General features: G+C 45.9%; 39 protein-coding genes and 1 riboswitch (1 of these 40 cut by a window edge). Of the genes, 31 read left to right on the top strand and 8 right to left on the bottom strand.

Annotation, left to right across the window (positions count from 1 at the left end; translation table 11 throughout):
• Positions 1 to 210: 210 nt before the first annotated feature.
• Positions 211 to 636: an Hsp20/alpha crystallin family protein gene (locus LCM11_RS06775; RefSeq protein WP_224893481.1), complete on the bottom strand. Its 426-nt coding sequence runs from the start codon at positions 634 to 636 to the stop codon at positions 211 to 213.
• Positions 637 to 778: 142 nt separating this feature from the next.
• On the opposite strand from LCM11_RS06775, the gene LCM11_RS06770 reads away from it, so the two are divergent.
• From LCM11_RS06770 to purD, 14 genes are all read left to right on the top strand, one after another.
• Entirely contained in the window at positions 779 to 1,351 is a 573-nt protein-coding gene (locus LCM11_RS06770) for a DUF2179 domain-containing protein (protein WP_224893480.1), read from the top strand.
• Complete coding sequence (locus tag LCM11_RS06765) at positions 1,320 to 1,520, top strand: NETI motif-containing protein (protein ID WP_014641863.1); 201 nt, start codon at positions 1,320 to 1,322, stop codon at positions 1,518 to 1,520. Before LCM11_RS06770 ends, LCM11_RS06765 begins: the two co-directional genes overlap by 32 nt.
• A gap of 84 nt (positions 1,521 to 1,604) precedes the next feature.
• Positions 1,605 to 1,705: riboswitch (purine riboswitch) on the top strand.
• Between the two features lie 94 nt (positions 1,706 to 1,799).
• Complete coding sequence (purE, locus tag LCM11_RS06760) at positions 1,800 to 2,291, top strand: 5-(carboxyamino)imidazole ribonucleotide mutase (RefSeq protein ID WP_224893479.1); 492 nt, start codon at positions 1,800 to 1,802, stop codon at positions 2,289 to 2,291.
• A complete protein-coding gene (gene purK, locus LCM11_RS06755; protein ID WP_224893478.1) occupies positions 2,281 to 3,408 on the top strand; it encodes a 5-(carboxyamino)imidazole ribonucleotide synthase in 1,128 nt (375 codons plus the stop codon). The genes purE and purK overlap by 11 nt, the downstream gene beginning before the upstream one ends.
• Before the next feature lie 18 nt (positions 3,409 to 3,426).
• Positions 3,427 to 4,719: an adenylosuccinate lyase gene (purB, locus tag LCM11_RS06750; protein ID WP_224893477.1), complete on the top strand. Its 1,293-nt coding sequence runs from the start codon at positions 3,427 to 3,429 to the stop codon at positions 4,717 to 4,719.
• 127 nt (positions 4,720 to 4,846) lie between these two features.
• Positions 4,847 to 5,569 carry a phosphoribosylaminoimidazolesuccinocarboxamide synthase gene (gene purC / locus LCM11_RS06745; protein ID WP_318246142.1) on the top strand — a complete coding sequence of 241 codons (723 nt, stop codon included), beginning with the start codon at positions 4,847 to 4,849 and terminating at the stop codon, positions 5,567 to 5,569.
• Positions 5,557 to 5,802: a phosphoribosylformylglycinamidine synthase subunit PurS gene (gene purS / locus LCM11_RS06740; RefSeq protein WP_089754368.1), complete on the top strand. Its 246-nt coding sequence runs from the start codon at positions 5,557 to 5,559 to the stop codon at positions 5,800 to 5,802. The genes purC and purS overlap by 13 nt, the downstream gene beginning before the upstream one ends.
• Positions 5,803 to 6,486 (top strand): phosphoribosylformylglycinamidine synthase subunit PurQ, encoded by a 684-nt coding sequence (gene purQ / locus LCM11_RS06735; protein WP_224893475.1) that lies wholly within the window; start codon positions 5,803 to 5,805, stop codon positions 6,484 to 6,486.
• Entirely contained in the window at positions 6,470 to 8,698 is a 2,229-nt protein-coding gene (purL, locus tag LCM11_RS06730) for a phosphoribosylformylglycinamidine synthase subunit PurL (RefSeq protein ID WP_224893474.1), read from the top strand. The genes purQ and purL overlap by 17 nt, the downstream gene beginning before the upstream one ends.
• Positions 8,674 to 10,086 carry an amidophosphoribosyltransferase gene (purF, locus tag LCM11_RS06725; RefSeq protein ID WP_224893473.1) on the top strand — a complete coding sequence of 471 codons (1,413 nt, stop codon included), beginning with the start codon at positions 8,674 to 8,676 and terminating at the stop codon, positions 10,084 to 10,086. Before purL ends, purF begins: the two co-directional genes overlap by 25 nt.
• Positions 10,087 to 10,104: 18 nt before the next feature.
• Entirely contained in the window at positions 10,105 to 11,127 is a 1,023-nt protein-coding gene (gene purM, locus LCM11_RS06720; protein WP_224893472.1) for a phosphoribosylformylglycinamidine cyclo-ligase, read from the top strand.
• Complete coding sequence (purN, locus tag LCM11_RS06715; RefSeq protein WP_224893471.1) at positions 11,124 to 11,702, top strand: phosphoribosylglycinamide formyltransferase; 579 nt, start codon at positions 11,124 to 11,126, stop codon at positions 11,700 to 11,702. Before purM ends, purN begins: the two co-directional genes overlap by 4 nt.
• On the top strand, positions 11,699 to 13,228 hold the full coding sequence (gene purH / locus LCM11_RS06710; RefSeq protein WP_224893470.1) for a bifunctional phosphoribosylaminoimidazolecarboxamide formyltransferase/IMP cyclohydrolase: 1,530 nt from the start codon (positions 11,699 to 11,701) through the stop codon (positions 13,226 to 13,228). The genes purN and purH overlap by 4 nt, the downstream gene beginning before the upstream one ends.
• 18 nt (positions 13,229 to 13,246) lie before the next feature.
• Positions 13,247 to 14,512 carry a phosphoribosylamine--glycine ligase gene (gene purD / locus LCM11_RS06705; RefSeq protein WP_224893469.1) on the top strand — a complete coding sequence of 422 codons (1,266 nt, stop codon included), beginning with the start codon at positions 13,247 to 13,249 and terminating at the stop codon, positions 14,510 to 14,512.
• On the opposite strand, the gene LCM11_RS20550 is transcribed toward purD, so the two are convergent.
• Positions 14,486 to 14,581, bottom strand: coding sequence for an EYxxD motif small membrane protein (locus LCM11_RS20550; RefSeq protein WP_412098135.1), 96 nt, complete (start codon positions 14,579 to 14,581; stop codon positions 14,486 to 14,488). The genes purD and LCM11_RS20550 overlap by 27 nt on opposite strands.
• A gap of 85 nt (positions 14,582 to 14,666) precedes the next feature.
• The gene (locus LCM11_RS06700) at positions 14,667 to 14,918 is read right to left on the bottom strand and encodes a DUF2892 domain-containing protein (RefSeq protein ID WP_014641876.1); all 252 of its coding nucleotides are present in this window, start codon (positions 14,916 to 14,918) and stop codon (positions 14,667 to 14,669) included.
• A 75-nt stretch (positions 14,919 to 14,993) separates the two neighbouring features.
• Between LCM11_RS06700 and LCM11_RS06695 the strand changes: the two genes are divergently transcribed.
• The 17 genes from LCM11_RS06695 to rlmD all read left to right on the top strand — a co-directional run bounded on the left by LCM11_RS06695 (position 14,994) and on the right by rlmD (position 37,328).
• Positions 14,994 to 16,739, top strand: a complete 1,746-nt coding sequence (locus LCM11_RS06695; RefSeq protein WP_224893468.1) for an adenine deaminase C-terminal domain-containing protein — start codon at positions 14,994 to 14,996, stop codon at positions 16,737 to 16,739.
• A 39-nt stretch (positions 16,740 to 16,778) separates the two neighbouring features.
• On the top strand, positions 16,779 to 17,825 hold the full coding sequence (locus tag LCM11_RS06690) for a DUF3048 domain-containing protein (RefSeq protein ID WP_224893467.1): 1,047 nt from the start codon (positions 16,779 to 16,781) through the stop codon (positions 17,823 to 17,825).
• 20 nt (positions 17,826 to 17,845) lie between these two features.
• Positions 17,846 to 18,148: a YerC/YecD family TrpR-related protein gene (locus tag LCM11_RS06685; RefSeq protein ID WP_014641879.1), complete on the top strand. Its 303-nt coding sequence runs from the start codon at positions 17,846 to 17,848 to the stop codon at positions 18,146 to 18,148.
• An 809-nt stretch (positions 18,149 to 18,957) separates the two neighbouring features.
• Entirely contained in the window at positions 18,958 to 20,064 is a 1,107-nt protein-coding gene (gene thrC / locus LCM11_RS06680) for a threonine synthase (RefSeq protein WP_412098134.1), read from the top strand.
• A gap of 60 nt (positions 20,065 to 20,124) precedes the next feature.
• Positions 20,125 to 20,730, top strand: coding sequence for a YitT family protein (locus tag LCM11_RS06675; protein ID WP_014641881.1), 606 nt, complete (start codon positions 20,125 to 20,127; stop codon positions 20,728 to 20,730).
• Positions 20,731 to 20,894: 164 nt separating this feature from the next.
• The gene (locus tag LCM11_RS06670) at positions 20,895 to 21,590 is read left to right on the top strand and encodes a heptaprenylglyceryl phosphate synthase (RefSeq protein WP_224893465.1); all 696 of its coding nucleotides are present in this window, start codon (positions 20,895 to 20,897) and stop codon (positions 21,588 to 21,590) included.
• Positions 21,591 to 21,602: 12 nt separating this feature from the next.
• Entirely contained in the window at positions 21,603 to 23,837 is a 2,235-nt protein-coding gene (gene pcrA, locus LCM11_RS06665; RefSeq protein ID WP_224893464.1) for a DNA helicase PcrA, read from the top strand.
• Between the two features lie 14 nt (positions 23,838 to 23,851).
• The gene (gene ligA / locus LCM11_RS06660) at positions 23,852 to 25,861 is read left to right on the top strand and encodes an NAD-dependent DNA ligase LigA (protein ID WP_224893463.1); all 2,010 of its coding nucleotides are present in this window, start codon (positions 23,852 to 23,854) and stop codon (positions 25,859 to 25,861) included.
• A gap of 110 nt (positions 25,862 to 25,971) precedes the next feature.
• Positions 25,972 to 27,120 carry a CamS family sex pheromone protein gene (locus LCM11_RS06655; protein WP_224893462.1) on the top strand — a complete coding sequence of 383 codons (1,149 nt, stop codon included), beginning with the start codon at positions 25,972 to 25,974 and terminating at the stop codon, positions 27,118 to 27,120.
• A 286-nt stretch (positions 27,121 to 27,406) separates the two neighbouring features.
• Entirely contained in the window at positions 27,407 to 28,957 is a 1,551-nt protein-coding gene (gene pruA, locus LCM11_RS06650) for an L-glutamate gamma-semialdehyde dehydrogenase (RefSeq protein WP_224893461.1), read from the top strand.
• A 362-nt stretch (positions 28,958 to 29,319) separates the two neighbouring features.
• Positions 29,320 to 29,448 carry a hypothetical protein gene (locus LCM11_RS20380; RefSeq protein WP_014641887.1) on the top strand — a complete coding sequence of 43 codons (129 nt, stop codon included), beginning with the start codon at positions 29,320 to 29,322 and terminating at the stop codon, positions 29,446 to 29,448.
• A 6-nt stretch (positions 29,449 to 29,454) separates the two neighbouring features.
• Complete coding sequence (gene putP / locus LCM11_RS06645) at positions 29,455 to 30,966, top strand: sodium/proline symporter PutP (protein WP_224893460.1); 1,512 nt, start codon at positions 29,455 to 29,457, stop codon at positions 30,964 to 30,966.
• 597 nt (positions 30,967 to 31,563) lie between these two features.
• Positions 31,564 to 31,854, top strand: a complete 291-nt coding sequence (gene gatC, locus LCM11_RS06640) for an Asp-tRNA(Asn)/Glu-tRNA(Gln) amidotransferase subunit GatC (protein ID WP_089751599.1) — start codon at positions 31,564 to 31,566, stop codon at positions 31,852 to 31,854.
• 11 nt (positions 31,855 to 31,865) lie between these two features.
• The gene (gene gatA / locus LCM11_RS06635) at positions 31,866 to 33,338 is read left to right on the top strand and encodes an Asp-tRNA(Asn)/Glu-tRNA(Gln) amidotransferase subunit GatA (RefSeq protein ID WP_224893459.1); all 1,473 of its coding nucleotides are present in this window, start codon (positions 31,866 to 31,868) and stop codon (positions 33,336 to 33,338) included.
• A complete protein-coding gene (gene gatB / locus LCM11_RS06630; RefSeq protein WP_224893458.1) occupies positions 33,335 to 34,765 on the top strand; it encodes an Asp-tRNA(Asn)/Glu-tRNA(Gln) amidotransferase subunit GatB in 1,431 nt (476 codons plus the stop codon). The genes gatA and gatB overlap by 4 nt, the downstream gene beginning before the upstream one ends.
• A 155-nt stretch (positions 34,766 to 34,920) precedes the next feature.
• The gene (locus LCM11_RS06625; protein WP_224893457.1) at positions 34,921 to 35,826 is read left to right on the top strand and encodes a diacylglycerol kinase; all 906 of its coding nucleotides are present in this window, start codon (positions 34,921 to 34,923) and stop codon (positions 35,824 to 35,826) included.
• Positions 35,827 to 35,942: 116 nt separating this feature from the next.
• Positions 35,943 to 37,328 carry a 23S rRNA (uracil(1939)-C(5))-methyltransferase RlmD gene (gene rlmD / locus LCM11_RS06620; protein WP_224893456.1) on the top strand — a complete coding sequence of 462 codons (1,386 nt, stop codon included), beginning with the start codon at positions 35,943 to 35,945 and terminating at the stop codon, positions 37,326 to 37,328.
• 19 nt (positions 37,329 to 37,347) lie between these two features.
• Here the strand turns inward: rlmD and LCM11_RS06615 are convergent, their stop codons facing one another.
• The 5 genes from LCM11_RS06615 to LCM11_RS06595 form a co-directional block, all read right to left on the bottom strand.
• Positions 37,348 to 38,187, bottom strand: coding sequence for a recombinase family protein (locus tag LCM11_RS06615; RefSeq protein ID WP_224893455.1), 840 nt, complete (start codon positions 38,185 to 38,187; stop codon positions 37,348 to 37,350).
• Positions 38,072 to 38,650 (bottom strand): recombinase family protein, encoded by a 579-nt coding sequence (locus LCM11_RS06610; protein WP_224893454.1) that lies wholly within the window; start codon positions 38,648 to 38,650, stop codon positions 38,072 to 38,074. The genes LCM11_RS06615 and LCM11_RS06610 overlap by 116 nt, the downstream gene beginning before the upstream one ends.
• Positions 38,647 to 38,808: a hypothetical protein gene (locus tag LCM11_RS06605; RefSeq protein ID WP_224893453.1), complete on the bottom strand. Its 162-nt coding sequence runs from the start codon at positions 38,806 to 38,808 to the stop codon at positions 38,647 to 38,649. Before LCM11_RS06605 ends, LCM11_RS06610 begins: the two co-directional genes overlap by 4 nt.
• A gap of 220 nt (positions 38,809 to 39,028) precedes the next feature.
• On the bottom strand, positions 39,029 to 40,513 hold the full coding sequence (locus LCM11_RS06600; protein ID WP_224893452.1) for a recombinase family protein: 1,485 nt from the start codon (positions 40,511 to 40,513) through the stop codon (positions 39,029 to 39,031).
• Positions 40,504 to 41,294: the 3' portion of a recombinase family protein gene (locus LCM11_RS06595; RefSeq protein ID WP_224893451.1), read on the bottom strand. The gene runs 634 nt beyond the window's last position; only the last 791 of its 1,425 coding nucleotides appear in the window; the start codon falls outside the window, past its right edge; it ends in the stop codon at positions 40,504 to 40,506. Before LCM11_RS06595 ends, LCM11_RS06600 begins: the two co-directional genes overlap by 10 nt.

Raw genomic sequence — 41,294 nt, 5'->3', positions numbered from 1 at the left:
GGAGAAGGAGCTAGGCGAGACCCCACAGGGAGTGAAGCGACCGAGGAGGCTTGCCAGTTCCCCCGTAGGAAAGCGAGTTGTTTCCGCAGCCGCCCTCATCGATTTTAGGCAACGGACCCGAGATATCTCGAAATCGAGTGTTACACAATCCGGTCCGTTAGCTTAATAAGTCTTTTATAAAAAACACGGCAGTCGTGGTGACTGTCGTGTTTATTCATCTTCAAGATGGCGAATGCTTAGTGGTTTCTGCAGCGTTTTGTCTGTAACGTGTCGATAAAGCTGGATAACAAGCAGTCCATGCTTATAGGTGGCTTCCATTTTGTCGCTCCGGACAGGGAAAGGCAGATCAATGCTCCGTTCGAAAGTTCCGTCGGCGATTTCAGACATTAGCTGGTGACCACCGCGATGGTTGATCTCAATTTTTCCTTTTATCGTGAGGGTGGTGTGATCGACGAGTACTTCTACATTTTTCGGATGGCTCATTCCAGGAATATTCACATAGCATAAAAGCTCGTTATCATACTGATACATATTGATATGAGGGATAGAAGGCTTCATCATTCCCTCAAAGTCGCCCCAGAACTCATTGCCGAAAAACCGGTCTAAATTGGATTTCCAGTCTTTAAATTGATTCATGTCATCACCCTCCATAATTTGTCAGTATTTGCGATGAAAAATGATTGTGTCCCAGACTTCTCATAGTTTATAGTGTATGCAAGAAAGAGCCCATGGGTGAATATCCTGAATAGTAAGAGGGGCAGAGGCAGGAGGGTGCTGGATGTTTGAAAATCCGTTATTGCTGATTGGAATTATCTTGGCTGTTAATATTGTTTATGTATCGTTTTTAACGATGCGCATGATTTTTACCTTAAAAGGCCGCCGTTACACGGCAGCTTTCCTCAGCATGTTTGAAATTGTTACCTATATATATGGTTTAGGGATTGTGCTTGAGCGTTTGGATCAGATCGAAAATGTTATTGCTTACGCCATCGGTTACGGTCTTGGTGTCATCGTAGGTATGAAGATTGAAGAGAAGCTTGCTTTAGGGTATATTACGGTTAACGTTATTTCTTCAGACCCGGATATTGATTTTACCCGCAGACTTCGTGAGAAAGGATACGGAGTTACGAGCTGGTATGCTTATGGGATGGAAGGCGATCGGTTGGCTATGCAGATTTTAACACCGAGAAAGTATGAACTTTCTTTGTATGAAACCATCCGCACCATTGATCCTAAAGCATTTATTATAGCTTATGAACCTAAGCAGATTCATGGCGGATTCTGGGTTAAATCCGTTAGGAAAGGAAAGATCCGCGAAGATGCCGAAAAACAACAACAAGAAGCGCTTTGAAGTGCAAGAGCATGAAACCATTGGTCAATGCCTGGATCGTATGAAGAAGGAAGGCTATCTTCCTGTGCGCCGGGCGGAGGAGCCGATATTTCGTGAAGAGACGAAAAATGGTGAAAAAGTCATGGAACCCGTGAGTAAACGGATTGTATTTCATGCGGTGAAGGAATAAACACGAACGATACTAAGTTTATATTTTTTTAATGTTCGTCATTTACGTTGACATTTGTTTACGGCTATTGATATGATGGAAGCAGAAATTGCATAAAAGGAACCTCATATAGGACGGGAATACGGCCCGTTCGTCTCTACCTGGGAACCATGAATTCCCGGACTATGAGGGGAGTCCAAGCATTCTATATCAATCAACAGTCGACACGTATGCCTGTTCAACTCCTCTCATGATTTGAGGGAGCTTGAGCAGGTTTTTTTAATGAAAGAAGGGATAAACATGGCTGAAGTAGGTGTTATCATGGGTAGTATCTCCGATTGGGAGACGATGAAGAATGCCTGTGATGTATTAGATGAGTTACAAATCTCGTATGAAAAAGAAATCATTTCTGCCCATCGCACCCCGGAGGATATGTTTACCTATGCGGAACAGGCGAGGGAAAAAGGATTGAAAGTCATTATTGCAGGAGCTGGTGGAGCGGCTCACTTGCCAGGGATGGTGGCGGCAAAAACCACCCTGCCTGTCATTGGAGTTCCAGTAGAATCGAAATCACTTCAGGGACTCGATTCGCTGTTGTCTATTGTGCAAATGCCAGGCGGCGTGCCTGTTGCGACAGTGGCTATTGGAAAGGCCGGAGCGAAAAATGCAGGGATTCTGGCGGCGGAAATGATCGGAGCTTTTGATACGGAGACAGCGGAGCGTCTGGATGCGTATCGCGAGCAGATGAAAAATAAGGTCGAAGATATGAGGAGCGATTTAAATGGATCCTAATGTAATTAGACCAGGTCAAACGATCGGTATTTTAGGTGGAGGTCAGCTCGGAAGAATGATGGCCGTAGCTGCCAAACATATGGGGTATCGGATTGCGGTTCTTGACCCTGCCGAAGACTGCCCCTGCGCCCAGGTGGCTGATGAACACATCGTCGGTGCTTATGATGATGTGGAAGCGGCTGAACAGCTGAGCGAGCGCAGCGATGTCATTACGTATGAATTTGAAAATGTAGACCTTGAAGTGGCCCGTTTGTTTGAAAGTAACGGAAAATTACCTCAAGGTGCTTACTCTTTGGAAGTAACCCAAAACCGCGCCAAGGAAAAGCAGGAAGCCGTCGCAGCTGGTCTTTCAGTTCCTTTTTACGACATTGTCAATAGTTACGAGCAGTTCCTGGAGGCTCTTGATAAGACTGGCTATCCCGCGGTCATTAAAACGACCAGCGGTGGATATGACGGAAAAGGTCAGTTGAAGGTCGAACATGAAGATGAAGCAGCAAAGGCGCGGCAATTTATTAAAGAAGGACGCACGTATATCGTGGAGCAGTGGGTCGAATTCGATATGGAAATCTCACAAGTGTTTACGCGTGCTGCTAACGGTGAGATTACGTATTTCCCTATCCCTGAAAATATTCACAAGAATCATATTTTACATGAATCGAGAGTGCCTGCGGATTTAGGTGAAACCCTGGTGGAAAAGGTGCAGGAAGCGGTAAAACGCCTATCGGAACAGATGGGAATTGTAGGTACGTTTGCCGTCGAAATGTTCGTGAGCGGAGACGACATTTTTATTAATGAAATGGCCCCGCGGCCGCATAACTCTGGTCATTTTACCATTGAAGCCTGTAATGTCTCGCAGTTTGAACAGCATGTACGGGCGATTTGCGGACTTCCGCTGCTGCCGGTTCATTCTTTTCCATCAGCCGTTATGGTGAATGTTCTGGGTAAACATCGGCAAATTCTGATTGATAAGCTGGAATACTACCGTAATGTCCATTTTCATGATTATGGAAAGAAGGACGCACGCACGAACCGCAAGATGGGTCATCTCACGTTCATAGGGACAAGCCTGGAAGAGATTGACGAGAGAATTCAAGAAAATCAAATACATTTATGGTAGAGACCGAGGAGGAAGACGATGATAGAACGATATACAAGGCCTGAAATGGGGGCTATCTGGACAGAAGAAAACCGTTATGCAGCCTGGCTTGAGGTAGAACTGCTGGCTTGTGAAGCGTGGAGTGAACTTGGAAATATTCCAAAGGATGACGTGAAGAAATTGAGAGAGAAAGCTTCTTTTGACGTGGAGCGAATTCATGAAATTGAAGCAGAAACTCGTCATGATGTGGTTGCTTTTACCCGCGCTGTTTCTGAAACAGTCGGTGAAGAAAGGAAATGGGTCCATTATGGCCTGACATCAACGGATGTCGTAGATACGGCCCTTTCTTATCAGTTAAAGCAGGCAAACGCCATTATCCGCAAAGATCTCGTAAACTTTATTGAGATTTTAGGGGAGAAGGCACGCGAACATAAACATACAGTGATGATGGGGCGTACGCATGGTGTACATGCAGAACCTACCACGTTTGGATTGAAGCTGGCTCTTTATTACGAAGAGATGAAGCGTAATCTGGAACGCCTGGATCTTGCGATTAAGCACATTGAAGTTGGGAAGCTTTCTGGAGCCGTTGGAACATATGCAAACATTGATCCTTTTATTGAAGAGTATGTGTGCGAAAAGCTGGGCATTGCACCGGCACCGGTATCCACGCAGACGCTGCAGCGTGACCGTCATGCTCATTACGTATCTACATTGGCCTTGATTGCGACATCTATCGAGAAAATTGCCGTAGAAATCCGCGGCCTGCAGAAGACAGAAACGCGGGAGGTAGAAGAATTCTTCGCGAAAGGCCAAAAAGGATCGTCTGCAATGCCGCATAAACGAAACCCGATTGGATCGGAGAATATGACGGGCATGGCTCGCGTACTGCGCGGAGAAATGGTAACTGCTTTTGAAAATGTGCCTCTTTGGCATGAGCGGGACATCTCTCATTCGTCTGCCGAGCGCGTGATTCTGCCAGATGCGACGATTGCTATTAACTACATGCTCAATCGTTTCGCTTCAATCGTTAAGAATTTGACGGTCTTCCCGGAACGGATGCAGGAGAATATGGAGAAAACGTACGGATTGATTTTCTCTCAAAGAGTGCTGCTGACGCTGATTGATGAAGGCATGGTCCGTGAAGAAGCTTATGATCTGGTACAGCCCAAAGCCATGGAAGCGTGGGAACGTGGTGTTCCATTCCGTGAACTGGTAGAAGCGGATGAGCAGATCAAGGCGACGCTGTCAGAAGAACAGCTGGATGCCTGCTTTGATTACAAGCATCACCTGAAAAACGTCGATCGCATCTTCAGCCGCATCGGCCTGTAAATTACCAATAACTGTATGACCTGGTCCTCCAAGTATTTACAGACCAGGTCATACATAAATTACCAAACTATCAATTTATTAAACTGCCAGATCTTTTTATTTCTATATTTGAGTGAGGTGTCTATTGATGAAGGGTTCGCTGTTATATGAAGGAAAAGCCAAGAAAGTTTATCACGTGACGGATCAGCCGGAACATTTAATTTTATCTTATAAGAACGACGCCACCGCCTTTAACGGCAAGAAAAAAGATCAATTTGAAGGCAAAGGCCGGCTGAACAATTTGATTACCTCGCGAGTATTTGATTATTTAAAGCTGCAACATATTCCATCCCACTTTATTGAAGCGTTGAACGATACGGAACAATTAGTTGAGAAAACGACCATCATTCCTCTCGAAGTGGTTGTTCGTAATGTCGCTGCCGGCAGCATAACACGCAGGCTTGGTATCGAAGAAAAAACAACCTTCACCCCGCCCATTGTCGAATTATTTTATAAAAAAGATGAACTGGATGATCCGATCATTAACGACGTTCATGCCTATCACCTGACAGATGTCAGCGAACAGGAATTAACCCGCATTAAAGAAATGGCCCTTACGATCAATGAACATTTAATCGAACTATTTAAGCAGGCTGGACTGCAGCTAGTGGATTTCAAGCTGGAATTCGGACGCTTAAAAGACGGAACGATTGTCCTGGCTGACGAAGTTTCCCCGGATACCTGCCGTCTTTGGGATTTAGAGAGCGGACAGAAATTGGATAAGGATGTCTTCCGCGAGGGCATTGGGAACCTGATCGAAACATACGAACTCATATTACAACGACTGGAGGAAAACGCATGCGCAAAGTAAAGATCTACATCACATTAAAAGAAGGGGTTCTTGATCCCCAGGGGAAAGCCGTACAGAACTCCCTTCATTCCCTGGAGTATAAAAACGTCAGCGAGGTACGTGTTGGCAAGTATATGGAAGTTATGATGGAAGACACGAACGATATTGAAGAGCAGGTAGATAAGATGTGCGATCAATTGCTTGCGAACCCAGTCATTGAAAATTACACCTACACGATCGAGGAGGTTGTCTAAGTGAAATTTGCTGTCGTCGTATTTCCAGGCTCCAACTGTGATCGTGATATGTACTTCGCTGTCAAAGACGCCCTCGGAGAAGAAGCCGATCTTGTCTGGTATCAGGAAGCGGAGTTGAGCTCGTATGATGCCGTTCTTCTACCGGGCGGATTCTCTTATGGAGATTATTTGCGCTCAGGAGCCATCGCTTCTACTTCGGATGTGATTGGTCAGATCCGTGAAGCAGCGGAAGCGGGCAAACCGGTACTTGGTGTTTGTAACGGATTCCAGATTCTCCTTGAAATGGGGCTTTTACCAGGAGCTATGTTATCCAATAAGCATCTGAAGTTCATGTGCCATTTCGAAACATTGAAGGTGGAAAATGCGGAAACCATGTTCACCCGTGAGTATGAACCACAGGAAAAAATCAGCATCCCGATTGCTCATGGCGACGGAAACTATTATTGTGATGAAGCCACTTATCAGGAGCTGAAAGATAATCGCCAGATTGCTTTCACATATGAGAACAATCCCAACGGATCCGTAGGTGACATCGCTGGGATTACAAACAAAGCAGGTAATGTGCTTGGCATGATGCCTCACCCGGAACGAGCGGTGGAAGCTCTCGTTGGAAATGAAGACGGACTGCGTTTGTTCCAGTCTATTTTGACACATTGGAGGAATAACCATGCCATCAAAGCTTGAAATCAGCCCGGAACAGATCGAACAGCAAAAGCTTTACAGTGAAATGGGCCTGCGGGATGAAGAATATGCTTCCATTAAAGAGATTCTCGGCCGCCGTCCGAATTATACAGAAACCGGTCTATTCTCTGTTATGTGGTCGGAACATTGCAGTTACAAAAACTCCAAACCGCTTCTGAGGAAGTTTCCAACAGAAGGCCCGCAAGTCTTACAAGGTCCAGGAGAGGGCGCTGGCATCATCGATATTGGCGATGATCAGGCGGTTGTTTTCAAAATTGAAAGTCATAATCACCCTTCTGCTGTAGAGCCTTATCAGGGAGCAGCGACTGGAGTGGGCGGTATTTTAAGAGACGTCTTCTCCATGGGGGCACGCCCGATTGCTTTACTCAATTCCCTTCGATTTGGATCGCTGAAACAGCCTCGCGTTAAGTATTTGTTCGAAGAAGTAGTCCGTGGAATCGCGGGCTACGGCAACTGTGTCGGCGTCCCGACAGTAGGAGGCGAGGTCCAATTCGACAATGCCTACAACGGCAACCCGCTTGTAAACGCTATGTGTGTAGGGTTGATCGAGCACAAGGATATTCAAAAAGGAATTGCAGCCGGGATCGGCAATACAGTGATGTACGTTGGAGCTAAGACCGGGCGGGATGGTATTCACGGGGCAACCTTTGCCTCTGAGGAGCTCTCCGAAGAATCTGAAGAGAAGCGTCCTTCGGTACAGGTCGGAGACCCATTCATGGAAAAACTTCTGATTGAAGCTTGTCTGGATGTTATTCAGCACGAAGCTCTTGTAGGTATTCAGGATATGGGAGCTGCAGGACTTACTTCCTCAGCTAGTGAAATGGCCAGTAAAGCCGGGACGGGCATGACGATGAACCTTGATTTAATCCCTCAGCGCGAACTGGACATGACACCTTATGAAATGATGTTGTCTGAGTCTCAGGAACGCATGCTGCTTGTTGTAGAAAAAGGACGCGAAGAAGAAATCGCACAAGTCTTCCGTAAATATGATCTGGATGCTGTGGCAGTAGGAGAAGTTACGGATACGAAGCGCTTCCGCCTCGAGCATCGAGGAGAGATGGTGGCGGATGTACCGGTGGACAGCCTCGCGGAGGACGCTCCTGTCTATCATCAGCCTTCTGCGATTCCGGCTTACTATAACGATTTCCAGGCAATGGAGCCTTACGTCCCAACCGTAACGGACCATAGGTACACCCTTCATAATCTTTTAAGTCAGCCGACTATTGCCAGTAAAGAATGGGTCTATGACCAGTATGATTCCATGGTCCAGACGAACACCGTTGTATCTCCTGGCTCAGATGCAGCCGTATTACGGGTTCGAGGCACGGATAAAGCTCTTGCGATGACGACTGACTGTAACTCCCGCTATATCTATGTGGACCCAGAAGTCGGCGGCAAAATTGCTGTTGCGGAAGCAGCCCGGAATATTGTCTGCTCCGGCGGCCGACCTCTCGGACTAACAGACGGTTTGAACTTCGGATCTCCGGAAAACCCGGAAATCTTCTGGCAAATGGAAAAGAGTGTAGACGGAATGAGCGCAGCCTGTAATGAACTGGGGACACCGGTCATCAGCGGCAATGTTTCCTTATATAACGAATCATTTGGAGGTCAGGCCGTTTACCCTACTCCCGTTGTCGGCATGGTCGGGTTAATTGAGCATACCGAACAGATTACCACCTCCCATATGAAACAAGATGGTGATTTGATCTATCTCATTGGAGAAACGAAAGTTGAGTTTGGTGGAAGCGAACTTCAGGGACTGTTGGAAGACCGTCACTTCGGACCGGCTCCGGCCATTGATTTACAAATAGAAGCGCAGCGTCAGAACCAGGTACTGACGGCAATTCGTTCCGGTCTCGTGCAGTCGGCCCACGATCTTGCAGAAGGCGGACTTGGAGTGGCTTTGGCTGAGAGTTTATTTGAGCAGGAATTAGGCTGTGAAGTAACCATTGAAGGTGACCCAACCACCGCTTTATTCTCAGAAACCCAATCTCGTTTCCTTCTGTCAGTCAAGCCGGAAGATCGGGAAGCATTTGAGAAATTGGTCCCTGAAGGCCGTGTAATCGGAAATGTTAAAGGGGACGGGGGGTATCGCATCCTGTCGAACGATCAAGTCATTTTGGAAGATCAGACAACGAAGCTTAAACATACGTGGAAAGGAGCGATCCCATGCCTGGTGAAATCAAAGGTTTAAATGAAGAATGTGGTATTTTCGGCGTGTGGGGGCATCCTGATTCTGCCCAGCTGACGTATTACGGATTGCATGCTTTGCAGCACCGCGGTCAGGAAGGTGCCGGAATTGTTACAACAGACGGGAAACAAATGAAGCTCCATAAAGGACACGGGTTGATCAATGAGGTCTTCTCCCAGAACCAGCTCCAGGAGTTAAAAGGTCATGCATCTGCTGGACATGTCCGTTATGCGACAGCAGGCGACGGCGGTTACGAAAATATTCAGCCGCTGGTCTTCCGGTCTCAGACGGGTAGTCTTGCTCTTGCTCATAACGGTAATTTGGTCAACGCTCAGGCGCTGAAAAGTCAACTTGAAGGACAGGGAAGTATCCTTACAACCACCTCTGACACAGAAGTAGTGGCCCACTTAATTAAACGAGCACGTCATTTGCCTCTCGATGAAGCCATTATGGAGGCTCTATCCATGATTAAGGGAGCCTATGCCTTCTTATTAATGACAGAAGATCAAATGTTTGTCGCAAATGATCCGAGGGGGCTCCGCCCGATCAGTCTTGGTCAAATGGGTGACGCCTGGGTGGTTTCTTCTGAAACGTGTGGATTCGACGTGATCGGGGCCACACACGAACGCGAAGTGAAACCGGGTGAACTTGTGGTCATCTCAAATGAGGGAGTAGAAGCGAAACGCTATGCTTCCCCGATCCAGCGAACCCTTTGCTCGATGGAATATGTCTACTTTTCAAGACCGGACAGCAACCTGGACGGAAAAAACGTTCACGCATCCCGGAAGCGAATGGGTAAAGCGCTCGCCAAGGAAGCACCAGTGGAAGCGGATGTAGTCACAGGTGTACCGGATTCAAGCATATCAGCGGCTATCGGCTATGCGGAGGAATCAGGAATTCCTTATGAGCTTGGTCTCATTAAGAACCGTTACGTAGGCCGTACATTCATCCAGCCTTCTCAGGAACTCCGTGAGCAAGGGGTGAAAATGAAACTATCAGCCGTCCGAGGTATTGTCGAAGGAAAACGAGTGGTTATGGTCGATGACTCCATTGTGCGCGGAACAACCAGCCGGCGCATTGTCCAAATGCTCAAAGAAGCGGGCGCCAGCGAGGTTCATGTGCGCATCGCTTCTCCTCCGATTAAAAATCCTTGTTATTACGGGATCGATACGGCGAACAGCGGCGAACTGATTGCCTCTAACCGCTCGGTGGAAGAAATTGAAGAGCAGATCGGCGCCGACAGTCTGACTTTCCTTAGTCCTGATGGTTTGAACGAAGCCATCTATCAAGGAGAAGAATCGATCGAACACGGAGGATGCATGGCCTGCTTCACGGGCAATTATCCGACAGAGATTTATCCGAATACCGCACATCCATATGAAAAGCTGTAGAGAAATGGGGGAACCTCGATGAGTGAATCGTATAAACAGGCCGGTGTAGACGTGGAAGCTGGCTATGAATCCGTCGAGCGCATGAAAAAACATGTGCAGCGAACGATGCGTAAAGAAGTGATGGGAGGCCTTGGCGCTTTTGCCGGGCTGTTCGATATTAGTGAAATGAAGTATGAGCAACCGGTTCTCGTCACGGGTACGGATGGCGTAGGCACGAAGCTGAAACTTGCCTTTGAAATGAATAAACATGATACGATCGGGGTGGATGTGGTTGCGATGTGTGTGAACGATATTGCGGCACAGGGAGCAGATCCCCTTTTATTCTTAGATTACATCGCCTGTGGAAAAAATGAACCGGCGCGTATCGAACAGATCGTCAAAGGGATTGCGGATGGCTGTGAACAGTCGGGAGCGGCTCTTATCGGAGGAGAAACGGCCGAAATGCCAGGGATGTATGAGCTTGAAGAATATGATCTGGCCGGTTTTGTCGTAGGGATGGCCGATAAGAAACAGCTGGTGACCGGGGAATCGATTCAAGCGGGAGATGTGCTTATTGGTCTATCGTCATCAGGTGTGCACTCTAACGGCTTTTCTCTAGTTCGAAAAATCATAGAATCAAGCGAGCTGCAGCTGGACGAAGTGTACCCTGAATTCCAGCGCCCGCTTGGAGAGGAGCTTCTTACACCAACGCGAATTTACGTCCCGGCGATTCAGCGGTTAAAACAGGCTGTTACCATTAAGGGTATTGCTCATATTACAGGCGGCGGCTTTTATGAGAATATTCCTCGGGCGCTGCCTGAAGGGCTCGGGGCTCAAGTAGACCGGACAAGCTGGTCAGCTCCTTCCATTTTCTCTTTCTTACAGCATCACGGAAACCTAACCGAAGAGGACATGTTCGGTGTGTTTAACATGGGTATCGGAATGGTTACGGTTGTGTCGAAAGCAGATAAGGAAGCGGCACTTGCTGCTTTACAGGAAGCCGGGGAGACACCGGTGGTTATCGGGCAGGTTACAGATGAGGAAGGAATTCACTGGGTATGAGAAATATAGCGATTTTTGCCTCAGGCGCAGGCTCGAATTTTGATGCCATCGTTCAAGCCGTTGAAAGAGGAGATCTTGAAGCAAATATTTCTCTTTTGATCTGTGATCGTGTCGGGGCTCCTGTGATTGAAAAAGCCCAGCGTCATGATATTGATACCGTCGTGTTTACACCGAAAGTGTATGAAAATAAAGCGGCCTACGAAGCAGCTCTTCTTGAAGACTGCCGCTCAAGAAGTATTGATTACATCGTGCTGGCTGGATACATGAGGCTGCTTGGACCGACGCTGCTTAAACCCTATCAGAACCGAATCGTAAATATTCATCCATCTCTGCTGCCGGCCTTTCCAGGGAAAGATGCGATTGGTCAGGCACTTGATAAAAAAGTGAAAGTTACGGGTGTGACCGTTCATTTTGTAGATGATGGTATGGACACCGGACCGATTATCGATCAAGAAGCTATCCGCATTAAAGAGGACGATACCGAAGAAGATGTAAAACAAAAAATTCAGGCGGTCGAACATCGGCTGTACCCGGAAGTTATTCAGTCTTTACTGGTCAAGGAGGAATCGAAATGAAGAAACGCGCCTTACTCAGCGTATCAAACAAACAAGGATTAACAGATTTTGCGAAGCAGCTGCATGAACTAGACTACGAACTAATCTCGACCGGAGGAACAAAGCGGACGATTGAAGAAGCAGGTATTCCGGTGCTGTCGATTTCTGAAATTACCGATTTCCCTGAAATCATGGGCGGGCGTGTCAAAACCCTTCACCCGGCCGTACATGGCGGTCTTTTAGCCAAGCGCGGCAATGAAGACCATATGCAGCAGCTGGATGAACTGAATATCCAGACGATTGATCTGGTGGCCGTTAATTTATATCCATTTAAAGATACGATCGCGAACCCTGGCGTCACAGAAGCGGACGCTATTGAAAACGTAGATATCGGCGGACCGACGATGCTGCGGGCAGCAGCCAAGAGTTTTGAAGATGTAGCAGTTGTCGTAGATCCGGCTGACTATGATGAAGTAATTGCCGGATTACAAGATGAACTAACTTATGAGATACGCCGTAACCTTGCGGCGAAAGTTTTCCGCCATACGGCAAACTACGATGCTATGATTGCGGAGTATTTTACCGCTAAGACGGAACAAGCTTACCCGGAAACGTACACCGCTACGTATGAGAAAGTTCAATCCTTACGATATGGAGAGAACCCTCATCAATCCGCAAGCTTTTATAAAAAAGCGAATTATGAAGGTGCTTCTCTTGCGCAGGCTGAACAACTGAATGGCAAAGAGCTATCCTATAACAATATTCAGGATGCTAATGCAGCGCTTGAAGTCGTACTTGAATTCGAACAGCCAGCAGCGGTTGCCGTGAAACATATGAACCCATGCGGCGTAGGCGTGGGTGAAAACATCTACGACGCATACGTTAAGGCCTACGAAGGAGATCCAGTCTCTATTTTCGGTGGTATTGTAGCTTTGAACCGAGAAGTGGACGAAGCAACAGCCGCTAAGTTAAAAGAGATCTTCCTTGAAATCATCATTGCCCCTTCCTTCAGTCAGGGAGCTCTCGATATTCTGACGAAAAAGAAAAACCTGCGCCTGCTTACGGTTGAAATGAAAAAAGCAGAGGAGCAGACGCATAAGCTGACGAGTGTAAGCGGAGGTCTGCTTGTTCAGGATACGGATGAAGGTTCTGTTGATGTAACGGAGCTTGAAGTAGCGACCAGCCGGAAGCCGACCGATCAGGAGCTGCATGATTTGAAGCTTGGCTGGAAAGTGGTGAAGCATGTGAAATCGAACGCGATTGTCATTGCTAAAGGCGACCGTACACTGGGCGTCGGTGCGGGTCAAATGAACCGTGTAGGTGCTGCGAAAATTGCTCTCGAGCAGGCCGATGAGCAAGCGAAAGGGAGCATTATGGCTTCTGATGCCTTCTTCCCAATGCCGGATACAGTCGAAGCAGCGGCTGAAGCAGGTGTTACCGCGATCATCCAGCCGGGTGGTTCGAAGCGTGACCAGGATTCGATTGATGCCTGCGATAAGCACGGCATCGCCATGGTATTTACTAGAATGCGTCATTTCAAACATTAGAGGAAGAGGTGGACAGGCATGAAAATCATGGTCATCGGAAGAGGTGGAAGAGAACACAGCCTCATACAGAAGTTTGCGGAGAGTGAACAGGCAACGATGCTTTATGCCGTACCTGGAAATGCTGGTATGGAAGAATTGGCGGAGCGTGTAGCTATACCGGAAACCGATCAGCAGGAGTTAGTACGTTTTGCTAAAGAAAACGAAGTTGACCTGACGGTAGTCGGTCCTGAAAATCCGCTGCTTGAAGGGATTGTCGATGCCTTTCAGGAAGCAGGCTTAAAGGTTTTCGGACCTACTCAACAAGCTGCGCTGATCGAAGGCAGCAAACATTTCGCGAAACAGATCATGGAGCAGTATAAGATTCCTACCGCTTCCTATCAGGCCTTCACCGAAGCTGAGCCTGCTGTTGCCTATATTAAAGAAAAAGGCGCACCAATTGTCGTAAAAGCAGATGGTCTCGCTGCTGGCAAAGGAGTGGTCGTAGCAGAAACAAAAGAGCAGGCGATCGAAGCGGTAGAAGAGATGCTGGACGGTCAGTTTGGCGAAGCTAGTGAAGAGGTTGTCGTAGAGGAATTCTTGCAGGGAAAAGAGTTTTCCTTGATGGCTTTCGTCCAGGGTGAAAATGTGTTCCCCATGATTCCTGCAAGAGATCATAAGCGGGCGTTCGATGGTGATGAAGGTCCGAATACAGGTGGAATGGGAGCTTATGCACCTGTACCTGAATTAGAAGAGGGAGCCTATCAGACGGCGGTTTCTTCTATTCTTGAGCCGGCGGCGCGAGCTCTTGTAAAAGAAGGGCGTTCCTTTACCGGCATTTTATATGCCGGCCTAATTGAAAGTCCCGATGGACCTAAAGTAATTGAGTTCAACGCGCGCTTTGGAGATCCAGAGACGCAGGTCGTTCTGCCGCTGCTCGAAAATGATCTTGTGCAAGTAATGCTGGATGTTCTGGAAGGAAGGGACCCTGAGCTTACCTGGTCGAAAGAGGTTTGTGCAGGGGTGGTCGTCGCTTCGAGCGGATATCCGGGGGGATATGAGAAAGGACGGCCGTTACCTGTCTTAAAAGCACACGATCAGGCGTTTACGGTACATGCCGGTACGGAAAAAGACGAGGAAGGATATGTATCCAGCGGCGGGCGTGTCCTGCTTGCAGGTGCTAAAGATAAAACTCTCGCCCGGGCACTGGATGGCGTTTATGATTATTTGACCTGTTTTGAAGGGTTCTCTGACTTTTTCTATCGTCGTGACATCGGACACTCATCGATTTCTTCGACGGACACCTAAATAAAATAAGGCGGCGATCGAACCGATGATCGTGATGACAACGAATCCGACGTCTGTTAAATATTCCATAAAGTCCATTGATTTCATCCTTTATAAGAAGGACGGGGAGTGCCCCGTCCTTTTTTATTTCGGGATCAACCCGATTTCTTCATCATTAACTGCTGAACTGGTTTAGATTCTGCTGCCATCCTTGTTCAATGCCGTCTGTTTCCTCAGCCATTTCTTCAAAGGCTGCGGTTAACGGGCAGTAGCGGACAATACCTTCCGCTACTTTCATGGATGCGAGAACCACAAGCATAGGATGGACTTCTCTTGTCTTATTTGCTCGAATGGTCAGTAATGTCAGCATACTTAATCCAGCTGTAATTCGAACCATTGAGTTGATGATACCAATATTTGGTTTCATGGTCGGCTTCCTCCTTACCACATAAAGACTTCCTGTGTTACCATAGTACATATTGACTCGATAGGAGGACGCTCCATGAATGAAACACGATTCCGTTGGCGTAACCGGCAGCTGCGTGAACACGCAAGCGTCATGGATGGTACGCATGCGCCAACCAAATTAATTAAACATACCACTTATTTAAATGTCTATTTAAAACAATGGATGACTGGACATATATGGTTGTATGAAGACCGCATCATTTATACCGGTTCGGAGCTTCCTGCCAATCTAGAAGGAACAGAAATCATTGATGGAAAGGACAGTTACATTGTCCCGGGGTATATTGAACCCCACGCCCATCCTTTTCAATTATATAATCCCCGAAGCTTAGCGGAATATGCAGCGCGCACTGGTACCACATCATTAATCAACGATAATCTCATGTGGCTTTTTTTAACAAAAAAAGAGAAAGCGTTTTCGCTGCTGGAAGAATTCATGGATTTACCGGCTACGATGTACTGGTGGGCTCGTTTCGATCCACAGTCCGTCCTGCAGGATGAAGAGCGTGAAGCCTTTGATGAGCAGGTGGTTTCATGGATTGAGCACGATGCTGTCATTCAGGGCGGGGAACTCACAGCCTGGACGGATGTCTTGTATAATGGTGATGAACAAATCCTGCATTGGATGCAGGAGACGAAACGTGCCCGTAAGCCGCTTGAAGCCCACTTACCCGGGGCCAGTGAAAAAACGCTTGTAAAAATGCGTCTCTTAGGCATGGATTCAGAACATGAGTCCATGAACGCCGATGATGTAATAAAGCGGCTTTCGGTCGGTTATCAGACAGGAATCCGCTACTCGTCCATACGGCCGGATCTTCCTGAAATTTTTAAAGGTCTCAAGGAAAAGAATCATACACACTATGATCACCTGATGTACACGACCGATGGATCAACGCCTGGCTTTTATCGTGAAGGACTGATCAATATGTGCATACGACTTGCGATAGAGGCAGGTGTTCCCGTCATCGATGCTTATATGATGGCCACCTATCAGCCGGCACGTCACTTTAATATTGAAAACCGGGTAGGAAGTATTAATTCCGGACGCGTGGCTCACTTGAACTTTTTAACAGATCCCAAGGACCCGACTCCGCATTCCGTGATCGCTAAAGGAGAGTGGATAAAGCGCGATGGAGAGGATATTAAGTCTAGGAACTCTATCCAGTGGAAGAAGAACGGCATTGATCATTTAAATCTTAATTGGGAAATGAACGAGCAGGATATGCAGTTCTCTATGCCGATTGGAATGAAGATGATTAATGACGTGATTATGAAACCTTATGCGGTTGATATTGATGCATCTGCGTCACAGCTTCCAGCCGATACGGATGAAGCCTTCCTCATGCTCATGGACCGGGAAGGTAAATGGACCGTAAACACTCTGCTTAAAGGATTTACGGATTCGCTTGGGGCTCTTGCAAGCTCTTACTCCAATACAGGAGACCTTATCCTGATTGGTAAGTCGCGGTCGGATATTGAAAAAGCGTTTGCCCGAATGAAAGAAATCGGCGGTGGAATCGTTCTTGTAGATCAAGGGAAGATTCTCTTTGAATTGCCACTTCCTCTTGGCGGGATCATGTCTGATCTGCCGCTTGAAGATTTAATGGAGGAAGAAAGCAAACTGAAGGAATATTTGAAGCAGTACGGTTTTTCATTCTCCGATCCTGTGTACACGCTGCTTTTCTTATCATCCATGCATTTACCCTATATCCGAATCACACCGCTTGGTATTATGGATGTGAAAAAGAAAGAAGTACTCTATCCTTCCATCATGAGATAGTATAGAATGATATGAAAAAAATGATGAGGGAAGTGCGAGATGAGAAGGTTAACCTGGATGCTGCTATTTGGTTGTGTGCTGATGCCTCTGCAGGCCTGTGCGGGCGGGTCCCCTCAGGAGCCGGCCCCTTCACCAGAAGCTCCTGATGGAGTTTCTACCGAGAACGAGTCACTTGAAGAGGATGATCATGTTTTTCCATTAACCGGAGAACCGGCGGAGGGCAGGGTGGATCGCCGGGTGGTTTCTGTGATGATTAATAATCATACAAAAGCCCGGCCTCAATCCGGCTTAAGCCAGGCAGATATTGTCTTTGAAGTGTTGGCAGAGGGTCAGATCACCCGTTTTTTAGCTTTATTTCATAGTCAGCTACCTGATACAATAGGACCAGTGAGAAGCGCCAGACCATATTTTAATGAGTTGGCTTCTGGATTCGACGCACTGTATGTGTACCACGGAGCTTCTACAGCGATCAACCGTCACGTCGCTGAAAGCGGTATCCCTTACCTGGACGCAGCAGGCTATGATAACAATGGCTGGCTGTTTGAAAGGTCCGCTGAGAGAAAAGCTCCCCACAACTCCTATTTGCTGACGCAGGGTATTGAGCGGTTTATGAAAGAAAAGGGATACACAACCTCAGGCAGCATCGAGGTGTTACCTTTTGAAAAGGAAAACAGGGAAAACTCGGAAGGTACGCCCATTGATAAAGTAAACGTTATTTACTCCGAGCGACCCGAAGAAACCGTTACTTATTCATTTCGTGAGTCAGACGGAAACTTCGAGCGTTCCAGCGACGGGAAGCCCTCAGTCGATCACGAGAATGGCGAGCGGTTAGCTGTAGATAACGTTTGGATTGTTGAAACAAGACATACCATTATAGATTCACAAGGCCGGAGGGCTATAGATTTAACTTCCGGCGGAAACGGGTATCTATTACGAAAAGGGAAAATAATAGAGGCAGAATGGAAAAACGTGAACGGGCGGATCCTGCCTTATCGAGATGGACACCCCATTCGCTTCACCCCGGGCAATACCTGGGTGAATATTATCCCGGAACAAGCTAGAATAGAAACCACATATAGAAAGTAACCAAGGAGGAATCTTGACACATGCAGATTGATAAACTACGCGGGAAGACGCTGGATCAATTGTTCGAAGCGATTCTTTCTCTCCAGAATGTGGAAGAATGTTACGAGTTTTTTGATGACCTGGCGACTATGAATGAGGTTCAATCCCTGGCACAGCGCCTGGAAGTTGCCCGTATGCTTAGAGATGGATATACGTATCATAAAATCGAAACGGAAACAGGTGCGTCCACGGCGACCATTTCACGTGTGAAGCGCTGTTTGAACTATGGAAACGACGCCTACACTCAGGCGCTTGATCGTGTTCAGGAGAAGAAAACGGAATAAACCAGCAGGAGCAGTCCAATTCGTGTATTAAGTTGGGCTGTTTTTTTGTATGGTCGGGTTTAGACAACCTTGATGATTTTCATAAAAGGGTTATTATCCTATAGGATCGGATTGTGTAAGGCTCGATTTCGAGATATTATGGGTCCGTTGCCGCAAAAAGAGAGAGGCTGGCTACGGAAACAACTCGCTTTCCTGCGACCCTACACGAAGTAGGGTCGATCGACGTTGCCACAGGACGTGGCGACCTTAGTCGATCCTCCTTTTACCATAAGCCTCCTCGGGCGCTGTCACTCCCTGTGGGGTCTCGCCTAGCTCCTTCTCCCTCGGGAGTCTCGTCGTTTCCTTCGCCACCCTATGGTTGAAGAATGAACGGACCCTTCTATAGGCGATAGGGGTGATTGATCCTCCTAAAATGCTTCTATAGCGGGAATGATCCTTACGAACACGCTTATAGTTACAAGTTTATCTCCAACATAAACCGGCGCGTTTCGAACAAGATTTCGAGCTGCATATGTCGCAAGGTCCGGAGGGGGACGATGAAGACTCCTGTGGGATCAACATGATCGGTGAGACCCCGGAAGGCGAAGCCTGAGGAGGCTCAGCACATGCCCACGGAAAGCGAAATCGTCCCCCGAAGGACCTTCCGCCCAAACCAATATCTCGAAATCAAATCTAAAAGTATCGGAAGTTTTACTGGAAGTTTTGAGAGGGGGAAGTTCGACTAAGAGCGCCGCGTCGTGTGGCAACGTCGAACGACCCTGTGTCATGCAGGGACGAAAACTTTTGAATATATAAAGATAGGAGTGTAGATGGTGAAGGCTTTGTTTGTAGATAAGTGGAACAATGAATATATGCCGAATCGAACGGACTGGAAGCCGGAAGAAGGTATGTTTCGGATGAAGCCGTATCCGGTGGAATTTCCAATGAAGCAGATTAAAGAGAGACAGGCAGCTATGTGGCGGTATCAGGAAGCCTTGCCTTTTGAGAGCACAGATACATATACCTCTATAACTATGGGAGAAGGGATGACCCCGCTCGTCCCTCTGGATGGTGATCATCCTAACCTTTTAATGAAAATGGACTACCTGATGCCAACGGGTTCTTTTAAAGACCGCGGGGCTGCGGTTTTAATCGCAAAGGCGAAAGAACTCGGCGTATCCACTGTCATTGCCGACAGCAGCGGAAATGCCGGGACAGCTATTGCCGCGTATAGCGCTAGAGCCGGTATGAGCTGCCATATCTATGTGCCCGCTTCCACTTCTGAGAAAAAACTCGCTCAGATTGAAGCCCACGGGGCTCGTATCCATAAGGTTCCCGGATCACGTGAGGACACGGCTGAGGCCGCAAAGCAAGCAGTGGAGAAAGAAAACCTCTATTACGCAAGTCATGTGTACAATCCATTTTTCTATGAAGGTACGAAGACATTTGCTTTTGAAGTCTGGGAGCAGCTGGGGGAACAGGTGCCGGATTCCCTCATTCTCCCGGTCGGGAATGGGACACTTCTTCTGGGAGCATATATTGGATTTCAGAATTTAAAAGAGGCCGGCGCCATCAACCGGATGCCAAGAATAATTGGAGTGCAGTCCGAGAACTGTGCACCGATTGCCCATGCTTTTACCAACGATGAACCCGTGAGCCCGGCAGAAAACAGGGGCACGCTGGCGGAAGGGATCGCCATTGCTGCTCCCATGCGCGGGCCAGAAATTATAGAGGCGGTTAAAGATACGAAGGGAACCATCGTGACTGCACCTGAGGAAAACATAAAGTCTGCAGGAGAGGAACTAGCAGCGAAAGGTTTCTATGTAGAGCCTACAACTGCCGCTACGTACGCGGCTTATCAGCAGCATAAAGCAGAATTGGTCCATCCCGATGAGACGGTTGTGATGGTGCTGTGCGGATCAGGGCTGAAAAAATAGCTTCTAAGCAGGGCTGGACAGGCATAGGCTAGAAGAAACCTGTCCAAAAAGGGGATTTTTATGATGAAATCCTTATTGAAAAAAGGCCTGATGATCCTGTTGGGAAGCTTATTTATTTCGCTTGGTATCAACTTTTTCCTCATGCCGGATCATGTGCTTGATGGTGGTATGATCGGACTTGGCCTGATTGCCAATTACGTGTGGGGGTTGAAAGTCGGTTTCACCATCATTTTGTGCAGTATCCCGATTTTTACGATAGCCTGGTTCAGGTACCGCGCCTATTTTTATAATAGTCTCCATGGACTGCTCATCTCCTCCTTTTTCATTGATGTTCTTCATGGGCTAAGAGCCTATCACCTGCCACTTGATCCGGCGCTCAGTTCCATCGTAGGCGGCGCGTTCGTAGGGGGAGGGATTGGACTAATGCTCCGGCATAAGACAAGCACCGGAGGAACTGACCTCCTTGCCCAAATGATAGCGGATATATCACGAATGAATGTAGGTTTTGTGATTTTCTTCATCGACCTTATGATTATTGGAATAAGCGGCTATGTTTTCTCCATGGAAACGCTGCTGTTATCCACCATCACTATATTAAGTGTGGGCCTGGTGACGATGCTGTGCACGTCGTCGCGGTTCTTTCCGAGTCGTTCAATTTTAGATTGAACGGCTTTTTTGTTTGGGTCAGAAAGTCCTTGAGTACGGAGGCCTCTCCTCTTAAGCAGATTAGACATAAAACATTCGCTAATTTATCTCCCTTATCCATTCAACCCAGTAAGCAAAGTTTGCTATAATAAGTGAATGGATAAAAGTTTTTTTGGAGGACGGAAATGGACAAACTGAGCGAGTGGAAGCATGTCTTCAAGCTGGATCCGCAAAAGACGTTGTCGGATCATGACCTGCAATTGATCTTGGAATCAGGTACGGATGCTGTGATTATCGGAGGTACCGACGGTGTGACCTTTGAAAATGTGAGTGATTTGTTTGACCGTGTCCAGCCCTATGATGTGCCGTGTCTGTTGGAAGTTTCAGATATAGAAGTAATTGCTCCTGAGTTTGATGGGTATCTCATTCCAATGGTGCTGAACAGCCGTGAGAAAAAGTGGATGCTCGATATTCATCATCAAGCGGTGAAGGAATATGGCGACATAGTGGATTGGGATCAGATGGTAGTTGAAGGCTACTGCGTCTTAAATGAAGAAGCTAAAGTTTTCAAACATGCTGAATGTTATCTCCCTGATGAAGAGGATGTTCTTGCCTATGCAAGGATGGCTGAACATATGTTTCATTTGCCGGTTTTTTACTTAGAATACAGCGGCACTTATGGAGATCCTGAACTTGTTAAAAAAATAACCAATGAATTACAACATACAACAGTCGTTTACGGCGGCGGTATCAGGTCGAGGGAGCAGGCGGAGGAAATGAGTGCCTGTGCAGACGTGATTGTCGTTGGTAATGTACTGTACGAAGACCTTAATGCTGCCTTGAAGACCGTCAGCGCAGCGAAGAATTCTAATTTTGATTAAGGATGGTGTACGATGGCACAAGCAATGAATGCCTTGATTAAAGGCTTGAATGAAGAACAACGAAATGCAGTGACTCATACAGAAGGACCTTTACTGATTATGGCAGGGGCAGGAAGTGGGAAAACCCGAGTTCTCACACACCGGATTGCCTATTTATTAAGCGAAAAAGATGTAGCTCCCCGAAATATTCTCGCGATTACCTTTACGAATAAGGCTGCCCGTGAAATGAAGGAGCGAGTGGAGTCTCTCGTTGGAAAAGATGGAGAAAAGATCTGGATGTCTACCTTCCACTCCATGTGTGTAAGGATCTTAAGACGCGACATCGACCGGATTGGTTATGACCGGAACTTTTCGATTCTGGATTCGAGTGACCAGCTGTCCGTGATTAAGCAGGTATTGAAAGAATTTAACCTTGATCCCAAACGGTGGGACCCAAGGGCGATGCTTGGGGCGATCAGTAACTCGAAAAACGAATTGATGACGCCGGAAGACTATGAACAGAAGGCTGGCAACATGCACGAAGAGCAGATTGCCAAGATTTATAAAGGCTATCAGAAGAAGCTTCGCAAAAATCAGTCGCTCGATTTTGACGATTTGATCATGCAGACCTTGTCTCTATTTGACCGAGTACCGGAAGTGCTGGAATATTACCAGCGCAGGTTCCAGTATATCCACGTCGATGAGTATCAGGATACGAACCACGCCCAGTATCAGTTGGTGAAGCAGCTTGCCAGCCGGTATAAGAATCTGTGTGTGGTAGGGGATTCCGACCAGTCGATCTACGCGTGGCGCGGAGCGGACATTCAGAATATCCTTAATTTTGAGAGTGATTATCCGAATGCCCGTACAATTCTGCTTGAACAGAACTACCGTTCCACAGAACTGATTCTGAACGCAGCCAACAACGTGATTGATAATAACAGCGGCCGCAAGCCGAAGCGGCTTTGGACGGATAATAACGGTGGCGATAAAATCCATTACCATCAGGCGAATACTGAGCGTGAGGAAGCCTTGTTTGTGACGGACAAAATTGAGGATCTTATCAGACAGGGGCGCTTTCAATATAAAGATGCAGCTATTCTATACCGTACCAATGCCCAGTCCCGTACCATTGAGGAAACCTTTGTAAAAGCCGGGGTACCTTACCAGATGATCGGCGGCACGAAGTTCTACGATCGTAAAGAGATTAAGGACATGCTGGCTTATCTGCGTTTAATTGCGAATCCAAATGATGATCTGAGTTTCCAGCGTGTGGTCAATGAACCGAAGCGCGGTGTTGGTAAGACGAGTATGGATAAGATGATGGCTTACGCGGCTGACCATGATATATCTCTATATGAAGCAGCAGCGGAAGTCGATTTCGTTGGTGTTAGTGCAAAGGCAGCCAAGGCGATCATGGCTTTCCGTAAAATGATTCAGAACTGGACCCAGCAGCAGGAATTTTTGTCTGCCACCGATATGGTCCAGGATGTCATAACAAAAACCGGCTATGAAGAGATGCTGAAGAATGAGAAAAGTATAGAGGCGCAAAGCCGTCTTGAGAATATAGAAGAATTCAAATCGGTCACAAAGAACTTTGAAGAAAACAGTGAAGATAAGACACTTATCGCCTTTTTAACAGATCTTGCCCTAATTGCGGATATCGATTCCATGAATGAAGACCCTAGTAGTGATGACACGGTTACGCTGATGACGCTTCACTCTGCCAAGGGACTTGAATTCCCGCTCGTTTTCCTTATAGGGATGGAAGAGAATGTGTTTCCGCACAGCCGTGCCCTGATGGAAGAATCGGAAATGGAAGAAGAGCGTCGTCTCGCTTATGTAGGGATTACCAGGGCAGAGAAACAGCTGTTCATTACCCATGCAAAAATGCGTACGTTATACGGCCGTACGAATATGAATCCGATCAGCCGTTTTATCAATGAAATCCCAGAGGACCTCGTAGAAGGTAAAGAACAGCCGGAAGAGCTGCCATTCTTTAACAAAAAACGCGAACCTGCAGGAGCGCAGGGCTCTGCACCGCAGCCGAAGAAGCGGGCCGCTAAGAAAACACAGCCGAAAGAATCTACAGGCGGCGAAAAAATCACCTGGAACCCTGGAGACAAGGCCGCTCATAAAAAATGGGGCGAAGGAACCGTCGTAAATGTACAAGGTGAAGGAGATGCAATGGAGCTTGACATTGCTTTTCCAGCTCCAACCGGTATTAAGCGACTACTCGCCCGGTATGCACCGATTACGAAAGCGTAAGGAAGTGGATGGTTATGAACGCAGATGAAGCAAAGAAAAAGATAGATTCCCTAAGAGAAGAACTAGAACAATACCGCCATGAATATCATACGCTCGATGCCCCAAGCGTTCCTGACTACGAATATGATCAAAAGATGCAGGAGCTGATAGAGCTTGAGGAGGAGTTTCCGGATTTTCAAACAGCTGACTCTCCTTCTCAGCGTGTCGGCGGTGCACCGCTCGATGCATTTGTAAAAGTGCAGCATGACGTACCGATGCTGAGTCTTGGGAATGCATTTGACGACCAGGAACTGCGCGATTTTGACCGCAGGGTGCGCGGAGGCACAGATGAAGAAGTGAGCTATGTATGTGAATTAAAGATTGACGGGCTCGCTGTTTCCCTCCGTTACGAGGATGGCGTGTTCGTCCGGGGAGCAACACGAGGCGATGGCACGACCGGTGAAGATATTACAAAAAATCTACGCACGATTCGGAATATACCACTCAGGCTTAAGGAGCAGGAGACGCTTGAAGTCCGGGGCGAAGCGTATATGCCAAAACAATCCTTCAACGCTTTGAACGAAGCACGTGAAGAGCGCGGAGATGAGCCTTTTGCCAACCCGAGAAATGCAGCAGCAGGTTCTTTGCGCCAGCTTGATCCGAAAATTGCGGCGAAGCGTAATCTGGATATTTTCCTTTACGGAATTGGCCAATGGCAGAATGAGTCCTCCGAGGCACATAGTGAACGTCTTGAGCAAATGGAGAAGCTCGGGCTTAAAACGAATCCAGAATGGAGAAAGTGTAACGATATTGAGGAAGTAATCGACTATGTTCATAGCTGGGTAGAAAAACGACAGGACCTCGATTATGAAATTGACGGTATCGTCATTAAGGTTGACCGTCTTGATCAGCAGGACGCGCTTGGCTTTACCGCGAAAAGCCCACGCTGGGCAACGGCCTATAAGTTCCCGGCTGAAGAGGCGATTACAACGCTTAAAGATATTGAATTGAGTGTCGGCCGTACGGGTGTTGTGACGCCTACCGCGATTTTAGAACCGGTAAAAGTAGCGGGCACCACCGTTCAGCGTGCTTCTCTTCATAATGAAGACCTGATTCGTGAACGAGATATTCGCATCGGCGACACCGTGGTTATTAAAAAAGCCGGTGACATTATTCCAGAAGTGGTTCGTGTCGTAGAGGATGAACGTAGCGGTGAAGAAGAACCATACCATATGCCAGAATTGTGCCCGGAATGCGAAAGCAAACTTGTTCGCTTAGAAGAGGAAGTAGCTTTACGCTGCATCAACCCGAACTGTCCGGCTCAGCTCAGGGAGGCTCTCATCCACTTCGTATCCCGCAATGCGATGGATATTGAAGGTCTTGGGGAGAAGGTGATCGCTCAGCTGTTCAGAGAAAAGCTGATCCATACGATCGCAGACCTGTACAAGCTGGAACGAGAAGAACTGCTGAAGCTCGAACGCATGGGTGAAAAATCGGTCCAGAACTTATTAAATTCCATCGAAGTCTCGAAAGAAAATTCAATGGAACGTTTGTTATTTGGGCTCGGTGTCCGCTATGTGGGAACAAAAGCAGCCAATACGCTCTCCCAGGAGTTCGGCCATATGGATAAGTTAGCAGCGGCTGATGCGGAAGCGCTCGAAGGCATTCCAGAAATCGGCGAGAAAATGGCGGACTCGATCGCAAGATATTTTGATAAACCTCAGGTCATCCAGTTACTGGAAGAATTAAAACGACTGGGAATTAATATGGCATACAAAGGAGCAAGGAAGCAGGAAGCACCTGCCGACTCTCCGTTTGCAGACAAAACGGTCGTCATTACAGGAAAGATGGAAGAATACAAACGCTCAGATATTAAGAGCATGGTGGAAGAGCTGGGCGGAAACGTTACGGGAAGTGTCAGTAAGAAGACGGATATTCTGATTGCCGGAGAAGATGCCGGCTCGAAGTACACAAAAGCACAAGAGCTGGATGTAGAGATATGGAACGAAGAGCAGTTTAAACAAGCGGTATCTCAGCCGGAGTAAAAGGCGCCACTCCTCTAATGTAAACGAGTGGAGCTTTGGGACAGTCAGGAAAGCCCGGCGCAATTCACGGAAGATCATCGTTTCACGTTATTACATGGGGAGTGGGATACATGAGGAAGTGGCATGCACTGTTGGTTGGTTCATTGCTTTTGGTTAGCGCGTGTACGCCAGTGTTTGATAATAAGGATGAAGTCATTCAGGAAACGAGAGATAAGGACAGTAATCAGGCCTCAATTGTTCCGAATCATAGCATATCGGAAGAAACGTACCGCATGATATTATCGGAAGATCGTTCAAAAGTATCGAAAGCCCGCTCGGTCACGGTAAATCAAATGGGGAACCGGATGGACATCTCCGAGTTTGAGCAAGGCCTCAGGCGGCACTCTAAGGAATACTACGATCCCGAGGAGTATTTTTTTCAGCCAGGCCAGTTTCTGACTGGAGATACACTGATTAATTGGCTATCCAGGTATGAAGAGGGAAAGAATGAACAAGGACTGAATCCTGAGCTTGAAGAAGATGAAGCTTCAGTAGAGCAGTTCCGTAAAAACCCTAAATATATATCGAACATTGTCGAGCAGGATTACCTTGTTAAAAAAGATGACGATGTTGTGGAATTGGAAGGACTAACCATAGGTATTTCCTTGCGTACCGTTTATAACTTTACAGCTGAAGGAAGGAATTATAAAGAAGATCATTCCACAGAAGAACTTTTGAAAAAGGGAAAAGAGTATGCTGGAATCATTCTAAAGCGGCTGCGGGAACAGGAGCAGCTGAAAAACGTGCCGGTGGTGTTTTCTCTTTATGAAGAGGAGGAAGCAAGCTCCAAAGTTCCTGGGAAATTTTTAACCAAAACCATGGTGAAAGGCTCATCCTCATCGATTGGTGACTGGAAAGATATCGAAGAAAAGCATGTGCTTTTTCCTTCCAAGGAAGCAGAGAATGACTACTTTGAAGATTCGCAGATCTTTTCTGATTTCAGAGAGGAAGTATCCGATTACTTCCCGAACTTCGTAGGGATGATTGCCAACGGATTTTATGTGGATAATGAACTTCAGCAAGTGTCTATTGATATTCCGATCCAGTTTCGTTCACAGTCCGAAGTCGTCGGCTTCACTCAGTATGTGTATGGTCTGGTAGTGGAAATGTTCCCGGACCACTATGATGTAGAAGTGAAAATTAACAGCATGGATCAACAGGAAAGCCTCATTGTCCAGCAGGCTGGCAAAGAGGAACCTTTCGTTCATATCTATGAATAAATATCTTGAGCCGCGTGGATGCTAAACATCGACGCGGCTTTTTTATATTTAGATATCTTCAAATTTCGAGCAAATTCGATTTACTATACTTATATGGACAAAAATTTGCTGTGTGAAGAGTTGTATTTAGTTTACGTATTCAAATTAAGCTAAATCAGATTATTTGCGGTTATTTGATTTGTAGAAGAGAAGAAGTTGCGGTAAAATAAGCTTTGGAAAAGCCGTGGTAATTTTCAGAAAAATTACTCGGCGTCTGTAGTATTTATTTCTTAGGAGGCGGGTAACCATGGTGGTCCCTTACAAACACGAACCATTTACCGATTTCAGTATTGAAGAAAATCGCAGAGCACTTGAATCTGCTATTAAGCAGGTGGAAGCAGAGTTAGGAAAGACGTACCCGTTGATTATCGGCGGCGAACGGATTATGACCGATGACAAAATCGAAGTTGTTAATCCAGCTGATAAGAAAGAAGTGATTGGGTACGTCGCAAAAGCGAATCAGGATCTCGCAGAAAAAGCACATAGAATTGCAGACGAGACCTTTAGCTGGTGGCGCAAAACCAAAGCTTCGTTCCGCGCTGACATCTTATTCCGTGCCGCAGCCATTGTCCGCCGGCGTAAGCATGAGTTTACGGCTCATCTTGTTAAAGAAGGCGGTAAGCCCTGGAAAGAAGCAGACGCCGATACAGCGGAAGCTATCGACTTTATGGAGTTTTACGGCCGTCAGATGCTTGAGATTGATAAAGGTGTAGAAATCAATTCCCGTCCGATCGAAAATAACCGGTTCCACTACATCCCGCTTGGCGTAGGCGTGGTTATTTCTCCATGGAACTTCTTGTTTGCGATTATGTGCGGTACGACCACCGCAGCGATGGTATCTGGTAACACGGTTTTACTTAAACCGGCAAGCTCCACACCTATTATTGCTTATAAAATGATGGAGGTACTAGAGGAAGCCGGGCTTCCCGCCGGAGTAATCAATTACATCCCGGGCAGCGGAAAAGAAGTGGGTGATTACCTGGTTGACCACCCTCGAACCCGTTTTATCAGTTTTACAGGATCCCGCGAAGTCGGTACCAGAATCTTCGAACGCGCGGCCAAAGTTCATGAAGGTCAAAAGTGGTTGAAGCGCACCATTATCGAAATGGGCGGAAAAGATACGATCATCGTAGACGAAGATTCGGATTTGGAACTGGCCGCTGACGCCATTACCTATTCTGCTTTTGGGTTCTCCGGTCAAAAATGTTCAGCATGTTCCCGCGTAGTGGCCCATGAGGCTGTGTACGATGAACTGCTCGAGCGTGTCGTCCAGAAAACAAAGAATGAAGTAAGTCATGGTAACCCTGCAGATAACCGCTCTTACATGGGACCGGTCATTGATCAGGGCGCTTACGACAAGATTCTCAACTATATTGAGATCGGCAAAAAAGAAGGAAAACTGATGACGGGAGGAAAAGGCGATAACAGTAAAGGCTGGTTCATTGAGCCAACCGTCTTCGCAGATCTTGATCCTGACAGTACGATTATGCAGGAAGAAATCTTCGGTCCCGTGGTAGGGTTTATGAAAGCTTCTTCTTTTGATAAAGCATTGGAAATTGCCAATAACACAGAGTATGGGCTAACCGGTGCTGTTATTACCAATAACCGTCAGCATATTGAGAAGGCCAGAGAAGATTTCCACGTTGGAAACTTATATTTTAACCGTGGATGTACGGCTGCGATTGTCGGATATCATCCATTTGGAGGCTTTAACATGTCCGGCACCGACTCCAAAGCTGGTGGACCTGACTATCTGTACCATCACATGCAAGGTAAAACCACATCTGAAATGCTGTAAACCTGAAAATAAACCCGTTCTCTGCGTTAAAAATAGTAGAGAATGGGTTTATTTTTGAAAATGGAGCATACTACATGTAGGCGCAAATATTAAAGAATAGATAAAAAATGGTAAAGACACCAAATAAATTTAAAAAAATTAATGAATGTTTATAGTCAATTCAGCTAATATATGTATATAAATACAATATTTGTGCATATAAATTCACAATCGATAATATGTCTCAATTTTTGCAATGTTCTTGTAATTATACTATGATATAGTTGTACTTGTGTTTGACTTTTGAGACTTCTATGACTTATGTATCACAAGTAAAAACTATTGCATAGGAGTGCATATTACGACATACAGGAGGTGAAAATGTGTTTGAACTAGCGACTGCAGCTGCTTCATATTCCATTTCAGGGGCAACCTGGTTCTGGTTGTTTGTCCCTATGCCTATCTTAATTATCTTATCCATTATTACATTATTTACTGAGAGGAGCGACTAAAAAAACATGAGTACAGCAACGTTAATAACGTTTATTATTTATCTAATTGGTATGCTTGGTATCGGTTTTGCCGCATATCGTTTAACAAGTGATTTATCTGACTATGTATTAGGCGGCCGCCGTCTCGGTCCAGGAGTAGCCGCACTTAGTGCCGGGGCCTCCGATATGAGTGGCTGGTTGCTGTTAGGTCTTCCAGGTGCTATTTACGCATCCGGTTTATCAGAAGCGTGGATTGGTGTAGGTCTCGCTATTGGTGCTTATTTAAACTGGCAGTTTGTAGCCCGCCGCCTGCGTGTCTTTACAGAAGTGGCGAACGATTCCATTACGGTACCGGACTATCTTGAAAACCGTTTCCGTGATAAATCCCACGTTCTGCGTGTTATTTCCGCAGCCGTTATTTTATTATTCTTCACATTCTACACCTCATCCGGTATGGTTGCCGGCGCGAAGCTGTTCGAAGCTTCCTTTGCATTAAGTTATACACAAGCTCTTTGGCTTGGAGCTATTGTAACGATATCATATACATTCCTTGGAGGATTCCTGGCTGTAAGCTGGACAGACTTTGTACAGGGTATCCTTATGTTCCTGGCTCTAATTGCTGTGCCAATTGTAGCTGTTTCTGAAATGGGCGGCTGGAACAATGCAGTCGATGCTGTTGGTCAAATTGATCCGGCTCACTTGAACATGGTACAGGGTGTAGGCGCATTAGCTATTATTTCATCTCTAGCCTGGGGTCTTGGTTATTTCGGGCAGCCTCACATTCTTGTACGTTTTATGGCCCTTCGTTCACCTAAAGATGTTCCGAAAGCCCGCTTTATCGGTGTAGGCTGGATGGTTCTGGGTCTTTATGGTGCAATCTTCACAGGTCTTGTTGGACTTGCTTACATTAATACAGCTGATGTGGGTGATTTGAGCACGTTCAATGCAGAGGTTATGAGTGAAGGCGGCATCCAGATGCTTGCCGATGCTGAGAAGATCTTCATTACCTTCTCACAGATTCTGTTCCACCCGGTTATTGCAGGTATCCTGCTTGCAGCTATTCTGTCTGCAATCATGAGTACCATTGACTCTCAGCTGCTTGTATCTTCTTCTGCCCTTGCAGAGGACTTCTATAAAGCGCTGTTCCGTCCTAATGCAACTGAGCGTGAACTTGTATGGGTTGGACGTGTTGCGGTTGCCGGTATCGCCTTAATTGCCGTATTGATTGCCGGAAACCCGGACAGTTCTGTACTTTCTCTTGTATCATATGCCTGGGCAGGTTTCGGTGCCGCATTCGGTCCGATCATCATCTTGTCCTTGTTCTGGAAAGGGATTACCCGTAACGGTGCACTTGCCGGTATTATTGTCGGTGCGGTAACCGTTGTCGTATGGGGTGACTTCCTGAGCGGCGGTATTTTTGATCTTTATGAAATCGTACCTGGTTTCCTATTGAACCTGATTGTAGCTATTGCAGTCAGTGCTGCAGGTGAACCGCCGAAAGAAATTATTGAAGAATTTGATGAAGCAGCCCGTCGTTAATTCGATAAGCCTGCTAAAAGGATCTCCGGTCTTCCGGGGGTCCTTTTTATTTGGCTCTTTTAAGTCTAATGTTGAATCTTAGTAAAAGACTTGTTAAAGAAAAGGGCCGATTAGTTGAAGACTCAGTTTCGAGATATTTTGTTGAGATGGTAAGGTCCTGCGGGGGACGATTCCGCTTTCCGTGGGCATGGGCTGAGCCTCCTCAAGCTTCGCTTTCCGGGGTCTCACCGATCATGTATATCCCACAGGAGTCTTCATCGTCCCCCTCCGGCCCTAGCCAAATCAGTTGCTCGAAACCGTTTCCAACATTACCTGCGTGTTGAGGTAGCAGACCATATGGTTATACACCTATTTTCAGGTATAACGAATTCCAATAGCCTGTCATAAAAGCATTTAATGCAAATTAAGGAGAGCTCAAAAGGTTCGTTAGACAAGCTGGGCTAAGGAAAGGTTTAATTTGATGAAGAGCGGTGCACGCTAAGACAGCCGGATACCATTTATGTTAAGATAAGAAGGGTAAAAATAGCGCACGTTGATTCATAAGCCGTATATTTGGTATGATCATATATTATGTGAGATCGAAATGGAGGTCGCATTATGTCAAGAATTAGTAAAGACGAAGTGAAGCACGTAGCCAACCTGGCACGCCTTGCTATCACAGAGGACGAAGCCGATACATTCACCAAACAGCTCGACGATATTATTACGTATGCCGAGCAGCTGAATGAACTCGACACAGAGGGAGTAGCTCCTACCACCCATGTACTGGATCTGAAGAATGTCTTACGCAAAGACGAGCCAAAAGAATGGCTGAACAAAGAAGACGTACTTAATAACGCACCCGAGCACAAAGATGGACAATTCAAAGTGCCATCGGTACTGGAATAGGAGGTTTGATCATGTCTCTATTTGACTATACATTACGTGAGCTTCAAGAGAAGCTACATAATCAGGAGATCCGAGTAACGGATCTTGTAGATGAGTCGTATAAACGAATTGAAGAGGTAGACGGGCAAGTGAAGGCTTTCTTAACGCTAAATGAAGAAGCCGCCCGCGCCCAGGCTGCAGAACTCGATCAGCAGCGAGGCGACAGCTCGGCTAAGCTGTTCGGTCTGCCTATCGGAGTGAAGGACAACATCGTGACCAAAGGTCTCCGCACGACAGCCGGAAGTCAGATTCTAAGTAATTTTAACGACCCATTGTATGATGCTACGGTCGTCAATAAGTTGAATGACGCGAAGTCCATTACCATTGGTAAACTCAACATGGACGAGTTTGCTATGGGTTCTTCTAATGAAAACTCTAGCTACGACGCGGTACGTAACCCTTGGAATACGGATTACGTTCCAGGCGGTTCAAGTGGTGGCTCAGCAGCGGCTGTTGCAGCTGGAGAAGTTCCTTATTCACTTGGTTCCGATACCGGCGGGTCGATCCGTCAGCCAGCTGCTTACTGCGGGGTTGTCGGCTTGAAACCAACATATGGCCGTGTCTCCCGTTTCGGTTTAGTCGCTTTTGCTTCCTCTTTGGATCAAATCGGTCCAATTACACGCAACGTGGAAGACAATGCGTTCTTGCTGGAAACCATTGCCGGACACGACAACATGGATTCAACTTCAGCGAACGTAGAAGTTCCAAATTACAGTGAAGCTCTGACAGGTGATGTTAAAGGGCTGAAAATCGCCGTACCTAAAGAATACCTCAGTGAAGGTGTTTCTTCTGAAGTGAAGGAAGCCGTTCAGGCAGCCCTTCAGAAATATGAAGAGCTTGGAGCAACCTGGGAAGAAGTTTCCCTTCCGCACTCTAAATATGCTCTATCCACGTACTACCTGATCGCATCCTCCGAAGCTTCTGCCAACCTTGCCCGTTTTGACGGAGTCCGTTACGGCAAGCGCGCGGAAGATGCCGAGACGATGCTTGACATGTTCAAGCGCTCCCGTGCTGAAGGCTTCGGTGACGAAGTGAAGCGCCGGATTATGCTTGGAACCTTTGCGCTAAGCTCAGGATATTATGACGCTTACTATAAAAAAGCGCAGCAGGTGCGTACGCTGATTAAGAACGATTTTGAAAAAGTATTCGCAGATTACGATGTAATTATCGGACCGACAACGCCTACACCAGCCTTCAAAATAGGTGATAAAGTTGATGATCCGATGACCATGTATGCGAACGATATCCTGACGATTCCTGTAAACCTGGCAGGCGTGCCTGGTATTTCGATTCCATGCGGCTTCTCATCCAATGGTCTTCCAATCGGTCTGCAAATCATCGGAAACCACTTTGATGAAAGCAGCGTGTATCGTACTGCTCATGCCTTCGAACAGGCTACTGAATTCCATAAACAACGCCCGTCCCTTGGAGGTGCGCGCTCATGAATTTTGAAACAATAATTGGCCTAGAGGTCCACGTTGAATTAAAAACGGCATCTAAAATCTTCAGCCCGTCCCCGAACATGTTCGGAGACGAGCCGAATACGAACGTAAACCCGATTGATCTCGGGTACCCGGGCGTATTGCCTGTATTGAACGAAGAAGCTGTCAACTATGCGATGAAAGCCGCGATGGCTCTGAATTGTGATATCGCGACGGACACGAAATTCGATCGTAAAAACTATTTCTATCCGGACAACCCGAAAGCGTATCAGATTTCCCAATTTGATCAGCCAATCGGGGAAAACGGCTATATCGATATTGAAGTGGACGGCGAGAAAAAGCGGATCGGCATTACGCGTCTTCACATGGAGGAAGACGCCGGTAAGCTGACTCACAGTGATGATGGGTATTCCCTTGTAGACTACAACCGTCAGGGTACACCTCTTGTGGAAATCGTATCTGAGCCGGACATCCGTTCACCGAAGGAAGCATATGCTTACCTGGAAGCTTTGAAAAATATCATCCAGTACACGGGTGTTTCGGATTGTAAAATGGAAGAAGGTTCACTTCGTTGTGACGCCAACCTGTCCATCCGCCCGATCGGTCAGGAAGAATTCGGTGTGAAGACGGAACTTAAGAACTTAAACTCCTTCTCCTTCGTTCAAAAAGGACTTGAGTTTGAAGAAGTGCGTCAGCAGAAGGAACTGCTTTCCGGTGGAGAGATTCTTCAGGAAACACGCCGTTATGATGAGCAAACTAAGGAAACGATCCTTATGCGTGTTAAAGAAGGATCTGATGACTACCGTTACTTCCCAGAACCTGACCTTGTGCCTCTGCACATTGATGAAGCCTGGAAGCAGCGTATTTTCGATCAGATTCCTGAGCTTCCAGCAGCCCGTAAGAAGCGTTATATTGAAGAACTTGATCTTCCAGAATATGATGCGATGGTACTTACCAATAACAAAGAACTATCCGACTTCTTTGAAGAAACCATTGCGGAGGGTGCAGATATTAAACAGGCCTCCAACTGGCTGATGGGTGAAGTTTCTGCCTATATGAACAAAAACTATAAAGAACTTCATGAACTCGCTCTTACACCAGCTTCCCTTGCGAAGATGATCAAGCTGATTGAAGACGGCACGATCTCGTCCAAGATTGCGAAGAAAGTCTTCAGCGAACTGGTTGAAAAAGGCGGCGATCCCGAGAAAATTGTTAAAGATAAAGGACTTGTCCAGATTTCCGATGAAGGTCAGCTGACCGAAATCGTAACAACGATTCTCGATAATAATCCACAGTCTATTGAGGATTATAAGAATGGTAAAGACAAAGCACTCGGATTCCTTGTCGGTCAAGTAATGAAAGAAACCAAAGGTCAGGCAAACCCGCCGATGGTAAATAAAATTATTTTGGCTGAAATGGAGAAGCGTTAAAGCCTGCTAATAGGTTAACGAAAGCACGCACGGCGATTGGTGCGTGCTTTCGTATGGATGAGGAAAACCCATCATATACTATAAAAAGTGTTTTCAAATTCAGGAAAAAGAGCTATGATGTTCTATGGAACAAGCCTGGATGAGGGGGTCATACCATGAAACGTGCTCGAATAATTTATAACCCGACCTCTGGGAGAGAAGTCATTCGCAAGGTCCTCCCTGATATTCTGCAGCGGTTTGAGCAAACCGGCTACGAAACCTCGACACATGCGACAACTTGTGCCGGTGATGCGATTAAAGCTGCAAAATATGCTGTAGATCGGGAGTTTGACGTAGTTGTAGCTGCCGGTGGGGATGGGACGATTAATGAAGTCATTAATGGCATTGCCGAACAGGATCACAAACCGAAGCTCGGCATCATTCCAGTCGGGACAACCAACGATTTTGCACGTGCATTAAATATACCAAGGAACATTCATAAAGCCGTCGATATTATTCTGGAAGAGCATACTCAGCCGCTTGATATCGGCCGCGTGAACGGTCATTATTTTATGAACATTGCCGGGGGAGGAAAGATCACTGAGATTTCCTATGAAGTCCCGAGCAAGCTGAAAACCATGATCGGGCAGCTTGCCTATTATCTTAAAGGAATTGAGATGCTCCCTTCGATCAGACCGACACGGGTCGAAATCGAGTATGATGGCAAGTGGTACGAAGGAGAGATCATGTTATTTCTCGTTTCTAATACCAACTCCGTCGGCGGCCTTGAGAAACTGGCTCCATCAGCCCGCATGGATGATGGATTGTTCGATTTAATGATTATTGAAAAAATGAACATTGCCGAATTCGTCCGTCTCGCCACACTCGCGATTCAAGGCAACCATTTGAATCATCCGAAGTTCATACACACTACGGCTAGCCGTGTGAAAGTGAAGACGGATGAGAAAATGCAGTTGAACATTGATGGTGAGTTCGGCGGCATGATGCCGGGAGAATTTGTGAATCTATACCGCCACCTGGAGTTCTTCTTGCCAAAGGAAAAATTCCCGGGAGAATTATAATCTTGAAGCGCTGCTGTCCCTTACCGGGGCAGCGGCGTTTTCTAATGTTTCATGAAACACTAGGATTTGTGATAAACTACGAACACAGAGTCTAAGTAGAAAAGGACGGATCAATGATGGCAAAACCAAAGCCGCCCGTACAGAAAAACCAGACCATAAACCTGACGTTTGAGGATTTAACCCATGAAGGCAATGGGGTAGGGAAAGTGGATGGCTATCCGCTCTTCGTACCATATGGTCTTCCCGGGGAAGAAGCTGAAGTAAAAGTCGTCAAAGTGAAAAAGAACTTTGGCTTCGGCAAGCTCTTGGGAGTAAAAGAAGAAAGCGAAGACCGTGTGGAGCCGCCATGTGATGTGTATTACCAGTGCGGCGGCTGCCAGCTCCAGCATATGAGCTATAGCATGCAGCTCGAGATGAAGCACAATCAGGTGAAAAACGCGATGAAAAAAATTGGACACCTGGAACACGTTCCCGTCCACGAAACGATCGGAATGGCTGATCCGTGGCGCTATCGTAATAAAATCCAGATCCCCGTCGGCCAAAAAGAAGACGGCCAGCTCATGACCGGCTTTTATCAGAAGCGCAGCCACAACATTATCGATATGGACACGTGTATCATTCAGGATGAACTGAATGATCGCATGGTGGAAACCGTAAGGCGTATTGCCACGGAACTGGGAATCTCAGCTTATGACGAAGAGACTCACCGCGGCACGCTGCGTCATATTATGGTCCGCACCGGGCAGACGACAAAAGATATTATGATTGTGCTCGTAACGAAAACAAAGAACCTGCCTGAACAGGACAAGCTGATTGATGAAATCCGCGACGCCTTCCCAAGCGTGAAGTCGATCGTGCATAACGTGAACAATCAGAAGACCAATGTGATCCTCGGTAAAGACACAAAAGTCATCTGGGGCGACGAATACATCTACGATATGATCGGTGATATTAAATTTATGATCTCACCAAAATCGTTCTATCAAGTCAACCCGACCCAGACGAAGAACCTATATGACAAAGCGCTCGAATATGCCGACCTTCACGGGGGCGAGACCGTCATTGACGCCTATTGCGGCATTGGCACGATCTCTCTTTTCCTTGCCCAGCAAGCAAAGAAAGTGTACGGTGTCGAAATCGTTCCTGAAGCCGTCACCGACGCGAAGAAAAACGCCCGTCTGAATAAGATGGACAATGCGGAATTTTACGTCGGACAAGCCGAAGAGCTCATGCCATGGTGGCGCAACCAGGGGCTTCGCCCGGACGTGATCGTCGTCGATCCACCGCGTAAAGGATGCGATGAAGAGCTGCTTAAAGCTATGCTTGATATGGAACCGGAACGTATTGTCTATGTATCGTGTAACCCTTCAACGCTCGCGCGTGATTTGCGTTTGCTTGAGGATGGGGGATATGCGACGCAGGAGGTTCAGCCGGTGGATATGTTCCCGCAGACGAGTCACGTGGAGTGCGTCTCGCAACTCATTAGAAGAAAAGGCAACTAACCCTTAGGGTGTTGCCTTTTTATTTGACTTGCAACGGATTAACAAAGCTATACTGAATATTGACACTGCCATCTTGGTTACATGTTATTTTTTCAACAAGCGAATGTAGGATTTTCGGAGTTAGCTCTTTTAATCCAAGAACTTCTTTTAATTTGTTACCGATATGGAAAGCGAAGTCCTCACTTTTACATTCCTGCATCTTTTCCTCTAGGCGAGCTTGTTGAAGTTGTAATGACTTTATTTTCTCATCCGTTAATCCTCTGTATTCCGTAAGTTCTTCTATAGATATCACATTTTCAGTATACAAATTCACATACTCCAGTTTTTTGTCTTTAAGTTTACCTAGTTCATATTGAGAGGCAAGGAGTTCCTTCTGAATAAGTTGTTTTTTCTTATCTAATTTCATTACCAACGTATTCATGAAGTTTTTGTCTTTTAAAGTATCAAAGAGCACCTCTAAATCCTCTAAAATAACGTGGGTTAACTCTTTTTCGCGAATAGGAGCTTTATTTAGACAAAATGTAGTGCCGTGTTTAATGTTACCTCCGCATCGGTAGCCTTTTTGATTGGCTTTGTACCACATTCCTTTATGGCATTCATCACAATAAAGGATATTCGTGAAAATATGTTTCTTGGGGGCCGTAGAAGTTTTTGTCCGGGTTTTCATCATTGCTTGTACAGCTTCAAAAGCTTCTTTCGGGATGATTGGCACATGAGAGTTCTCCATTACGATTTGATCTTCCTCATTTACTTCCCGTCTTTTTATAGACGTAACAGAGATCGTTTCCGATCTGTTTTGTACGAGATCCCCGCAGTAATGTCGATTGTTCAAGATGACCGTTCTCAGACTGATAGCCATATGGAGGGGTCGAACCAACAAAGAGACCACGTTGAGCTTTTACACGTTTGGCTTGTTTATTACGCCGGCTGCTATTAGCTGATTCGTTTTCATAAAGCCAGGCGTATAAACCAAAATTGTGATCATTACCTTCTAGAGTATTAATGGAGTTATCCAAACAAACAAGATGAATGTTATTGAACTGCCAGATTTCTTTAAGTTCGTAGGAAAGCTTTCCATTCCTAGCTAAACGAGAAAGCTCTTTCGCCAAAATAACATCGTACATTCCCGCTTTTCCATCTTCAATTAAAGCTTTTAAACCCGGACGGTTTCCTTTGGTGCCAGATTGCTTATCTGTATAGACTTTTACAATTTCCCAATTGTTTTGAAAAGCATAGTTTCTGAAGATATCTACCTGATTATCAATGGATGTCCTTTGTGAATCTAATTCTGTTGAAACACGAGCGTATACTGCACATCTCATGCACAATCACCACCTAGTGTAATTTTTTCATGAGATGCTGGTGAGTTTACAGAATTATTATTAACCATTTTTTCTATTTCTATAGTGACAAGTTGTTGGATTAGGTTTTTAACATCTACTGCTTTTTCTGGGGCAGCATATATACGATTGACTTTCATTTGTTTCCTCTCCTATGTTGTTCTTTTGATGAGTATAATTTTCTGTTTTTTATCCAATAATAGAAGTATATATTTCTGTTATTCATCTACATTGGTATACCAATATGGATAGATTACCGAACAAATCCTTGATAAAAGCCCTTGTAGCAAAGGGCTTGAGATGATCTGTTTTACTTTTTGTATAAATGAAGTAAAAGTGTTCGGTTAACCATCCAGTCATTCACTGTTCTGTTTCTGTACTTTGTCCAACTTGAATAGGATAAAAGTTTTCGAAGGCATTTGAACGGAAGACTATTTGAGGTGCCTGATCAGGTGAAACGAGGATTTCATTTACGAAGTAAAGAGTTATTAATCGTTGTTCTTGTTGACTGAGCTGATGTTCAAGTACATGATTAAAGCGTGAGAAATACAAACCAGAATTAACAGCTCCCAGTAATTCACTTTGAATGCATAAGCTTCGGGCTAAGCACTTTAAATCTGATTGATATTCTATTAGCAAGTCATTGATAATCTGTTCGAAATCTTCATCCTCTTGTTCTTTAGCAATACAACCCTTTGAGTCCAAGTTGTCAATATGTTTTTCTAAATTTATTATTTTTTCTTTAGTTGTTTCTTGAAGGGCTGTAAGGAAAGCTTCAGTAGAATTCTTCACTGTATTATGCGAAGTCAACGACTGAACGTGTTTTAAGATGACTGGCAGAATTGTTTCGTGCGTGCTACTGATATCCAGCTTGTAATTGCATTTTTTGCAGACGTAATACTGATAGCAATATTTCTTACCATTTTTAGTAGTGGATGCATTTTGAGTTTTTAAAAGCTCTTTACATTCTCCACAGTGGAGTAGGTTTAAAAAAAGAAACGGAGTATCGAGCCTTCCAAATTTGCTTTGCAGTTTTACATTATTATCATTCAAATGGATAAGGAAAGGATCGACGATCGGTTCGTGTATCTTCTTGAATTCATATTTTTTCTCTTTATTGTGTTTCCGAATATTCCAAGTCAAATCACCCGTGTATACCGGATTCTTTAAGATAGTTTCTATTGAGCTAGCTCCCCATAATCCACCGTTGGGGGCGGGGATTTCAGTTTCATTTAAAATTTCGGCAATCCTTCCCATAGAAGTTCCCCAACTTTGAAGGTAATAGATGAAAGTGACGATCTCTGCTTTTTCATTTTGAATTAGTTTTTTGTCCACTTGTTTGTAGCCGAATGGAACTTTTGCGCCTGGTCGGATTGGGTCTTGATTCTCAAGGTCTGCAGTTAAACTTGCCAAGGCACGTTCTGATTTAATTTCTGATTCTTGGCGGTAGAGAAGGAGAGCCACTTTGTTTTGTGGGTTATCTGGATTGAAGGGGGCGTCCGAGTTTGTTGTGTACAACTCAAGGTTAGGAAGTGCCTCTTGCAGTGGACGGTAAAAATCCAGAACAAAAGTATAACCTGTACGGTCCATACGAGATTCTTCAAAGAAAATCACACGGGCGATACTGGATTCTATCATCATATTTCTGAGCCGCATCAGCTCTTTACGCTGATTGGCTCTTTTAGAGTAGGCGCTGGTTACATCTTCGATATAAATAAAATCCTCTGGAACGGTGAACCCCTTTCGCTGCGCAAATTCTTGTATGTGTGCTTTCTGTATTTCGACGCTATTATTTTCTTGCTGTTTGTAAGAAGAACGTCTTATATAGCCGAATGCTAATTCCAAGCTGATTCATCTCCTACATAAATCATTTCTGTGTGAAGGTCTCGAAGATAATTGAAGGTGAAAACTTCAATATCTACTTCATCCTCATAAATAAAGACTTGATTGATAAACAGTGAATACAGTAGTGTTGAGCTGACCTTTGATCTGTCGCTTAAATAACTCTGAACAATCCCCGATAACTTTTTGTTATTCTGTAGGAATTCTTCTTTTAGAGTGATTTCTTCTAGTAATTTTCTCCGTTCCATCTTTAAACTATTCACTTTCTTGTAGCGGTGGTCATTCTTCCAATCCTCTGAGTAATGTCTGCTTGATAATACGATTTCCTCAGTTAATTCTTTGATTTTAGAGTTGATGGCTGATATTTCTGCTTCTGTTTGGTCTTTAATTTTTTTAAAGCTTTTTACTGAGTGAAGAGAGAGCAGTTTATAGTCCAGTTTGTGGACGATCTCCTGTAGAGCAAAATCAATAACCTTTTCTAACTCCGAAAAAGGAATTTTAACTTTGTTTTTGGCGTGCTCTTTTCGAGAACAAGTAAAAAATCCCTGATTACTGTCTTTATTATGTCGGTAATTTAATCGCTTTTTACAATACCCGCAGATTGGCGCATACATAGCCACCTGCAATTTTTGTTGTTCCACTTGTTTTACGTAGGTTTTAAATAATTCGCTTTTAGTTTCCTGCAGTTGATTAAAAGTTTCTAATGTAATGTACGGATCTACATGACTCAGTCTATTCGTCCCTTTTTCAAGATCGTAGGCTGCGTAAAATGGGTTAGACGCCA

Origin of the sequence: Halobacillus halophilus (genome assembly GCF_020171985.1) — a bacterium.
Lineage (GTDB): Bacteria > Bacillota > Bacilli > Bacillales > Halobacillaceae > Halobacillus > Halobacillus halophilus_A.
Note: the sequence above shows the minus strand (reverse complement) of the source record. Positions and strands in the feature narration are given on the sequence as shown.

What these genes read in the sequence shown, in the direction of transcription:
- thrC (WP_412098134.1), top strand. Translation starts at nt 18,958, where the DNA reads ATGGTGAAGGCTTTGTTTGTAGATAAGTGGAACAATGAATATATGCCG.
- purC (WP_318246142.1), top strand. Translation starts at nt 4,847, where the DNA reads ATGAAGGGTTCGCTGTTATATGAAGGAAAAGCCAAGAAAGTTTATCAC.
- LCM11_RS06625 (WP_224893457.1), top strand. Translation starts at nt 34,921, where the DNA reads ATGAAACGTGCTCGAATAATTTATAACCCGACCTCTGGGAGAGAAGTC.
- LCM11_RS06615 (WP_224893455.1), bottom strand. Translation starts at nt 38,187, where the DNA reads ATGGCTATCAGTCTGAGAACGGTCATCTTGAACAATCGACATTACTGC.
- LCM11_RS06695 (WP_224893468.1), top strand. Translation starts at nt 14,994, where the DNA reads ATGAATGAAACACGATTCCGTTGGCGTAACCGGCAGCTGCGTGAACAC.
- purD (WP_224893469.1), top strand. Translation starts at nt 13,247, where the DNA reads ATGAAAATCATGGTCATCGGAAGAGGTGGAAGAGAACACAGCCTCATA.
- purB (WP_224893477.1), top strand. Translation starts at nt 3,427, where the DNA reads ATGATAGAACGATATACAAGGCCTGAAATGGGGGCTATCTGGACAGAA.
- LCM11_RS06675 (WP_014641881.1), top strand. Translation starts at nt 20,125, where the DNA reads ATGATGAAATCCTTATTGAAAAAAGGCCTGATGATCCTGTTGGGAAGC.
- LCM11_RS06690 (WP_224893467.1), top strand. Translation starts at nt 16,779, where the DNA reads ATGAGAAGGTTAACCTGGATGCTGCTATTTGGTTGTGTGCTGATGCCT.
- LCM11_RS06670 (WP_224893465.1), top strand. Translation starts at nt 20,895, where the DNA reads ATGGACAAACTGAGCGAGTGGAAGCATGTCTTCAAGCTGGATCCGCAA.
- gatB (WP_224893458.1), top strand. Translation starts at nt 33,335, where the DNA reads ATGAATTTTGAAACAATAATTGGCCTAGAGGTCCACGTTGAATTAAAA.
- LCM11_RS06770 (WP_224893480.1), top strand. Translation starts at nt 779, where the DNA reads ATGTTTGAAAATCCGTTATTGCTGATTGGAATTATCTTGGCTGTTAAT.
- LCM11_RS06655 (WP_224893462.1), top strand. Translation starts at nt 25,972, where the DNA reads ATGAGGAAGTGGCATGCACTGTTGGTTGGTTCATTGCTTTTGGTTAGC.
- purK (WP_224893478.1), top strand. Translation starts at nt 2,281, where the DNA reads ATGGATCCTAATGTAATTAGACCAGGTCAAACGATCGGTATTTTAGGT.
- purS (WP_089754368.1), top strand. Translation starts at nt 5,557, where the DNA reads ATGCGCAAAGTAAAGATCTACATCACATTAAAAGAAGGGGTTCTTGAT.
- purF (WP_224893473.1), top strand. Translation starts at nt 8,674, where the DNA reads ATGCCTGGTGAAATCAAAGGTTTAAATGAAGAATGTGGTATTTTCGGC.
- LCM11_RS06700 (WP_014641876.1), bottom strand. Translation starts at nt 14,918, where the DNA reads ATGAAACCAAATATTGGTATCATCAACTCAATGGTTCGAATTACAGCT.
- rlmD (WP_224893456.1), top strand. Translation starts at nt 35,943, where the DNA reads ATGGCAAAACCAAAGCCGCCCGTACAGAAAAACCAGACCATAAACCTG.
- purH (WP_224893470.1), top strand. Translation starts at nt 11,699, where the DNA reads ATGAAGAAACGCGCCTTACTCAGCGTATCAAACAAACAAGGATTAACA.
- purN (WP_224893471.1), top strand. Translation starts at nt 11,124, where the DNA reads ATGAGAAATATAGCGATTTTTGCCTCAGGCGCAGGCTCGAATTTTGAT.
- purM (WP_224893472.1), top strand. Translation starts at nt 10,105, where the DNA reads ATGAGTGAATCGTATAAACAGGCCGGTGTAGACGTGGAAGCTGGCTAT.
- LCM11_RS06775 (WP_224893481.1), bottom strand. Translation starts at nt 636, where the DNA reads ATGAATCAATTTAAAGACTGGAAATCCAATTTAGACCGGTTTTTCGGC.
- LCM11_RS06605 (WP_224893453.1), bottom strand. Translation starts at nt 38,808, where the DNA reads ATGAAAGTCAATCGTATATATGCTGCCCCAGAAAAAGCAGTAGATGTT.
- pruA (WP_224893461.1), top strand. Translation starts at nt 27,407, where the DNA reads ATGGTGGTCCCTTACAAACACGAACCATTTACCGATTTCAGTATTGAA.
- LCM11_RS06685 (WP_014641879.1), top strand. Translation starts at nt 17,846, where the DNA reads ATGCAGATTGATAAACTACGCGGGAAGACGCTGGATCAATTGTTCGAA.
- pcrA (WP_224893464.1), top strand. Translation starts at nt 21,603, where the DNA reads ATGGCACAAGCAATGAATGCCTTGATTAAAGGCTTGAATGAAGAACAA.
- putP (WP_224893460.1), top strand. Translation starts at nt 29,455, where the DNA reads ATGAGTACAGCAACGTTAATAACGTTTATTATTTATCTAATTGGTATG.
- LCM11_RS06765 (WP_014641863.1), top strand. Translation starts at nt 1,320, where the DNA reads ATGCCGAAAAACAACAACAAGAAGCGCTTTGAAGTGCAAGAGCATGAA.
- LCM11_RS06610 (WP_224893454.1), bottom strand. Translation starts at nt 38,650, where the DNA reads ATGAGATGTGCAGTATACGCTCGTGTTTCAACAGAATTAGATTCACAA.
- purE (WP_224893479.1), top strand. Translation starts at nt 1,800, where the DNA reads ATGGCTGAAGTAGGTGTTATCATGGGTAGTATCTCCGATTGGGAGACG.
- purL (WP_224893474.1), top strand. Translation starts at nt 6,470, where the DNA reads ATGCCATCAAAGCTTGAAATCAGCCCGGAACAGATCGAACAGCAAAAG.
- gatA (WP_224893459.1), top strand. Translation starts at nt 31,866, where the DNA reads ATGTCTCTATTTGACTATACATTACGTGAGCTTCAAGAGAAGCTACAT.
- LCM11_RS20550 (WP_412098135.1), bottom strand. Translation starts at nt 14,581, where the DNA reads ATGGAATATTTAACAGACGTCGGATTCGTTGTCATCACGATCATCGGT.
- ligA (WP_224893463.1), top strand. Translation starts at nt 23,852, where the DNA reads ATGAACGCAGATGAAGCAAAGAAAAAGATAGATTCCCTAAGAGAAGAA.
- gatC (WP_089751599.1), top strand. Translation starts at nt 31,564, where the DNA reads ATGTCAAGAATTAGTAAAGACGAAGTGAAGCACGTAGCCAACCTGGCA.